The following is a 41162-nucleotide window of genomic DNA, read 5'->3' as shown; positions in this document are numbered from 1 at the left end:
ACCAATTTTTTAACGTGTTCATAAAGTGAAGGTGGGGTAAATTGATTAAAGGCTTTTTTACGTAAATGAAAGATTGCTAAGCGTGCGGCTAAATATTGATAGTCTGGCGCTTCTTGTGAGATCAGATCGGCTGCAGCACGAATAATTGTCTCATGAATATCCGATGTACGAATACCATCATAAAATTGAATATGTGAACGTAATTCAACCTGAGAAACAGAAACATTTTCTAATCCTTCAGCAGCCCATGTAATAACACGGTGGATTTTATCAAGGTTTATTGGTTCTTTCTTTCCATCTCGTTTGGTAACGAGTATTGATTTATTCATTCTTTCATTCCAATGTTAAAGTATATTTTTAATTATGATAATTGATGTTTATCAAAATATACAATATATAGTACCTATTAATTGAATTTGTCACTATATGTAGTATTATTAATCAATGGTTCAAATTTATTAATTAAAATAAAACGTTATTGATTTTAATAGTTAAAATTTATTTTTCATAAAAAATGATAAGAATAACTTATGCAAGTTAACGTTGTGCTATCGATATCATTTAACTGATTATCGACAAAGTAAAAATTTGCATGAGTTAAAATGTACTTGGCTGATGTAGCGGGCGGTGTACGGGTCGTAATATCGGTAGCGATTATAATGTAACCCTGATTATTCGTATCATCCTGATACTCACCTTTACAAGGCCAATGCTAAAGCGAGGTTGCCATAGGAGTTGAAATTTCTGTTAAAAACTTTCAGGTAACTATACGTTTTAGTATAAAATTGTTTTTTAGTCGGGCTGACTGATCCTAGCCAGAATATTAGACAGTGCCCACCTCTATCATTTTTTCGTTTTGGTAATATTGTTGTTCATATTGTTCAGGTGATACCCAGCCATTGGCTGAATGACGGCGTATCCGATTATAATAGATTTCAATATATTCAAATACTGCTTTATTAGCCTGCTTCCTCGTTTTATAGTAACAGTCATGAATAATATGGGTTTTGAGTGTATGAAAAAAACTCTCAACAACCGCATTATCAAAGCAGTTTCCTCTTCGACTCATGCTTTGCCTTAGCCCATATTGTAACAATAATTGCTTGAAATCAGCACTGCAATATTGGCTTCCTTGGTCACTATGAATGAGTACATTTTTAGGAAAGTGACGCCGAAATAAAGCTTGTTTTAATGTATTACACACTAAATGGCGGTCTATGTAGCGACTGGTTTGCCTAGCAATCACTTTTCGTCCATATAAATCGATAATCACCGACAAATATAACCAACCTTCCCCCGTTTTAATATAAGTAATATCGGTTACCCATGTTTTATTAGGCTTATCAGGGTTAAATTGCCTATCTAACGTGTTGGGTACAATATTGCGATGAGCCGTGTCTGTTTTATACTTGAATTTACGTGCTGCTTTACTATGCAATCTTAAACTACGTAATCCCAATTGTTGCAAAACACGGCTAATTGTTCTTTCTGAAACTTGATAGCCCGCTTCTCTTGCATCATGAAGCAGGCTTGGTGCACCCAAACGGGCTTTATGTTGCCAATACTGTTTTTGGATATACTCGCTGAGTTTGGCGGATTTGTTTGCTCTTTTTAACCAAGCATAATAACCTGATGAACTGACACCAAGTAATGAGCATATCCTAGTAACGGGATAGCAGGTTAAATGATTTTTCATATGAGTGTACTTCACCGACTTGGATTGTTGATGATATGCACATGCGCCTTTTTTAGTATATCATTGGCCATTTTCAGTTCTTTAATCTCTTTTTCTAACGCCATAATCCGCTGTTGCTCAGCTGTTAACTCTCGACGGCTAGTTTTATTCGGGGAAAGTTGCCTAATCCATTTATCTAGGGTTGATTTACCCACACCTAGATGGTTGGCAAGTTCGCTGATAGAAAGGTGTGCATTAGATAACGCATAATCCACTGATTGTTGTTTAAATTCGATACTAAATTTTTTGACCATGATATTTGTCTCCTATGATTTTTGTTTATATCATAGAGGCGACTTTTGTCCACTTTTTTGGCGAGGATCAGATATTAAATACAAACCTTATATACCTTAATAGAATATTGATATAAATTTTATGTATTTTCGTTATTTATAATACTTACTTATAATCATGATAAATTGATTTCAAATAACAAAATTGATTAGAAGAATTATTTTACTAACACCTTGAGTAGTAATTAATTGATATATAAGGAGTAATAATGAAAATATCACTATATTTATCCATAATACTTGTAGGATTTTTTATATTTGGATGTGAACAGAAAACAAATAAAGACATTACAAACAGTATTGAAAAGAAGGAGATCATTGTTGGACTCCCCCCAAGTATGCACAATATTTTAATGGAACGCGTGGTAAAACCTGAATTAGAAAAAAAAGGATATATCGTAAAACTGGTAAATTTTAGCTCATTAAGAGATTCTAATACCGCTCTTGTCGAAGGAAGCATTGATTTAAATGCTGCTCAGCACCAAGCTTATCTTAACGTTTATAATAAAGAGACCAATAATAACTTGGTTTCATTAGTTCATATCCCTTCTATTTCAGCGGCATTATTTTCACAAACACATCACTCAATTAATGATGTTTCATTAGGACAAACAGTGGTTATCCCTAATGATCCTTCAAATACAGCAAGGGCTTTATTATTACTTCAAAAATTAAATTGGATAAAGCTAAAATCAGACGCTCAGTTGGGCAATGTGAATCTAACAGATATCATCGAGAATAAATATAATTTGACGTTTAAAACGTTATTATCAGAAATCATTCCACGTACACTTGATGAAGTTGATTATGCGATCATGCCGGGTGGTGTTGCGTGGTTAAGTAAAGTACCTATTGATAATCTTTTAGTGCAAGAGGTATTATCGCCCGATTTAGAATTAATGGTAGTTATCAAAAAAGAAAATCTTAATACGCAATGGGCTAAAGATGTTAAACAATTGTACCAATCAGATGCGCTAAGAAAATTCATAAGCGAAGATCCACAAGCTAAAGGTAGATTTATTTGGCCTCAAGAATAAATTGATACTCCTTAAATATTCTAAGTGAAAGCTTGGGTATTTAGGGTTAAAAATCATCTTTTATAACAAGCAAAAAATAGATATATAGCATAAAAACAGTGACTTATTTTTAAATTGATTGTGCTACAATTTTTTGCTTTTAATTTTTATAACAAAATGATGGAATGGCAACACATTTGTAAGATTGATAACGTCTAACGGTGTATTTTGATACCAGCAATAAAGCTTTCATCACCCGAAAAATGTAACGGCGTGATACCCAAATATCCTCTTTCTGTAAATCAAAACGAATATCTTTTGTTTTAAATGAGCCACTTTGGCTTGCTTGTGTTATCCAACGGTCCAATGTTGACGGTGTCAAATCATATTCTGTAACGATTTCAATAAGTTATTTACCATGTTGATAAAGACTGACCATTTGGTGTTTAAAATCATCATTGAATATTTGTCTTTTGTATTTAATCTTATTTATATTTGTTCTTTTTTTAGTTGTGATAAGTTTACCTTACCCCTTAAAAATAAGTTATATGAATCAGTGTAGCCGATCCATTTGAATTTCCTAAAACAATATTAGTTTCAAGTTTTCCTATCATATCTAAAAGACTTAGAAAATTACTCTAGAAATAAATATAAATTTTTTATTAATTATCGCTATTGTCTCAATATGTTCTTATTTCAGTTTTTATAATTACATTTTTTTCCAGATTAATCTGGAAAAAAATGTAATCGTCTTATTAGGTTAACTAATTATACTTTAAAACAAAAATAATGAATAAATTGTCACAAAATACAAAAGGGGTTTGGTAATGGAAAGACAAATACAATTGCTGAAACTACTTTTCAATGAATCAGAATTTAAACCAGCAGCTTATTTTAGTTCAAAATTATCCATTTCAACTAAAACCGTTTATTGTGACATTGAAAAGTTAAATGAGCAGCTGTTAGTTGCCCCAAATAGTGATATTTATATCGAAAAAGCCCCACGTAAAGGGTTAATACTGATGGGAAATAAAAGCAGTATTGATTCGGTAATTTGTTATTTAGAACAAAACAATAGTCATGGTTATTTTAATAAAAACTCACGCCGATTAACGCCAGAATATCGTCGTTTAGATATTATAAAGCGTTGTTTGTTAAATCAAGAAACTGTTTCATTAGAGCAACTTTCTGATGATTATATTGTTAGTAAAACATCACTTCATAAAGATATCGAATTTATTAACCATTCATTAGAATCAGAAAACGTTTTATTAAATGTAACGCATAAAGCCATTATTGTAGAAGGTAAAGAAAACCAAATTCAACGCGCTATTAAGCATTTTTTATTGTTATATATTAATAAACAAGATGGTTATTATCTAAATCAATTAATGAAAACATTGATGGACAATGATTCTTTTGAGCAAATTAGTCAATTATTATTTGAACACTATGAATCAATAGTTCAACAATCTTCAGAATATTATTTATCATCTTTATTGATATCAATAGCAATACAGTTAAAACGGTTAACTTTAGGTAATGCTATTGATGAAGAAGATGATTTTTTATTTAACCATATCCGTTACATGCAATCGTATTTAATTGCATCTGAACTTGCTAAAAAACTTGAAGTTACTTTTAAAATTGCATTTTCAACTAACGATATTAAATATCTAAGTAAACTGTTTTTCGCTCATCGAATTATTGACGAGTCGGTAAAAGTTGATGACAGCTGCTATGAACAAATCATCCGTAAAATAATAAAAAAAATAGGCGAAATTGAAGGTATTGATTTATTAAAAGATAATAAATTGTTTCACTCATTGTTATCTCACTTTCCACCTATGCTTACGCGTTTGCAAAAGAAAATACGTATTATCAATCCGATACTAAAAGAAATAAAACTTGAGTATTCAAAATTATTTAGCGTATTGTGGTATGCACTTTCTGATTTAGAACGCAAATTTGATATTCGTTTAAATGACGATGAAATCTCATTTTTATTGATTCATTTTCAAATAGCTTTAGATAAGGCAGCTGATGCGAATAATATTGTAATTATTTGCCAATATGGTTGTTCTTCATCGAATTTGATTCTCAATAAAGTTCGAAAGATCTTGCCTTCTAAAGATAATATCGAGGTTTATTCGGTTTCGAAATTGACATCGGCAAATCTCAGTAATGTCGATTTAATTATTACTACACTTGATATTAATAATCTAAATAAACCAGTTGTTAAAATATCATCTTTATTAAATACCAATGACTATCAAAATATTATTCAGGCTTATGCAAATTATGTATTAAATAAACCGTCCGATTTTTCTGAAAGCACAAATTATTACCCATCTACTGCAAAATATGTACATCCAGATCTTATTCAATTAAATATCGAAATTGATAATAAAAATGAATGTATTAATCAATTAATACTTCATCTTGAAAATAAAGGTTATGTAACTGATCAATATCGTGATTCTGTTTTACACCGCGAAGAAATAGGTGACACATCTATCGAAAATGGCATTGCTTTACCCCACGGCTCACCCATGTTTGTGAACAAATCAAGTATATCAATTATGACATTACGCAAGCCAATCAAATGGGGAGTTATTGATGTTAGCGTAATTATTATGGTTAGTCTTTCAGAAGAAAATATTAACAGTATTAATGAGGTATTCACCGAAATTTACAAAATTGTTTCTAACAAACACGTTATAGCAACGTTAAAAAATATCACTAGCTTCAAACAACTAAAATCATTTTTAAATAATCAAAGAGGAGTCAAAAATGTACTTTGATAAGCATTTATGCCTTTTTAATATTGAGGCATCAAATCAAGAACAAGTCCTAACACAAATGGCACAAATGTTACTTATTAATGGAATTGTTAAACAAGATTTTTTAGAAGGTATTTTGCAGAGAGAAAAGCAGTATCCAACTGGTTTATTGGTTAATTCAATTGGGTTTGCTTTGCCACACACAGATTCATCGAAAGTTAAACAATCTCAAATTTGTTTTGCATCATTAAAACAGCCAGTCACTTTTAAAGGTATGACTGATGAAAATGAAAAAATTCCTGTCAAATTTATCTTTATGCTTGCCATGAAACAGCCTCATGAACAAGTCGAAAATTTGCAAAATTTGATAGGGTTATTCCAAAACGAACAAGAAATAAAACAATTAGAACAATGTCATTCAACTAAGGAATTTATCGCTATTTTAAATAAAGTGGGCGTTAAATAAAAAGATAACTTTTATTAAGGAGTTCTGAAATGGATAGTGTAATTAATATTTTTCAATGGCTAATAGGTTTAGGGGGGGTAGTATTTTTACCTATCATAATATTTATTATTGCTCTTTTTTTTAGAGTACCATTTTCAAAAGCTATTATGGCGGGTATTACCGTTGGTATTGGTATAGTTGGTTTAGGTTTAGTGATTTCTTTATTGTCCGACACTTTAGGTGTTGCCATCCAAAAAATGGGGGAACAATACGGAACATCATTAAGTATTATGGATATTGGATGTGGTGTGGGTGGTCCATTGGCATTTTCAACTACATTAGGATTACTCCTTATTCCTATTTCTTTAGTAATTAATTTTATCTTTATTTCACTTGGTTGGACTCGCACATTAAATGTTGATATTTGGAATTTTTGGTTTGCAATATTTTTAGGATTAGTAGCATATTCCGTTACAGGATTATACTGGGTCGGTATTATTGGATGTATTACCGCTGTTATGTTGCAATGGTTCTTAGCTGATTTATTACAAAAACCAATTAGTTCTTTTTTTGGCTATCCGGGTATTTCAATCACTCATTTAATGGCATTATCGGGAGCAATTGTTGCCATTCCATTAAATTGGATTTTTGACCACATTCCAGGCTTTAACAAATTAAACGCCGATTCAGAAACGTTAACTAAAAGATTTGGTATTTTTGGTGATACGGTGGTTATTGGTTTAATTATTGGTTTAGTTGTAGGTATTTTAGCTGGTTATGATGTGCCACAAATAGGTAAATTAGCTATTTCAACTGCAGCGATTATGAAAATAATGCCCAAAATGGTTGCTATGTTTATGGAAGGTTTGCTACCAGTTGCTGAAGCTGCACGTGAATTTACTAGTAAAAAATTAAATGGCAAACAGGTTAATATTGGTATGGATGCAGCATTAACAGTTGGACATCCAGCTGTTATGGCAACGGCATTAATTATGGTTCCGGTTTCACTATTATTAGCCTTAATTCTACCTGGTAATAAGGTATTACCTTTCGGTGATTTAGCCTTCTATGCTTTTGGTATCTGTTTGATGGTGCCATTTTTCAAAGGAAATATTGTTCGTTCAATTATTGGCGGCACAATTTATTTAGTAATTTGTCTATATATGGCAACTTGGCTCTCACCAGTTATTACCGATGTATTCCATTTGGCTAATTATGACGTGGGTACAGCTCGTATTATTACAGTTATTTTATGTGGTTTATGGCCGGTAACTTTGTTTGTTTTATTACTAAATTATCTTGGATATGTAGGATTAATTGGCTTAGCACTAGTTATTTTATGTTTACTTATTTATATCAATAAAATTAGAAGAATTGAAATATATTAAAAGGATAAATCAATATGAAAAATTTACTCATTATGTGTGGTGCAGGGCATGCAACATCAACTATTGCTGTTAGCAAAGTGTCGAAATGGCTCAATGATGAAAAATTGACGGAAAATGTAAAAATCTATCAATCAAAAATAGCTGATGAATTAAATAAAATTGATTCATATGATGTCGTTATCAGCACAACTATTGTGCCAGAATCAATCAAAGATAAAGTCATAAATGGCTTACCTTTATTAACCGGGGTTGGATTAAACGATTTTTTTGTTGAGCTAAAAAAACGCTTAACCATCTAGTATTAAATTATTAAATAAAGTGTATAAAACAGCGTCCCACTTACTTTGTTGTTTAATCTAATATAACAAGTAAATGGGGCATATTCCTAAGGAACAAGATTAATATGAACATTTTGCATCATGCCATGAAAATACAAACTGTTGCTGGCAGACACTCTTATCATGATATTACCGATGAGTTGAACCGCTTTATTGAGCAATCAAATATCCAAAACGGACAACTAACCATCACTACAACGCATACTACTTGCTCGCTTTTTTTTGATGAATACATGCATGATACTAACTTTTTTGGTGATGAGTTTTTACACGTTGATATTAATAATATTTTAGAAAAAATAGCCCCTAAAATGACTAGCGAAAATCAATACAACAGCCCGGGACCTAAGCATGTTGAGTTTGGTTTAAATTTAAGTGATCCTAATTATCCTGCCGAAAAATGGGTAATGCTCAATACTGATGCACATATTAAATCTTCTTTGTTTGGTAGTTTTTCGATTGTATTAATTATTAAAAATGGCAAGCCTCTCATGGGGGAACTAGGACGTGTTTATTTTGTTGATTGGGATGCATTACGAGAAAGAACCCGTAATGTTAATTTTATGTTGATGGGTTGCGAATAAGAGGTAGGAGGGATAACCATGATTTTGTCTCCATCGTTATTTAATTCAGATCTTTACTTTATCAAAGAAACATTAGATAAGCTTGATTTGCTTGGTATTACGCATTTACATATTGATGTAATGGATAATCACTATGTGCCAAATTTAGGTTTCAATGCAGGGTTTGTGTCAAATTTGAAATCACATACGAATTTTATTTTAGATTGCCACCTAATGGTTGAAAAGCCTGAATCAACGATATTAGACTTTATTGAAGCTAAACCAGATATTATCACTTTTCATTATGAAGCAACGGTTCATCACTCTTTTATAATCAATAAAATAAAAAATAGTAATATAAAAGTAGGTTTAGCTATCAATCCAAGCACCTCGGTTGAACAAATAAAAATGCTATTACCGTTTATTGATCTTATCCTTGTAATGACTGTTAACCCAGGCCAAAAAAACGAATTTTTTTTACCATTCACGTTACAAAAAATTGAACAACTGAATTTAGAAAGAAAAGAGAGAAATTATCATTATGATATTCAAGTAGATGGGAATATTACAGACCAAACCATATCGCCATGTGTAAAAGCTGGCGCTAATAATATTGTTTCAGGTGGATTTATTTTTAACAATAATGATATTCAAAACAATATTGAAAAATTAAAATTGGCAATAAATTAGGGATATGAAATGAGTATAAAAGAAATATTAAACAATATATTAACTGAAGTTTCGGAACAAATAGATGCAATAAACGAAGTACAATTAAATGAATTCAAAAACGCTATTATTAAAGCTAAACATCTATTTTTAGCTGGGACAGGGCGTTCAGGATTAATGATAAGCGCTTTCGCTAATCGATTAATGCATTTAGGTTTGAATGTCAGCTTAATTAGCGAAATCAGCAAACCTAGAGCAAATAAAGGCGATTTGCTTATTCTAGGCTCTAACTCGGGTGAAACTAAAAGTTTAATTGCCTATGCACAACAAGCAAAAAAATTGGGGGTTAAAGTTATATTATTAACAACAAATAGCACCTCAACTTTGGCAAAGTTAGCCGATAATATTGTTGTTATTCCTATCAAAGTAGTTAAATTAAACCAACCAATGGGTAGTATATTTGAGCAACTATCTTTATTGACATATGATAGCCTTATTTATAGTTTGATGGAAAGCTTACAACAGACTCCAGATGTAATGAAGATGCGACATGCAAATATTGAGTGATTTTTGCATTTTGTACATAAAACTTATCGTATTTGAGAAAGTTTTATCAAAATGCATAAGTTTTAATAGCAGCTTATTGCTGCTGTTACGATACATTAGTTATTAGTGTCGAAATGTTTAACAAGTCAAAGTGTGGACATACCAAGAACACAAAGCGATAACAAAAGATTTGAAAGCGAATTTCATCACCAATGCAATAGAGTCTTTAAACAGTCCTATTCGCCATATCATCAAGAAATGTAAAGTTTTACAAACAGATAACTCTGTTAAAAAAGTCATTTTTTGGACAATACCACACGCTTGTAATAAATTGTCTATATCAATCCAAAACTAAAAAAATGCCATAAGTCGGTTCATTATAAAATTTGGTGACAGAATCAACCGTCACCTTGAATATTGAATAGGTAAATACACAAAATTTAGGGTAGTACCTTTCAATCTGATTTTCTAGTTAATTTCTTAATAGCAAACGAGCAAATAGGAATAATCTCACGCTTTTCTTGCTGTAATTTTTCTACTACAAGGTCTAATAAATTATCTGCAATACCTTGACCACGATACGCAGAATCAACATAAGTATGATTAATAGTAGCTTTATCTTTTCCGACCCTTGTAAAGGTCATTTCAGCTATTTCTTTATTATTAGCATCACAAGCATAAAAACGATCATTATCTTCTAAAAAATGTAGTGCCATAAAATTACCAATATAACATTGTAATTAGTTTACTGTGATTCACATCCATACTTGATAAATAAAAACTCTTTTATTATTAAAAGCAGCCTAATTCCATATCGACTCATTTTAAAGGAGTTAGTAGATAAACAAATAGGTGACTGTCATAAAATATCATTTTTACCAGTTCACCTATTAATAAAACAATCAGATATTTATCTACTACTAATTATGCTTAAATGGCAAAATTAACATTTAAAATAATCGTTTGGCTGTATTGTATAGATCCATATCAAATGGACGCTTCATATTATTGATAGCATCTATAATATCGTGATGTACTAATTTACCATTTTGTACGCCAACGCTTCTACCTGCATAGCCTTGTAGCAGTAATTCAACAGCATAAGCCCCCATACGAGACCCCAAAATACGATCATAAGGGACAGGAGAACCACCACGTTGAACGTGCCCTAATACTGTGGCACGAGTTTCGTGATGAACAGCAGCTTCAATGTCTACTGCAAGTTGATTTACATCACACATATGTTCAGTAACAGTCACAATTGCATGTTTTTTACCTTTTGCAAAGCCTAGTTTAATTTCTTCGATTAGATCTTCCTTCGTATAAGAAACCTCTGGAATAATCATAAATTCGCAACCACCAGCAACTGCTGCATTTAAGGTTAAATCACCACAATCTCGCCCCATTATTTCAATAACTGAAATTCGGTTATGTGAAGAACAAGTATCACGTAATCTATCGATTGCTTCAACAGCAGTACTAAGCGCAGTAAAATAACCTATAGTATAATCAGTACCACGAATATCATTATCAATGGTTCCTGGTAAACCAATACATGGAAAACCTTCTTCCGTTAATCGCATTGCGCCCATATATGAACCATCACCACCAATAACAACTAAAGCATCAATTTGATGTTTTTTTAGATTAGCAATGGCTTTTTGTCTTACAGCTTTATCTTTAAATTCTGGAAATCTAGCCGATCCAAGAAATGTACCACCACGAGTAATAATATCAGATACACTTGAACGCTTTAATTGAACAATGCGATCTTCGCAAAGTCCCATATAACCATCATAAACACCAAAAACATCCAACCCTTCTGATAATGCTGTTCTCACTACACCTCGAATAGCTGCATTCATTCCTGGAGCGTCGCCACCACTGGTTAAAATACCTATTTTTTTTATCATATAAATAACTCCAAATTATTAACTTTTAGTTATTATAGAGTCTTAACAGATATCTAACAATAGACAATAAAAGCTATTTTTGATTAAGTTTTCTACTTCATCATTTCGATGGGTACAACAGAAATTGGATCTTGATGAATAATCACCGTTGCAGGAGAAAATTCTTTAGAAATATGTTTTTCAATAGCATCAGCAATGGCATGAGCAGTGATTAAAGGCATATCATCGTCTAATTCAAGATGCAATTGAATAAATTTGAGAGGGCCTGCTTGGCGGGTCTTTAGATCATGAAAACCTCTTACATCTGGATATGAAGCCACAATTTCAGCTATTCGCAAATTATCACTATCTGGTAAAGCGTGATCTAATAGGTCTTTAATTGCATTATGTGCAATGTGATAAGCATTATAACAAATATACAAAGCAATAAAAATTGCAAAAGCCGCATCAGCATAAGTAATGCCATACCAACTTAAACAAAGTGCAATTATAACAGCAATATTCAACAGCATGTCGGAAGAATAGTGCAACATATCGGCTTGAATAGCATTACTTTTAGTGATTTTTACAACATATCTTTGATACAAAACAAGAATGCATGTCACTACAGCAGAAACAGTTGAAACAATAATCCCCAATAAAGGTTCCTGTAGTTCATTCGGATAAATAAAAGAGCGAATACTAGAAAGTAACAAAATTATTGCAGAACCAATAATAAACGCGCTTTGTAATAATGCTGCCAAAGATTCTGCCTTGCCATGACCAAAGGTATGATCAGCATCTGCGGGTTTTAGTGCATAACGAACTAAAAAAAAGTTAACACCAGAAGCAAGTAAATCGATACTTGAATCTAATAATGAGGCAAATAAACTTATTGAACCGGTAAACCAGCAAGTAATAAATTTAATTATAATTAATGAAATAGAGATTGAAACAGCACCTAGCGTTGCTCTTTTAACTAATTTTTCATACAAATGTGAATTTGACATTTAGTGCCTATTTATTGATAGGATTCAATTCCCAAAGGAAGAACTAATTGCTGAGCAATCTCAGCTGCTTTTATTCGGCCTAACAACGCATCTATAATTTTTAAAGCAAAATCAATAGACGTTGCGGGACCTTGGCTAGTAATAACTTTATACAACTCATCAAAATAAACTCTATCGGACTTCCAATTTTTAAACGCCTCTTTAGTGGTTGGATAACCAGTCATATATGCGTGTGGAAATAAGTTATGATGTTGTAAAACCATAGCTGGAGAGGCACAGATTGCAGCAACAATACCACCACTTTGGTGCGTTTGTTTCAATTTTTCGATTAACAATGGGCAATCTCGAAAATTTTCAGCACCTTTAACACCTCCAGGTAAAACAACAACATCAAAATCAATGTATTGAACATCCGAAAGCATTTTTTTTGCCAAAATGGTTACTCCTCGAGAACATTCAATTTCACGAGAACTTGAAATACTTGCAGTAGTAACTTTAATATCAGCTCGGGTTAATAAATCAATAGTGGTTACCGCTTCTGTTTCTTCACAACCATTCGATAAAAACACCAATGCTTGCTTTGTCATCATTACGCTCCTTTTGAAAAAACAACTTATTAATTTTTTAGCGAAAATGAATTATTTCACCCTTTCAATATTGGCGCCTAATTTTCTTAATTTTGCTTCAATATTGTCATAGCCTCGATCTATATGGTAAATACGATCAACAGTGGTTAAACCTTCAGCAATACAACCAGCTAAAACTAGACTCGCTGACGCCCGCAAATCCGTCGCCATTACTTGTGCACCGCTCAATGTTTCAACACCATGGGTAATTAAGGTATTACCTTCAATTTCTGCTTTTGCACCCATGCGAATTAGCTCAGGAACATGCATAAATCGATTTTCGAAAATGGTTTCTTTAATGATTCCTGTACCTTCAGCAACCATATTTAGCAATGAGAATTGTGCTTGCATATCAGTAGGAAAACCTGGATGCGGAGCAGTATGAATGTTAACAGCTTTCGCCCTTTTTCCTTGCATATCTAAACAAATCCAATCTTCACCTACCTCAATCTTGGCACCAGCTTCCTTCAATTTAGAAAGCACCGCATCAAGTAGGGTTGGATCGGTTTTACGGCAAGTGATTTTACTTCTAGATATAGCTGCCGCAACTAAAAAAGTCCCAGTTTCAATACGATCAGGAACTATTTCATGTATACCACCACCTAAACGTTCAACCCCTTCTATCTCAATACGCATTGTACCTGCACCAGTAATTTTAGCGCCTAACATATTTAGGAACTTAGCGGTATCAACAATTTCAGGTTCACATGCTGCATTTTCGATGACAGTTTTGCCTTCAGCCAAAGTTGCGGCTGACATAATCGTAACGGTCGCACCAACACTTACTTTATCCATGACAATATGAGTACCTTTTAGTTTTCCATTGACCGACGCTTTAACATAGCCTTCATCAAGTGTGATTGTCGCACCAAGTTGTTCAAGACCACTAATATGAAGATCAACAGGCCTTGCACCAATAGCACAACCGCCAGGTAATGAAACTTGTCCTTGCCCAAAACGAGCAACAAGGGGACCCAAAGCCCAAATTGAAGCACGCATAGTTTTTACTAGCTCATAAGGTGCACAGTAGTTATTCAGATGACCTGCATCAAGGTGAATAGCATCATTTCGTTCATATTTTACACCTAGCTGGCCTAGCAATTCCAAAGTTGTATCGATATCTTTTAACTTAGGAACATTTCGAAGTTCTACTGGTTTTTCTGCCAAAATTGCAGAAAATAAAATGGGTAGCGCAGCATTTTTTGCGCCAGAAATAACCACTTCGCCATTTAGCGATGTTGGACCTGTTACGTGAAACTTTTCCATTATTAACTCTTATGCGTGACAAATTGGCGATTATTATAGAAGTTATTTACTAATAATTAAATGAATTTCATTAAAAATTGAAAATATCACTTTTTTGAGATCAATAAAAACAAATTTAAATCAATAAGTTAAAAATTTATCTTATTTTGAATCTAGTAAATAATTACGATTAATCAATGATTGATTCAAACGAATTAGCGCTTTATAGTGAATATATTATTTTTACATATAATTTGGGTTATATGACATATACCGCAAGATGTCCTTATATCAATACGATAATATTCAGTCGAGGGAAAAATATATTTGATTCACTTGCAAAAACAAGTCAGATTAATAACAAAAATAAATTCATTAAAAAAAGAACGTTTATATCTAATTTTATACTGAAACACATAGTTACCTGAAACTTTTTTACAAGTTAACTGGCATAGAGAAGTGCTCATCTTTAATAGTCACACATAATTTAATTTGCTAACATAAATGGTTTTTAAACATGGTAAGAAAATACACAATAACATGGATTACGATATCGCAATTATAGGACTAGGACCTGCTGGCAGTACGCTAGCCCGTTTACTTAGTCCTTCATTCAAAGTCATTGCATTAGATACAAAACATAAAACGGGAAATGGTGGATTCCATAAACCTTGTGGGGGACTATTAGCAGATGATGCACAAAAAGCCTTTGCTAGGCAAAATATAAACTTACCAGCTGGTATTTTAACTGATCCTCAAATTTTTAGTGTCAGAACTTATGACTTACAAACCAAACTTATTCGCAACTATCAGCGAAGTTATGTGAGTTTTGATAGGCACAAATTTGATCTGTGGCTAAAATCACTAATACCATCAAATGTAACCGTTCTTCATAATACACTCTGTAAAGAAGTAAGACGTATTATTGATGGTTATCAGATCACTTATCTTGATGAAAATAAAAATGAACACAACGCCACTGCTCAATATGTGGTTGGTGCTGACGGCGCCAATTCTCTGGTTAGACGAATGCGATATCCTCAGCATACGATAAGACAATATGTAGCGATACAACAATGGTTTACAGAGCAACATCCAACGCCATTTAATTCTTGTATATTCGACAATGAATTAACCAATTGCTACTCTTGGAGTATTTCAAAAAATGGTTATTTTATTTTTGGCGGTGCTTTTCCTAAAAAAGTAGCGAATGAAAATTTTGACCAATTAAAAGAAAAATTAACTACACAAGGATTTATTTTTGGTAAACCTCTCAAAACAGAAAAATGTTTAGTGGTTTATCCAAATCGGCTACGTGATTTTTATACTGGCAATGAAAATATTTTTTTAATTGGTGAAGCAGCTGGTTTTATTAGTGCAAGTTCGTTAGAAGGTATTAGCTATGCTTTAGATAGCGCTGAAATTTTAAGTAAAATATTAAATAGTGGCCATCCAAAACCTAATAAATGTTATTATCAACGTACAATACCATTACGCTTCAAACTTTATAGTAAAATTGTTAAAGCCAAACTATTAACAACTCCTTTGTGGCGTAAATTAATAATGAAAAGTAAGATTCAGCATATTGAATAACTTAAAATAAAAAATAATAATGAAATATATTGGGAAATATTAATTATGTTTGATGTAAACGATTTGATCCGTTTTAACCATGAATGGTCAGAAAAAATAGAGCAAGAAGATCCTGAATTTTTTAAACAACTTGCCGTTGAACAAAACCCGAAATTTTTATGGATCGGCTGTTCAGACAGTCGTGTGTCAGCAGAAAAACTCATTAAGTTAAAGCCAGGTGAGTTATTTGTGCATCGTAATGTCGGTAATCTTGTAATACACACTGATTTAAACTGTTTATCTGTCGTTCAATATGCAGTGGATGTACTTAAAATTGAAGATATCATTGTTTGTGGTCATTTAGGTTGTGGTGGAATTCGTGATGCGGTTGAAAATCCTGATTTAGGGCTAATTAATAACTGGTTACTGCATATTCGTGATCTTTGGTTTCGAAACAGCTCACTTCTAGGGGAATTTCCACCCGATATCCGTTTGGATGTTTTATGTGAACTTAATGTAATTGAACAAGTATACAATCTTGGACACTCTACAATTATTCAATCCGCATGGCAACGAGGTCAAAAAGTTAATTTACATGGTTGGGTTTATGGGATTCATAATGGCAAAATTACTGATTTGCATATCACTTCATCAAGTAGCGAAAATCTTGAAATTAATTACCGAGAAGCTATTTCTTATCTTCTAAATTTACATAAATCTCACTAATTAGCCCATGATTTTTATTTAAAACGATGGATAACTTGATTGCTGCTTCCTCGCCATAATAGGCGAGGATCAGCAAGTTCCTGCACAAATTTCCCATCAATTAACACATCAATATAAGGAATAACCGCTTGTTGTTCAGCTGTTAACTCATCAAGCTTATACCCAGTCCAAAGCCAAATATCTTTATTATCGCATTCAGATTTAACACGTTGGACCAGTTTTAATATAGTTGCAACGTTTTGAGGATGCAAAGGATCACCGCCAGAAAGCGATAATCCTTGACGTTTTATTTCAGTATCTTGTAAATCTTTAATGATTTGATCTTCAAGTGCTTGTGTAAATGGTAAACCAGAATTTACTCCCCATGTACTTTTGTTATAGCAACCTGGGCACTGATGTACACACCCGGCAACAAAAAGAACACAGCGAGTTCCTTCCCCATTAACAACATCAACTGGATAATAGCGATGATAATTCATAAATATTTATTGATTATTAACCAATTTGACCATTATTTAAATGTTTAACTCGACGTTTTACTTCTTCTTGCTTACCTGCATTGAATGGGCGGGCATCAGGACTACCTAAATATCCACAAACACGACGAGTAACCGATACTTTTGAAGAATCATGATTTCCACAACTTGGGCAAACAAAGCCTTTGCTAGTACAAGAAAATTCACCGGTATAACCACATTCATAACATTCATCTATTGGCGTATTAGTCCCATAATAAGGAACTCGTGAATAACTATAATCCCAAACATCTTCTAATGCTTTGATATTGTTAATCATATTTGGATATTCGCCATAACAGATGAAACCACCATTAGCAACTTGAGGATAAGGTTTTTCAAATTCAATTTTTTCGTACGGATTAACCTTTTTCTCAACATCAAGATGGAAACTGTTAGTGTAATAACCTTTATCAGTAACACCTGGAATTACACCAAATTCAGCCGTATCAAGTCGGCAAAATCGATCACATAAATTTTCGCTTGGTGTGCTATATAAACTAAACCCATAACCAGTTTCGCTTTTCCATTGATCTACTGCATTACGTAAACGCTCAACAATTGCCACACCTTTTTCGCGTAATTTATCACTATCAAATGGATGCGTTTGATTTCCGTAAAGTGCATTTAATGTTTCATGAAGACCAATATAACCTAAAGAAATTGAAGCTCGCCCATTTTTGAAAATTTCAGAAACATTGTCATCTTCGTTAAGTCTTACACCACAAGCACCTTCCATATATAAAATTGGTGCCACTCGTGCTTTTACGCCATCAAGTCTAGCAATACGCGTCATTAATGCTTTTTTACATAGTTCTAAACGTTTATCTAAAATTTCCCAAAATCGAGCTTCATCACCTTTAGCTTCAATAGCTATACGAGGCAAATTTAGACTAATTACACCTAAATTATTGCGCCCATCATGAATTAACTGACCGTTTTCTTCATAAACACCCAAGAAACTTCGACAACCCATTGGCGTTTTAAATGAACCCGTCACTTCAACAACTTTATCGTAATTTAAAATATCTGGGTACATCCGTTTACTTGCACACTCAAGTGCAAGTTTTTTAATATCATAATTAACATCGCCCTGTTTATGGTTAATACCATCTTTAATGGCAAAAACAAGTTTTGGAAAAACTGCTGTTTTATGATTTTTACCTAATCCTTTGATACGAACTTTTAAAATAGACTCTTGAATTAAGCGTGATTCCCAACTAGTCCCTAAACCAAAACCAAAAGTAACGAACGGAGTTTGTCCATTAGCTGTGTGTAAAGTGTTTACTTCATATTCAAGAGATTGAAATGCATCATAACATTCTTTTTGAGTACGACTTTTAGCATAAGCTTCTGGATTCGGAATATTCCATTCTTCAGCCACTTGTTTGTGTTTGTTATAACTAATAGTAACAAACTTTGCTAAAACCTCATCGATACGATTAATAGTCGTGCCACCATAAATATGGCTAGCCACTTGTGCAATAATTTGTGCAGTTACTGCAGTTGCTGTTGCAATTGATTTTGGTGGCTCAATCTCAGCATTACCCATTTTAAAACCATTTGTTAACATACCATCTAAGTCAATTAACATACAGTTAAACATAGGAAAGAATGGAGCATAATCTAAATCATGATAATGAATTTCACCACAATCATGAGCACGAGAAATATCTTTAGGTAACAAATACTGCTTTGCATAATGCCTTGCTACAATACCCGCAAGTAAATCACGTTGGGTTGGAATCACCTTGCTATCTTTGTTAGCATTTTCATTTAAAATAGCGACATTACTTTGCTCAATTAGTCCTCGAATATCCTGATTTAGACGGCTACGTTCTTCTCGAGCACGATCACGATCATGGCGATACTCAATATAAGTTCTCGCTAATTTTTTATAAGGGCCTGACATTAACTGATTTTCAACTGCATTTTGAATTTCGTTGATATCAACACTTTCACGTTCGCTCATTTGATTAGTAACAACACGAGCAACCGTTGCGCAATAATCTGGGTCATGAACATTCGTCGCCACAGCTGCTTTGACAATTGCATCTTTAATTCGAGTCTCATTAAATGCAGTTTGACAACCATCTCGTTTTATTACTACAGGCATATATACTCCTCAATATCCATCAATAACTCGCGTTAGTCACAGGTGTTATACCAACATTAATATTCGTTGTTATTATTCATTTTTTATCAAATCATTAGTTTTTTGATATAATCCCGAGGTTTTCTACCGCTTAAATAATACTATATATAGTAAATAATATTTAATTATACACAATATATAGTGTTTTTCTAGGGTTTTTAATAAATGAAATCACTTGACAAATTTAAAATCAATAACGACAAGGATTTATGAAATATCGAAATACAAAAAAGGAAAAGAAGAAATAAGTTCACTAATAACAGATATACAAAAGTGCAAACTCTCTTGCACTTTTGTTTAGTAAAATAAGGTTACAAATTGAAAATATTAAGATTCAATATTTAACCAATCAGTATGAAACACACCTTCTTTATCAATACGCTCATAGGTATGAGCACCAAAATAATCCCGCTGTGCTTGAATCAAATTAGCTGGTAATACCGCTGATCGATAACTATCATAATAAGCAATCGCAGCTGAAAGTGTAGGAACTGCAATACCTTGTTGCACCGCTAAAGATACCACATCACGCAATGATTGTTGGTAAGCCTCGACCGTTTGATTAAAATAAGGCGCTAACAATAAATTATCAATCTCATTATTATCGGCATAAGCATCAGTAATTTTTTGAAGAAACTGTGCACGAATAATACACCCTGCTCTAAAAATCTTAGCTATTTCACCATAATTTAAATTCCATTGATATTTATGAGAAGCAGCTTTTAGCTGTGCAAAACCTTGTGCATAAGAGATAATTTTACCCATATACAGTGCTTTACGGATTTTTTCTATGAGCTCCTGCTTATCACCACTATAAGGCGCTTTTTGAGGACCTTTTAACACTTTTGCCGCCGCAACTCGCTGATCTTTAATTGCTGATAGATAACGAGCAAATACAGACTCAGTGATTAAAGATAAAGGCTCACCCAAATCTAAAGCACTTTGGCTGGTCCATTTACCTGTACCTTTATTGCCTGCCGCATCTAAAATCACATCAATTAAATAATTACCGTTTTCGTCTTTATGCTTAAAGATATCAGCGGTAATTTCGATTAAATAACTGTCTAACTCGCCTTTATTCCAATCTGTAAACACCTCAGCAAGTTCATCATTAGTTAAACCAACAGCATGTTTTAATACCGAATAGCTTTCAGCTATCAGTTGCATATCGCCATACTCAATGCCGTTATGAGCCATTTTTACATAATGACCAGCGCCATTTGGACCTATATAAGCAACACAAGGCTCACCATTAGCCTTAGCTGCAATCTTCTCTAATATTGGTGCAACTAATTCATAAGCCTCTTTTTGCCCACCAGGCATAATTGATGGACCTTTTAGCGCTCCCTCTTCGCCACCTGAAACACCAGTACCAATAAAGTTAAATCCTTCTGCTAACAATGTTTTGTTTCGACGAATTGTATCTTCAAAATAGGCATTCCCGCCATCGATAATAATATCACCTTTATCTAAAAGTGGACGCAACTCATCAATTACCGCATCGGTACCTTTACCTGCTTGCACCATAATCAGGATACGGCGTGGTTTTTCTAAAGAATTGACAAAATCTTCAATTGTATAATAAGGAACCAATTTCTTATCAGAATGTTCGGCCATGACTTGTTCTGTTTTATCTTTAGAGCGATTATAAATAGCAACAGAAAATCCTCGACTTTCAATATTGAGCGCAAGATTTCGCCCCATAACTGCCATTCCAATAACACCGATTTGTTGTTTTGACATGATTTGGCTCCTTTATTAAACCTCTATAACCTTAACCATAAGGTTTTAACAACACCTAAAACTTAATTAAGTTTTATAAATTACGCTATATTTTGCCATAAAAAAAGCCGTATCAGAATACAATACGGCTCTTTTTCATGACTTTAATGATATTTACTATCAACTGAATAAATCATGAACGTTTCATCATTTCGAAAAACTCATCATTAGTTTTAGTCATGGCAAGTTTATCGATCAAGAACTCCATTGCATCAGTCTCACCCATTGGGTTAAGAATTTTGCGTAAAATCCACATTTTTTGTAGTTCATCAGGCGAAGTCATTAGATCTTCTTTACGTGTACCAGAACGATTAAAGTCAATAGCAGGAAACACACGACGTTCAGCAATTTTACGCGATAAATGGACTTCCATATTACCAGTACCTTTAAACTCTTCATAGATAACTTCATCCATTTTAGAGCCAGTATCAATCAATGCTGTTGCAATAATTGTTAAACTACCACCTTCTTCCACATTACGTGCAGCACCAAAAAAGCGTTTTGGACGATGTAATGCATTCGCATCCACACCACCAGTCAATACTTTACCTGATGAAGGTACAACTGTATTGTATGCACGAGCTAAACGTGTGATCGAATCTAATAAAATAATCACATCTTTTTTATGTTCAACCAAACGTTTTGCGCGTTCAATAACCATTTCAGCAACTTGAACATGTCTTGCTGCTGGTTCATCGAATGTCGATGCAACAACTTCACCTTTAACTAGACGCTGCATTTCGGTCACTTCTTCGGGACGCTCATCAATCATTAATACAACTAACTCGCATTCAGGATGATTAACCGCTAAGCTTTGTGCAATATTTTGTAAAAGCATTGTTTTACCTGCTTTTGGTGGTGCAACAATCAAGCCACGTTGACCTTTACCAATTGGTGATGCTAAATCAAGAACTCTTGCGGTGATATCTTCGGTAGAACCGTTACCTCGTTCCATTCGTAAACGAGAATTTGGATGAAGTGGAGTTAAGTTTTCGAAAAGAATTTTATTGCGGGCATCTTCTGGTTTATCGTGATTTACTTCATTTACTTTTAATAAAGCAAAATATCGTTCACCTTCTTTTGGCGGACGGATTTTACCTGCAATGGTATCACCAGTCCTTAAATTAAATCGTCGAATCTGACTTGGTGATACATAAATATCATCAGGACCAGCTAAATAAGAGCTATCGGCTGAACGTAAAAAGCCAAATCCATCTTGCAAAATTTCCAGTACGCCATCACCAAAAATATCTTCACCACTTTTGGCATGTTGTTTTAAGATTGCAAAAATAATGTCTTGTTTTCTAAGTCGAGCAAGATTTTCAAGCCCCATCTTTTTTTCTCCAAGCGCTACAAGCTCGGAAACAGAAGTGTTTTTTAATTCAGTTAAATTCATAATGTTAAAAATTCTTGAGGATAAAATTGATATGTTTGCAATTTAATATTATTTTTGTATATTTGTTTAATTTGCTTATAAAAAGCTCTCTTACAACACTTAATTTCAATCGATTGCTAAGCTTTTGATGATAATTAAACATTTGAATATAGAATTTCACCACTTTACCAATAAAAACAATGAATTGCAGAAAGGGATACATGTAAGAGAAGCACAGATTACACTAAAATCATTAATTTGTCTACAATTAATTGAATATAACTATTATAAATTAATAAATCTAGTAAAATTAAAGACACAACAAAAGAGCAATGTAAAATTCATTACTCTATTAACCATATTATAAAAACATAAAGTAATTATTACAATTGAGGATCAATAAAATCTCTAAGTTGAGCTTTAGATAAAGCTCCTACTTGAGTGGCAGCTACTTGTCCGTTTTTGAAAATCAATAAAGTAGGAATACCTCGTATACCAAATTTAGGTGCTATATTGGGATTTTCTTCAATATTCAATTTGGCAATAACTATCTTATCGCTATATTCTTGAGCTATTTCTTCCAAAATCGGAGCAACCATTTTACAAGGCTTACACCATGAAGCCCAAAAATCAACGAGTACTGGTTTCGATGATTCATTAACTACTTTATCAAAAGTTGCTTCTGATAACTGAACGATATTATCACTCATTTTTGTCTCCTACATTTTTACTTTTTACCATAATAGATTACTTTGAATTTCTCTACTAGCAATTAGTATAATAGGATATAATTATTAGTGATGTCACTATATTTAGTGTGTTATAATCTGACAATTCTGATAATTATATTCACAACAATAATGATTCAATCATATCTTACCAAAACAACTTTTAGCCAATTTCCTCTTCATCCTTCAGTGTTAAAAGCACTTGAAAAAAAAGGATTTGTTTATTGCACACCAATTCAAGAAAAGACATTACCGCTAACCACTAACGGAATGGATATTGCTGGGCAAGGACAAACAGGAACAGGCAAAACCATGGCGTTTTTAGCATCAACATTTAATCACTTGTTGAATCATGAGCCTTTACCTGATCACAAAATAAATCAACCAAGAGCAATAATTATTGCCCCTACACGCGAATTAGTTGTACAAATATACCATGACGCTGAACGGCTATCTGAAGAAACAGGATTAAAATTAGGATTAGCTTTTGGTGGTGATGGCTATGATAAACAATTAAAAATGCTTTCCACAGGGGTCGATATTTTAATTGCCACAACAGGACGATTGATTGATTATGCAAAGCAAAATTATATTAATTTAGACGCAATTCAAGTTGTCGTATTAGACGAAGCCGATCGCATGTTTGATTTAGGATTTATCCGTGACATACGTTGGGTTTTCAAACATATGACACCACCACAAAAAAGATTAACCATGTTGTTTTCTGCAACATTAACACACAACGTGCGTGAATTAGCCTTTGAGCATATGAATAATCCTCAGTATATTGAAGTTGAACCAGAACAAAAAATTGGGCATCGCATTAAAGAAGAACTATTTTTCCCATCTAACGAAGATAAATTAGCACTTTTACAAACACTAATTGAGGAAGAATGGCCTGATCGTTGCATTGTGTTTGCTAATACCAAAGTAACTTGCGAAAAGATTTGGCGGCACCTTATCGCTGATGGTCATCGTGTTGGATTATTAACTGGTGATATTGCTCAGAAAAAACGTTTATCAATTTTAGAACAATTTACCCAAGGTCATCTTGATATTTTAGTTGCTACCGATGTCGCAGCCAGAGGATTACATATACCTAATGTTACTCACGTTTTTAATTATGATCTGCCTGATGATTGTGATGATTATCGTCATCGAATTGGAAGAACAGGGCGTGCAGGAGCTGGAGGTTACTCAATTTCATTAGCCTGTGAACGTTATTCACAAAATTTACCTGCTATTGAAAAAGCAATTGATCATGCTATTCCTGTTAGTCAATATGATCCTTCTGCGCTACTGGTTGATTTGCCTCATCCCAAACCATTTAGACGTCCACCACGTAGAAAACCATCAAATTGACTAAACTAAATAGTAGATAGAAAACATAAATAATATCAACCATAAAAAATTATCTAAAAATGTAATTATACTTCATCGTAAAGCATTTTTAGATAACTGTTATTATTATGGTGATATTATTATAAGTACTTTGATCAACATAGCCAGTCAAAATTATTCTTTATATGAGTCATTATCCATCTGGTTTAAAAAACATTGATATTCAAGTTCAATTTCTTTTTTAGTCTCCTTGGACAAAGTTGCAACATGAAAACGATGTAAAGAACTATATAAAACAAACAATATATTAATGGAAATGGCTTCTTTTTTTTGTTTTATTTTATAATATGCGTTCAAATAACCTACCTTTTGAAAGGTATCAACATCTTTAATTCCAACACTACACAATAACCTTTCTAACGACAAAGTCATATTTGGCAACTCTTTTATCCGCTTTGCTTTGATTTCGTTTTTTTCATATTGCTCTTTTTTAGTATACTTTATCACCATCTGTACCATAGAAAACAGTTTTTCATGATCCTTAAAAAGTTCATTACCTACCTTATAATAATCAAGCAATTTAGTAGACATGCCTGTCGTTATACTTAATGGCTGCATACCCAAATCAATAAAAAGTGAACGATAATCTGGATGCCCTCTTAAATAAAAGCTTTTTTGGGTAACCCAACCAAACATTATATCTTTACTATTAACACTAAATCCTCCAAAAAACGTTTTAATTGAAATATCTTCAACGTCAGAAAGCTCTGTTAAAATTCGATTTGCAAATGTTGAGCACATAATTAATTTCCATCTAAACTTTATTGAGTAACTGAAGTAACTTACTAGTTAATCTAAATTATAGTTATTTTATATTCAAACTATTTCTAAATTAATACATAAATATGCGATCTGCATTCCATATATAAACATAAAATACATTATTACTTGATAAATTATATTTTTGTGAAATTAAATTAATTTTTGTAAAGAGTTTTAGCAAAGAAAGACAAAGCTAAATAGTTAGAAAAAAAAGAAAATAGCTTTAACATTGTTATTCTGTCGTAATAATTATACAATCACGGGGTAATTAATTTTGGTACCTAAATTTTGCCTAATCGAATCAATATGATAAAAAACATCATTACTCTATTTTTTATATTTTATTCTTTTATCGCATCAGCCGATAAAGTGCCATTGATTGATTCGTTAATGCTTTGCAACTCTGATTTTTTTAGAGAAGTTTATAGCAATAAAAATGAACTAGAAAAATATACTAATATAAAAGTTTTTAATAAAAATCAAGCCAATATTGTTATTGAAAATCGCTCTGATATAACTAAAAACTACGTTTATTTCAAAACTCCTATGACTTATAAAAACCTAACAATCATTGGCTATTATGATAGTGCCATGGATCTTGGCAAAATGGGAAAATATTATTTCTGGGGATTTATAATCGATAATGATATTAATCAAATCAAAGATGCTTTGAATTTTGTAGATTGGAAAAATATGGAAGATAACCTACTGTATATCGCAAATCCAAAGATTCGTAATATTAATGACGATCTCCAAACTTGGCATAAAAATACCGGAACTGTTGTCGGTGTTAAAACCATTCCAGCTCCAGATACCACCGAAAAACTGCTATTACTCGAAAAAAGCCCAAATATGAACCTTCTTATTTGTTCGATTCAAGGTATTGTGACTTCTGAGCTACTCAAACAAGAACGACCTGACATTCAGTAATTTAAACTAAATCGCAGATTCATCCATTTCGCCAGTTCGAATACGAATGACTTGTTCAACGTTATAAACAAAAATTTTGCCATCACCAATTTTACCGGTTTGTGCTGTCTTCATAATAGTCTCAATACACATTTCTAAAATATCATCAGACACAATAAGTTCAATTTTCACCTTCGGCAGAAAATCAACCATATATTCCGCACCGCGATAAAGTTCAGTATGCCCCTTTTGACGACCAAAACCTTTAACTTCAGTAACTGTCATACCTGTAATACCTTGATCAGCAAGTGCCTCTCGAATATCATCTAATTTAAATGGTTTAATAATAGCTTCAATCTTTTTCATATTTAATTTACCTTTAATTCAAGATCACCAATTTTTAAATCCGAAAGCAGAAGTAATAGGATAACGGCGACCTTTGCCAAAGTTACGAGCTGTTATTTTCGGACCGACCGCTGATTGGCGACGTTTATACTCATTTATATCAACCAATTTAATAACACGCCTTACAGTTGCTTCATCATAACCTTGCGCAATAAGTTGTTCAACGGAAAGATCTAGTTCGACATAACCTTTCAAAATTCCATCTAAAATATCATAAGGCGGTAAACTGTCTTCATCTTTTTGATCTGGAGCCAACTCTGCTGATGGAGGGCGAGTGATCACTCTTTCAGGAATAACATAAGAACGAGTATTCCGATATTTTGACAATGCAAAAACCATGGTTTTAGGCACATCTTTCAGAACATCAAACCCACCAGCCATATCGCCATAAAGAGTTGCATAACCTACCGACATTTCACTTTTATTACCCGTTGTCAGCACCAGCCTGCGCCGTTTATTTGATAGTGCCATTAAAACAACACCACGACAACGTGCTTGAAGATTTTCTTCAGTAGTATCTTTTGGCGTACCAACAAACATTGGACTTAACGATGCCATAAACGCATCAAACATTGGCTCAATCGAAATAATATCAAATTCAACCCCTAATATTTCAGCTTCTTCTTTGGCATCAGCAATACTAATATCAGCAGTATAACGAAATGGCATCATCACTGCCTGAACTTTATCTTTCCCTAGCGCATCAACTGCAATAGCAAGGGTTAAAGCTGAATCAATCCCTCCAGAAAGCCCTAATACTGCACCTTGAAAGCCATTTTTAGTAACATAATCGCGAGTCGCAAGTACCAATGCATCATAAACTGAAGCTAATTGATCATTTTCATTATTATCAATTATCGCCTGATAATTTACACCATATTCAAAAGAAGAAATTTGCTCCTCAAATGATTTTAGCTGACAAACAATTTCACCAAGCTCATTACAAACAAATGATCCGCCATCAAACACCAGCTCGTCTTGACCACCCACTTGATTAACATAAATGAAAGGTAAACCTGTTCGTTTAACATGCTGTTTAACTAACTCTCGACGATTTTTCTGCTTGTCGCAGTCATAAGGCGAAGCGTTAATAGCCACAACAAAATCAGCCTGAGCCTTATGGATATTATCAACTGGTTCAAATTGCCAAAGATCTTCACAAATTAGTAAACCAATCCTTTTACCTTTAAAATCAACTACGCAAGTTTGATTGTCAGCCGTAAAGTAACGCTTTTCATCAAATACATCATAATTAGGTAATCGCTGTTTATGATAGCGAGCTAACAATTCGCCATCATGAAAAAATGAAAGAGCATTATAAATATTTTGATCTTGCCAATGTGGATGTCCAACAATAACTGCACAGTGCCGACTCACTTGTTGAATCAACGATAATGCTTTTTGGCAACGAGCTTTAAAATCAGAACGAAAAATTAAATCTTCAGGTGGATAACCGCATAAAGCAAGTTCTGAAAAAATAATGAGATCATCGGAGGAGTGGCTATTTATCAATTCAATAATCTGCTGAACGTTCCCTTCAATGTCGCCTACACACCAATTTTTTTGTGCTAAAACAATAGATAAAGACATATAAAATTTAATATCACAAATCAAAATTATCAATAAGTTTAAATGATTCTAAGTTGCACTGCCACTTTTTTATCGCTAACATGCAACAATAAATCCACTTTGACTTGTCTGGAAATTAATATGCAAAAAACATTAAATGTAGCACTAGCTAAACGCAGTTATCCAATCACAATTGGTGAAAATCTACTAAGTGAATTTCAACATTTTAAACTCCAAGCAGGACAACGCGTACTCATTGCGACCAATGAAACCATAGCCCCACTTTATTTACAAACACTAATTGATATGCTTGAAAAGCATGGTGTAAAAACCGATTCAGTTGTTGTTCCTGATGGTGAAAAATATAAGACCATGGAAACATGGAATAGCATTTTGACAACGTTACTGGCAAACAATCATACTCGCAGTAGTATACTTATAGCACTAGGTGGAGGTGTGATTGGTGACATTGCAGGATTTGCCGCTTCAGCTTATCAACGTGGAATTAAGTTTATTCAAGTGCCGACAACGCTATTATCACAGGTTGATTCCTCGGTAGGAGGTAAAACAGCGATTAATCACCCACTGGGTAAAAATATGATTGGCGCATTTTATCAACCACAGTCGGTTGTGATTGATCTCAGTTGTTTAAAAACATTACCACAAAGAGAGCTTTCGGCTGGACTTGCCGAAGTTATAAAATACGGCATTATTTTAGATGCTAAATTTTTTGATTGGCTTGAAGAACACATCAACGATTTACTAAACCTAGATGTTAATGCATTAAGCTACTGTATTTACCATTGCTGTGAACTCAAAGCACAAGTGGTTGCTGCTGACGAAACAGAACAAAACATGCGAGCAATCTTAAATCTTGGTCACACTTATGGGCATGCCATAGAAGCAGAACTAGGCTATGGAAATTGGCTACATGGCGAAGCTGTCAGTGTTGGTATGCTAATGGCTGCACAAACAGCCAAACTACTTGGTAAATTGGATCAAACTGATATTGAACGAATTAAGAACTTATTAATTCGCGCTAAACTACCTGTTAACAGACCCAAAAAAATGTCAATTGAATCTTATCTGCCACATATGTTACGAGACAAAAAAGTATTATCTGGGCAATTAAGGCTTGTTATACCAACAAAAATTGGTCATGCTGAAGTGATAGATGGCATTGATAAAGACATGGTAATTCAATCTATACAACTAACTTAATCTATAATTGATAACCAATAGTTGCATCATTTACATATAGAAATTAAGTGTCTGGTTAAAGTCGGAAAGTCCATTGAAGTTAAATTAAGGCGACAAGCTAAACGCTATAACAAAACCTATCTGGGTAAATGCTATAGTTGATGCCAAACGTTTACCTTTATCTTTGCTTAAAAACGAAACCAAACAAAAAATGCGAGAGTATTTATTTGTCGGTCAGTATTGATGATTTTTCACATGAACTTTTATGCAGGCATTTACCCCAATAAATCCCGATTTAATTCAGCACTATTTATATAAACAATGTGTTAACCCAATATCCTTTATCATTGAATGTATTTATTCCAAGAATGGACATGAATATCAAGGCACTGGTGAGGAGCTATTTGTTAAAACGTGTAACAACCATCGTATCCATCGAGAATTCACGAAACTAGCCTGTCCACAAACGAATGGGAAAGCTCAAAAGAGTGATACGAACTTTAATGGAAATGTAGAATAATCAGAAAATATTTAGCCATTAAAAAGATAGAAAACACAATATTAAACGATTTATTAGCTATTATAATACAATTAAACCCCATAAAGCGATTTCGAAAAAAACGCCTTATAAGTTTTTAGAGGATTATTTTAACCATAAAGTGTAAATAACCCTGTATTTTCCTACAAAAGCGTTGTTATTTTTATTTTCCAGCGTAATTATAATAATATTTTTATAAATTTTTATTGGAAAACCAATCCTATTCTAGTTTAAGAATAGTTTTTTGCGATTAAACTATTGTCAAAAACTTTCAGGAAAACCTACGTTTAAATCAAAAATCATGATGAAAAATGACAAGAAAATAGATAAATCCATAAAATAATAGTCAATAATAACGACAAAAATACCGCCGCCGAGCCATAATCCTTTGCTCGGCCAGATAAATCATGCCTTTCAGAGCCAATACGATCAACTACACACTCAATTGCACTATTTATTAACTCAGTAATCATCACCACTCCAATTGAACCAAGTAGCAAAATACGTTCATAAATAGAGAAATCAATTAGCATTACAACAATATAAGCCACAACTAATAGAATTAACTCTTGGCGAAATGCAGCTTCATGTTTGATCGCCGATTTTAAGCCTTTTAAAGAATATTTTGTTGCTTTAAGGATACGTAGTAAGCCTGTCGATTTTTTCATTACAATATTCCAAATTTAAAATTACCTTACGTAGCCATAGTTCATCAAGCGTTGATATCTTCTTTCTAGTAATACAGATAAATCCATACTTTCAAGTTCATCAAGATCACTAAGTAACTGTGTTTTGAGTGAATTAGATACAACAGCATAATCACGGTGGGCACCGCCCAGTGGCTCAGGTATAATCGAATCAATAAGATTCAATTTTAGTAATTTATCTGCAGTCATATTCATAGCTTCAGCTGCAACTGGTGCTTTATCAGCACTTTTCCATAAAATCGAAGCACAACCTTCTGGCGATATAACAGAGTAAGTACTATATTGAAGCATATTAACTTTATCGGCAACCCCAATAGCAAGAGCGCCCCCAGAGCCTCCCTCTCCAATTACTGTACAAATAGTTGGTACTTTAAGACGTGACATTTCTCTTAAATTACGAGCAATAGCTTCTGCTTGCCCTCGCTCTTCGGCACCAATACCGGGATAAGCACCTGGAGTATCAATAAAAGTGATAATCGGTAATTTAAAACGCTCCGCTAATTGCATTAATCGTAAAGCTTTACGATACCCTTCTGGAGCGGGCATACCAAAGTTCCGGTAAATTTTCTGTTTTGTTTCTCGACCTTTTTGATGCCCAATAACCACCACAGATCTTCCATCAATACGAGCTATTCCACCAACAATTGCTTTGTCATCGGCATAAGCCCTATCACCAGCTAATTCATCAAAATCAGTAAAAATTTCTTTCAGATAATCCAATGTATAAGGACGATTTGGATGTCTAGCTAGTTGCGCAATTTCCCAGGGAGTTAAATTAGCAAATATTTTTTTTGTTAATTCACGACTTTTTTTATGTAATTGCTTAATCTCTTTATCTAAATTAATATCTAATTCAACTTGTTGCGAATCAATATTCTTTAAGGAATTAATTTTTGCTTCTAATTCCGCTATCGGCTTTTCAAATTCCAAAAAATTGTTCATAACGCTTGTAATTGCCTCTTAATTTATTTGGTATTTTAAAAAAATACACATCTAATACAGTATACTGGCTAATTTTTAAAATAAAATTAATCCAATTCTACTATGTAATACTCATTGAAGTCACCTAAATTTATATTATTAGACTTCAACTATTCAAAATGTTATACCACTTACATTTAATTAAAGTAACATTATTTAATAAATTTAATTAATCAACCAGACTACTATTAATAAGTTTGTTTTCTTATTCAAACTCAAATTCAATACGATCTATGCCAATAAGTGTCTTTAATTCAATAATCAGAGCGTCCTCTGGAATAACCCTCCATGTCGTACCGAATTGAATCCTAACAACCGAATCATCCCGGTGATAATATAAGCTAACAGGCACACTACCATGACGATAAGGTTCTAAAAGTTGTTGTAAACGTTGCAATATTGCTTGATTTGCTTCGCTTTCAGTTAATGTAATAGACAATCCTTTTACATATTTAGTACGGGCATCTTTTAGATCAACAATATCTCGCACTGACATTTTAAAACCACCATTAAAATCATCATTACTAACTTGGCCTGTAACAATTAAGATCTTATCTTTTACGAGTAAATGTCCAAAATTTTCCAAAGATTCCGCAAAAAGCATACCATCAATACGACCTGAACGATCATCTAAAGTAAACAAGCCAATTTTTTTACCTTTTTTAGTAATTCGAGTCCTAGCATCAGTAACAATACCAGCAAAAGTAACTGTTTTTCCCCAGCCTGTCGGAGATGCTTCACTAATTCGCAATCCACCAGTATAACGATTTAATTCTTTTAAATATTGCGTTACAGGATGCCCTGTTAAATAAAGCCCTAAAGCTTCACGTTCTCCATCAAGCAAAACTTGATCGGGTAATTCAGGTACCGCAGCATAAGCATGCTCAACTTGTTCAGGTTCTTCCGCTAAGACTCCAAACATATCTTCTTGACCAATATCTTGAGCTTTTGCATATTGATCCGCTGCCTGCATTGCATCATTAATACTATGCAAAATAGCTGCTCTGTGAGGGCCTAATTTATCAAATGCCCCTGCCATAGTAAGTTTTTCAAGTACACGGCGGTTGATCTTTTTCATATCTGTTCGAGCACAAAGTTCGAATATATTTTTAAAATATCCACCACTATTACGTGCTTCAACAATTGCCTCAATAGGACCTTCACCGACACCCTTTATAGCCCCAATCCCATAAACAATCTCACCTTTATCATTCACATGAAAATGATAAAGACCACTATTAATATCTGGTGGATTAACCTTTAATCCCATCCGTAAGCATTCATCAACCAAACCGACAATTTTATCAGTATTATCCATATCGGCAGTCATAACTGCAGCCATAAATTCTGCTGGATAGTGAGTTTTTAACCATAATGTTTGATAAGAAACAAGCGCATAAGCTGCTGAATGAGATTTATTAAAACCATAACCGGCAAATTTTTCCACTAAATCAAAAATGCGCATGGAAAGCTCACCATCGATACCTTGCTTTTCGGCACCTTCTTTAAAAACAGAGCGTTGCTTTGCCATTTCCTCAGGTTTTTTCTTCCCCATAGCTCGACGTAATAAATCCGCACCACCTAATGTATAACCCGACAAAGTCTGAGCAATTTGCATAACTTGTTCTTGGTACAAAATAATACCGTATGTTGGTTCTAAGATAGGTTTTAATGATTCATGTTGATATTTAATATCAGGATAGGACACTTCTTCTCTGCCATGTTTACGGTCAATAAAGTTGTCTACCATACCTGATTGTAACGGACCTGGTCTAAATAAGGCAACTAAAGCGATCATATCCTCAAAACAGTCAGGTTTTAATCGCCTTATTAAGTCTTTCATACCTCGAGATTCAAGTTGGAACACAGCTGTTGTTTCGGCTTTCAATAACAAATCAAATGACGCCTGATCATCGAGAGGAATTCGAGTAATATCGATAGGCTTATTTCCTTCTCTTAACTGACGTTCATTAATCATTTTGATTGCCCAATCAATAATGGTTAATGTCCTTAGTCCTAAAAAGTCAAATTTAACAAGGCCTGCATATTCAACATCATTTTTATCAAACTGGGTTACTGGGTGATTTCCTTCTGGATCACAATAAATTGGCGAAAAATCTGTAATCTTAGTTGGTGAAATTACAACGCCCCCAGCATGCTTACCTGCATTTCTAGTTACACCTTCTAATTGACGTGCGATATCAATTAATGATTTAATTTCTTCATTATTATCGTATAACTCCTGAAGTTGAGGCTCAACTTCAAAAGCTTTAACCAATGTCATTCCCGGATCTAAGGGAATTAATTTGGAAATCCGATCAACAAAGCCATAAGGATGTCCAAGTACTCGGCCAACATCCCTGATTACTGCTTTAGCCGCCATAGTTCCAAAAGTAATAATCTGAGAGACTGCATCACGACCATACATATCAGCAACATGATCAATTACTAGATCTCGCTTTTCCATACAAAAGTCAACATCAAAATCAGGCATTGAAACACGTTCTGGATTCAAAAATCGTTCAAAAAGTAAGTCAAACGCCAGTGGGTCTAAATCGGTAATTTTTAAAGCATACGCAACTAGTGAACCCGCACCTGAACCACGCCCAGGTCCGACGGGAATATCATTATCTTTCGACCATTGAATAAATTCCATAACGATTAGAAAGTATCCAGGAAAACCCATTTGATTAATAACTGTTAATTCTGTTTCTAAACGCTCATCATATTCAGGTCTTCTTTGTTTTCTAACTTCTGGATCGGGAAATAAAAACTCAAGTCTTTCTTCTAAACCTTCACGCGATTTATGCACTAAGAAATCTTCGGTCGACATATCACCAGTAGGAAATTTAGGTAAAAAATATTCACCTAACCGAATGGTTACATTACAGCGCTTTGCTATTTCAACACTATTTTCAAGCGCTTCTGGTATGTCAGAGAATAGTTCACACATTTCCTGTTCAGATCGTAAATACTGCTCTGCTGAGTAATTTTTAGGTCGAGAGGGATCTTCAAGTGTATTTCCATCATGAATAGCAACACGAATTTCGTGAGCCTCAAAATCTGAAGATTTTAAAAAGCGAACATCATTAGAAGCAACCACGGGTAATTGATACTGTTCAGCTAATCTTACTGCACTATGAATAAATAGCTCTTCATTGATTCGTTTAGTCCGTACTAACTCAAAATAAAAATGCTCATTAAAATTTTCAAGGTAAAAATTAATAGCATGCTCAATAATACTTTGATTATTGCGAACGATACCGATACCAATATCACTTTCACGTCCAGCTAATACAATTAACCCTTCTCGATGCTCAATTAACCACTCATTATCAACAACAGGCAAATCTCCAATGTATCCTCGCTGATAAGCTTTAGAAATTAATAAAGTAAGATTTTGATATCCCCGATTATTAGCAGCTAACAGAGTTAAACGATAAATATCATCAGGCAATTGAGAACTTCTAATAGCGAGATCTGCACCAATGATAGGTTTAATACCTTTTGACATTGCTGAGCCGTAAAACTTAACCAGTCCACAAAGATTAGTAAAATCAGTGATCGCAAATGCAGGCATCTGCAACTTGCTCATTTCATTTACTAATGCACCTACCTTAGCAATTCCATCAATCATAGAGAAATCACTATGTAAATGAAGATGAATAAATTTTGGTTCTGCCATAATTACCAGAAATGAAGGATAAAATTAGCTTTGAATTATAACACAAGCAAGAAGAATATTCTTATTCTCTTTACCTACATGAACTTACAACAAAATGTAAAAGAAATAAAAATTCTTGATGTAAAAAACCAACCAGAGTACATTTAAAGTTAGCACAATTAATCTAAAAAAGTGCAAAACTATTTACGACGTAGTCCCTCTGTAGTTGCTACTTTTATAACGATTTTCATCAACTCTTCATCACTGGTATTAGCTAAGCCAAATTCAGCCAGCATGGTTGATAAACCGACAGATTCGCAGAATTATATACAGTTTCAATCATATCTGGATCACTATCGATTAACATTAACATTGCAAAAGTACCTATCGCTACTTTTTTCCATACCAATAATCATGTGTTGCTTCTGATACAGTAAAGCCATCATGAATAGCAGGCATCTGCCGAATTTAAAGCTCCTAAAATATAAGAATAAAATTTGAACATACACTAAACATATCGTCTTCAATCAAGGAAAAAGAATATTTGTTAGTATGAATATAAAATAAGCTTTAACATTCAATTGACCAAATAAGATGTTGGAAAGATGGGGAATACGCTACATTTTTACTTAATAAAAATGGACTATTATTGACAACACATTAACAAGAGATGAATAAATTCCCACCACTTTTTGTGATGGGAGAATAATTAAAAATTATATTTTTTTAAATAGTACCGAACCATTGGTTCCGCCAAAACCAAAAGAGTTACAAAGTGCATATTCTAAATTTTTAACCTGACGCGCTGTATGAGGAACATAATCAAGATCACACCCCTCATCAGGATTATCAAGATTAATTGTCGGCGGAACAGCTTGATCACGTAATGCTAGGACAGTGAAAATTGACTCAACTGCACCAGCTGCACCCAATAAATGCCCTATCATAGATTTAGTTGAACTCACCATCACTTTGCTAGCATTTTCTTTAAAAATACTTTTTACCGCTTGGGTTTCAGCCTTATCACCAGCGGGGGTCGATGTACCATGAGCATTAATATAACCAACCTGATCTGGAGCAATACCTGCATCACGAAGTGCACATTTCATTGCTAAGGCCGCACCACTACCATCGGCTGGAGGCGAAGTCATATGATAAGCATCACCACTCATACCAAATCCAACTAGTTCAGCATAAATCTTAGCTCCGCGTTTTTTGGCGTGTTCATATTCTTCTAAGAACATGATTCCTGCACCATCACCCAACACAAAACCATCACGGTCTTTATCCCAAGGACGGCTTGCTGCTTTAGGATTGTCGTTATTAGTTGATAAAGCACGAGCTGCACCAAAACCACCAATACCCAATGGAGTACTCGCTTTTTCGCCACCACCCGCTAACATAGCATCTGCATCACCATAAGCAATCATGCGTGCAGCATGACCAATATTATGAACACCTGAAGAACAAGCTGTTGCAATAGTAATACTCGGTCCTTTTAATCCATAAATAATAGATAAGTGTCCCGCAATCATATTAACAATTGTTGATGGTACAAAAAACGGGCTAATTTTGCGTGGTCCACCATTTACTAATGCACTGTGGTTTTCTTCAATCAACCCAAGCCCACCAATACCTGAACCTATAGCACAACCGATTCGTTCTGCATTTTCATTCGTGATTTCAATGCCTGCATCTTGCATTGCCTGCATACCTGCAGCAATGCCATATTGGATAAAATAATCCATTTTACGTGCATCTTTGCGTGAAATATTATAATCTTCGCCATTAAAGTTTTTAACCATCGCTGCGAAGCGCGTTGCGAAAGGGGCTGTATCAAAGTGCTCTATGAGTTCAACACCACTTTGCCCAGCTAACAAAGCTTGCCAAGTGGATTCAACTGTATTACCTACAGGAGATATCATGCCCATTCCAGTAACAACAACTCTGCGTTTAGACACATTGCCCTCCAGGAAAGGATTGAAATGAAATTTGAATCATTGAAAATTTTTATTTTGAGTTTTCTAAAGATTTATACCGACTTGTTTTTAAGTTAATAATTAAAGATATAAATACAAACTAGGCGATCATTTGACCGCCTATCATAAAAACTCTACTAACCTTATTGATTTGCAGTAATATAATCAATTGCAGATTGAACAGTTGTAATTTTTTCAGCTTCTTCGTCAGGAATTTCAGTATCAAATTCTTCCTCTAAAGCCATAACTAATTCAACTGTATCAAGAGAGTCAGCGCCAAGATCTTCAATGAAAGAAGATTCGTTTTTAACTTCTTCCTCTTTTACACCAAGTTGCTCAACAATAATTTTCTTAACTCGCTCTTCAATAGTGCTCATACTCTTTTTTTTCCTATAAAAATCGCCGAAAGTGGCGGTGAATGTAAGTTTATAAAATGTTGAAAAAGATGCCAATCATTTTCCAACCCAATTGCTTAGTTTTTGTTCAAACCGTTAAAATAATGGCTCATTTTACACTATTCTAACCAATTACACCATATACATGCCGCCATTGACATGTAAAGTTTCACCAGTAATATAAGATGCTTCATCTGATACTAAAAATGCTACTGCATTAGCTATTTCTGCTGGTTCACCTAATCGTCCAGTAGGAACTTGTGCTAATGTTAAAGATTTTTGTTCATCTGTTAATGCATCAGTCATATCAGTTGCAATAAAACCAGGTGCAACCACGTTAACAGTAATACCTCGTGATGCAACTTCACGTGCTAATGATTTACTAAAACCAATTAACCCAGCTTTAGCTGCAGCATAGTTAGCTTGGCCAGCATTTCCCATTGTGCCTACTACTGAGCCAATGGTTACAATTCTTCCATAGCGTTTTTTCATCATTGTGCGCAATAATGCTTTAGATAAGCGAAAAACAGATGTTAAATTTGTATTCAAAATATCTTGCCATTCGTCTTCTTTCATTCGCATTAATAAATTATCACGAGTAATACCTGCGTTATTAACCAAAATATCAATATCACCAAATTCAGTCTTAATTGCACTAATAACCGACTCAATTGATGTTTCATCTGTCACATTTAAAGCAAGACCTTTACCATTTGATCCTAAGTAATGGCTAATAGCTTCAGCACCTTTTTCTGTTGTTGCCGTACCAATAACAGTTGCGCCACAAGCAACTAACTTTTCTGCAATTGCTTTACCAATTCCACGACTTGCTCCCGTAACTAAAGCAATTTTTCCTGATAGGTTCATAACCACCTCTTTTACCATTTTACTTTGTGTTTTCTAATGCCGTTTCTAATGATACTTTATCATTAACCACAAGACCAGAAAGTGTATCAACAATACGTTTAGTTAATCCCGTTAATACTTTCCCAGGACCCATTTCAACTAAAATTTTTACATCTTGTTTTGCCATATATTCAACAGTTTCAGTCCAACGTACAGGGCTATAAAGCTGAGCAATTAATGCAGTTTTGATTTTTTCTGCAGATGTTTCAACTTTAACATCGACATTATTGATAACAGCAAACTTTGGTGTGTTAAATTCAATATCGTTTAATGTAGTCGCTAATTTGTCAGCTGCTGGCTTCATTAATGCACAATGTGATGGCACGCTAACAGCAAGCGGTAATGCACGCTTAGCACCCGCATCTTTACATAGTGAGCCTGCACGTTCAACAGCTTCTTTATTACCAGCAATAACTACTTGACCAGGCGAATTAAAATTCACTGGCGCAACAATCTGCCCTTGAGCCGCTTGCTCACATGCTTTGCTAATTGATTCGTTATCTAATCCAATAATAGCATACATTGCACCTGTGCCGCTTGGCACGGCTTCTTGCATTAATTTTCCGCGTAATTCGACTAATTTAATCGCATCTTTAAACTCAATCACGCCTGCACAAACTAAAGCAGAATATTCGCCTAAACTATGACCAGCCATAAAATCAGGTTGAGTGCCATTAACACTTTGCCAGATTCTAAATATTGCAACAGATGAAGCAAGTAGTGCTGGTTGTGTTTGCCATGTTTTATTTAGTTCTTCAACTGGGCCTTTTTGTACTAAATCCCACAAATCATAACCTAACACATCAGAAGCTTCATCAAATGTTGATTTGACAATCGGAAAATTATCAGCAAGATCTTTTAACATACCGACAGCTTGAGAGCCTTGTCCTGGAAATACCATTGCAAATTTGGTCATTATTAAATCCTTGATCATTAAAAATACTTCATAAACTAAAATCTAATTAGTGCAGATCCCCAAACAAATCCGCCACCAAAGGCTTCTAATAAAATTAGGTGACCTCGTTGAATTCGTCCATCTCTTACACCAGTATCTAAAGCACAAGGCACAGAAGCAGCAGAAGTATTGCCCTGCTTATCTAATGTGACAATAACTTTATTCATATCCATATCTAAGCGTTTTGCGGTTGCAGAAATAATTCTTAAATTAGCTTGATGCGGAACTAACCAATCTAAATCTGCTTTATTGAGCGTGTTCTCAGTTAAAAGCTCGTCAACCAAATTTGACAGTTCTTTAACTGCCACTTTAAACACTTCATTGCCATGCATTGTCATATAAACAGGATCATTCATATTACGGCGATCAACATATGGATATTTTAATAAATCACCATAACGACCATCAGCATGAAGATGCGAAGCAATAATACCTGGTTCTTCTGATGCGCCGACAACAACCGCTCCTGCACCATCCCCAAAAATGATAATGGTGCCTCGATCATTTGGATCAACACCACGGGTTAACATGTCAGAACCAACAACTAAAGCATATTTAATTGCACCACTTTTAACATATTTGTCAGCAATATCAAGCGCATAAATAAACCCAGAACAAGCAGCTGACACGTCAAAAGCAACGACATCACCAATACCTAATTTAGCTTGTAATTCTGTTGCAGAACTTGGAAATGCATTGCCCGAAGTTGCTGTTGCAACAATAATCATACCGATTTCTTCTTTATCGATATTGGCCATTTCAATTGCATTTATAGCAGCTTCATAAGCCATGCTCGTTACTGTTTCATCTGGCTCTGCGATACGTCTTTCTTTAATACCAGTACGCGTTGTGATCCATTCATCACTGGTATCAACCATTTTTTCAAGATCTGCATTAGTTCTTATCTGTTTTGGAAGATAACTCCCAGTTCCTAATATCTTTGTATACATCTAATTATTCGCTCTTGGGTAGTGCGGAAGAAAGGCTCGTTGCAATCTTCTCAGGTATATTTGTTTGTATAGCCAAAATAGCTTGTTCTATTGCTGCATAAAATGATTTTTGATTGGCACTACCGTGACTTTTAATCACAATACTTCGAAGTCCAAGCAAGCAAGCACCATTATATCGTCCGGGATCTAAATAACCAAAATTTTTTGCAATTTTCCTTTGTAGCCATTTACTCAATAATTTCAATAATAGTGAATGATGACCTAACGATAATTTAAAAGAAGACATAAAAATTTTTATTAAACCTTCTACTGTTTTTAACGTTACATTACCCACAAAACCATCACAAACAAGTACATCGGTTTTACCCGTTAAAAGTTCGTTACCTTCTAAATAACCGATATAATTAATTTTGTTATTTGATTTCAAAATAGCAGAAGC

39 protein-coding genes and 1 pseudogene (1 of these 40 only partly in view) are annotated in these 41162 nt (G+C 33.9%); 15 read left to right on the top strand and 25 right to left on the bottom strand.

Features of this window, described 5'->3' with window-relative positions; all coding sequences use genetic code 11:
* Positions 1–329 (bottom strand): ATP cone domain-containing protein (locus A9G44_RS04765; protein WP_218837534.1); only part of this gene is annotated, 329 nt, incomplete at its 3' end.
* A gap of 494 nt (positions 330–823) precedes the next feature.
* Positions 824–1989, bottom strand: a protein-coding gene (locus A9G44_RS04760; RefSeq protein WP_143426311.1) for an IS3 family transposase whose coding sequence is annotated in 2 segments (ribosomal slippage) — positions 824–1743 and positions 1743–1989 — 1167 coding nt in all. Because the reading frame shifts where the segments join, the coding sequence is not laid out codon by codon here.
* A gap of 248 nt (positions 1990–2237) precedes the next feature.
* Between A9G44_RS04760 and A9G44_RS04750 the strand changes: the two genes are divergently transcribed.
* The gene (locus tag A9G44_RS04750; RefSeq protein WP_065609428.1) at positions 2238–3065 is read left to right on the top strand and encodes a MetQ/NlpA family ABC transporter substrate-binding protein; all 828 of its coding nucleotides are present in this window, start codon (positions 2238–2240) and stop codon (positions 3063–3065) included.
* A 139-nt stretch (positions 3066–3204) separates the two neighbouring features.
* On the opposite strand, the gene A9G44_RS13975 is transcribed toward A9G44_RS04750, so the two are convergent.
* Complete coding sequence (locus A9G44_RS13975) at positions 3205–3426, bottom strand: hypothetical protein (protein ID WP_065609427.1); 222 nt, start codon at positions 3424–3426, stop codon at positions 3205–3207.
* A gap of 445 nt (positions 3427–3871) precedes the next feature.
* On the opposite strand from A9G44_RS13975, the gene A9G44_RS04740 reads away from it, so the two are divergent.
* The 8 genes and pseudogenes from A9G44_RS04740 to A9G44_RS13970 all read left to right on the top strand — a co-directional run.
* The gene (locus tag A9G44_RS04740) at positions 3872–5848 is read left to right on the top strand and encodes a BglG family transcription antiterminator (RefSeq protein ID WP_065609426.1); all 1977 of its coding nucleotides are present in this window, start codon (positions 3872–3874) and stop codon (positions 5846–5848) included.
* A complete protein-coding gene (locus A9G44_RS04735) occupies positions 5838–6293 on the top strand; it encodes a PTS sugar transporter subunit IIA (RefSeq protein ID WP_034914438.1) in 456 nt (151 codons plus the stop codon). Before A9G44_RS04740 ends, A9G44_RS04735 begins: the two co-directional genes overlap by 11 nt.
* Positions 6294–6322: 29 nt before the next feature.
* Positions 6323–7660: a PTS galactitol transporter subunit IIC gene (locus tag A9G44_RS04730; protein ID WP_034914441.1), complete on the top strand. Its 1338-nt coding sequence runs from the start codon at positions 6323–6325 to the stop codon at positions 7658–7660.
* A 14-nt stretch (positions 7661–7674) separates the two neighbouring features.
* Complete coding sequence (locus A9G44_RS04725; protein WP_034914444.1) at positions 7675–7959, top strand: PTS sugar transporter subunit IIB; 285 nt, start codon at positions 7675–7677, stop codon at positions 7957–7959.
* A gap of 104 nt (positions 7960–8063) precedes the next feature.
* Positions 8064–8582, top strand: coding sequence for a YjbQ family protein (locus A9G44_RS04720; RefSeq protein WP_065609424.1), 519 nt, complete (start codon positions 8064–8066; stop codon positions 8580–8582).
* A gap of 18 nt (positions 8583–8600) precedes the next feature.
* Positions 8601–9251 (top strand): ribulose-phosphate 3-epimerase, encoded by a 651-nt coding sequence (locus A9G44_RS04715; protein ID WP_034914450.1) that lies wholly within the window; start codon positions 8601–8603, stop codon positions 9249–9251.
* Positions 9252–9260: 9 nt separating this feature from the next.
* On the top strand, positions 9261–9797 hold the full coding sequence (gene hxlB, locus A9G44_RS04710) for a 6-phospho-3-hexuloisomerase (protein ID WP_034914452.1): 537 nt from the start codon (positions 9261–9263) through the stop codon (positions 9795–9797).
* Between the two features lie 172 nt (positions 9798–9969).
* Positions 9970–10131 (top strand): annotated as a pseudogene (locus A9G44_RS13970) (IS256 family transposase); the annotation flags it as partial.
* Positions 10132–10231: 100 nt separating this feature from the next.
* Here the strand turns inward: A9G44_RS13970 and A9G44_RS04705 are convergent.
* The 5 genes from A9G44_RS04705 to murA form a co-directional block, all read right to left on the bottom strand.
* Positions 10232–10492, bottom strand: a complete 261-nt coding sequence (locus A9G44_RS04705) for a GNAT family N-acetyltransferase (protein ID WP_065575148.1) — start codon at positions 10490–10492, stop codon at positions 10232–10234.
* Positions 10493–10726: 234 nt separating this feature from the next.
* Positions 10727–11689: a 6-phosphofructokinase gene (pfkA, locus tag A9G44_RS04700; RefSeq protein WP_034914458.1), complete on the bottom strand. Its 963-nt coding sequence runs from the start codon at positions 11687–11689 to the stop codon at positions 10727–10729.
* A gap of 92 nt (positions 11690–11781) precedes the next feature.
* Positions 11782–12678 carry a cation diffusion facilitator family transporter gene (locus tag A9G44_RS04695; protein WP_065609422.1) on the bottom strand — a complete coding sequence of 299 codons (897 nt, stop codon included), beginning with the start codon at positions 12676–12678 and terminating at the stop codon, positions 11782–11784.
* Between the two features lie 11 nt (positions 12679–12689).
* Positions 12690–13265 (bottom strand): DJ-1 family glyoxalase III, encoded by a 576-nt coding sequence (locus A9G44_RS04690; protein WP_065575146.1) that lies wholly within the window; start codon positions 13263–13265, stop codon positions 12690–12692.
* Between the two features lie 51 nt (positions 13266–13316).
* Positions 13317–14570 carry a UDP-N-acetylglucosamine 1-carboxyvinyltransferase gene (gene murA, locus A9G44_RS04685; protein ID WP_034914463.1) on the bottom strand — a complete coding sequence of 418 codons (1254 nt, stop codon included), beginning with the start codon at positions 14568–14570 and terminating at the stop codon, positions 13317–13319.
* Between the two features lie 519 nt (positions 14571–15089).
* Between murA and A9G44_RS04680 the strand changes: the two genes are divergently transcribed.
* Together A9G44_RS04680 and can are read left to right on the top strand one after the other, a co-directional pair.
* Complete coding sequence (locus tag A9G44_RS04680; RefSeq protein WP_065609420.1) at positions 15090–16142, top strand: FAD-binding protein; 1053 nt, start codon at positions 15090–15092, stop codon at positions 16140–16142.
* A gap of 45 nt (positions 16143–16187) precedes the next feature.
* Positions 16188–16847: a carbonate dehydratase gene (gene can, locus A9G44_RS04675; protein WP_034914468.1), complete on the top strand. Its 660-nt coding sequence runs from the start codon at positions 16188–16190 to the stop codon at positions 16845–16847.
* Positions 16848–16861: 14 nt separating this feature from the next.
* On the opposite strand, the gene nrdG is transcribed toward can, so the two are convergent.
* The 5 genes from nrdG to trxA form a co-directional block, all read right to left on the bottom strand.
* The gene (gene nrdG, locus A9G44_RS04670) at positions 16862–17326 is read right to left on the bottom strand and encodes an anaerobic ribonucleoside-triphosphate reductase-activating protein (protein WP_065609418.1); all 465 of its coding nucleotides are present in this window, start codon (positions 17324–17326) and stop codon (positions 16862–16864) included.
* A gap of 16 nt (positions 17327–17342) precedes the next feature.
* Positions 17343–19478, bottom strand: coding sequence for an anaerobic ribonucleoside-triphosphate reductase (nrdD, locus tag A9G44_RS04665; protein ID WP_065609416.1), 2136 nt, complete (start codon positions 19476–19478; stop codon positions 17343–17345).
* A gap of 366 nt (positions 19479–19844) precedes the next feature.
* Positions 19845–21260, bottom strand: a complete 1416-nt coding sequence (gndA, locus tag A9G44_RS04660; protein WP_065609414.1) for an NADP-dependent phosphogluconate dehydrogenase — start codon at positions 21258–21260, stop codon at positions 19845–19847.
* Between the two features lie 172 nt (positions 21261–21432).
* Complete coding sequence (gene rho, locus A9G44_RS04655) at positions 21433–22695, bottom strand: transcription termination factor Rho (protein ID WP_034910472.1); 1263 nt, start codon at positions 22693–22695, stop codon at positions 21433–21435.
* Between the two features lie 362 nt (positions 22696–23057).
* A complete protein-coding gene (gene trxA / locus A9G44_RS04650; protein WP_065609412.1) occupies positions 23058–23384 on the bottom strand; it encodes a thioredoxin TrxA in 327 nt (108 codons plus the stop codon).
* Between the two features lie 150 nt (positions 23385–23534).
* Here trxA and rhlB point away from each other — a divergent pair, with 150 nt between their 5' ends.
* Positions 23535–24764, top strand: a complete 1230-nt coding sequence (gene rhlB / locus A9G44_RS04645; RefSeq protein WP_065609437.1) for an ATP-dependent RNA helicase RhlB — start codon at positions 23535–23537, stop codon at positions 24762–24764.
* Positions 24765–24917: 153 nt separating this feature from the next.
* Here the strand turns inward: rhlB and A9G44_RS04640 are convergent, their stop codons facing one another.
* The gene (locus A9G44_RS04640; RefSeq protein ID WP_034910468.1) at positions 24918–25544 is read right to left on the bottom strand and encodes a TfoX/Sxy family DNA transformation protein; all 627 of its coding nucleotides are present in this window, start codon (positions 25542–25544) and stop codon (positions 24918–24920) included.
* 327 nt (positions 25545–25871) lie between these two features.
* On the opposite strand from A9G44_RS04640, the gene A9G44_RS04635 reads away from it, so the two are divergent.
* Positions 25872–26495 carry a hypothetical protein gene (locus A9G44_RS04635; protein WP_065609410.1) on the top strand — a complete coding sequence of 208 codons (624 nt, stop codon included), beginning with the start codon at positions 25872–25874 and terminating at the stop codon, positions 26493–26495.
* 6 nt (positions 26496–26501) lie between these two features.
* Here A9G44_RS04635 and glnB read toward each other — a convergent pair whose 3' ends face one another.
* Both glnB and A9G44_RS04625 read right to left on the bottom strand, forming a co-directional pair.
* Positions 26502–26840 (bottom strand): nitrogen regulatory protein P-II, encoded by a 339-nt coding sequence (glnB, locus tag A9G44_RS04630; protein WP_034910467.1) that lies wholly within the window; start codon positions 26838–26840, stop codon positions 26502–26504.
* A 24-nt stretch (positions 26841–26864) separates the two neighbouring features.
* On the bottom strand, positions 26865–28469 hold the full coding sequence (locus A9G44_RS04625) for an NAD+ synthase (RefSeq protein WP_065609436.1): 1605 nt from the start codon (positions 28467–28469) through the stop codon (positions 26865–26867).
* A 120-nt stretch (positions 28470–28589) separates the two neighbouring features.
* Between A9G44_RS04625 and aroB the strand changes: the two genes are divergently transcribed.
* Both aroB and A9G44_RS13665 read left to right on the top strand, forming a co-directional pair.
* Complete coding sequence (gene aroB, locus A9G44_RS04620; RefSeq protein ID WP_034910466.1) at positions 28590–29669, top strand: 3-dehydroquinate synthase; 1080 nt, start codon at positions 28590–28592, stop codon at positions 29667–29669.
* Between the two features lie 244 nt (positions 29670–29913).
* The gene (locus tag A9G44_RS13665) at positions 29914–30168 is read left to right on the top strand and encodes a hypothetical protein (protein ID WP_065609408.1); all 255 of its coding nucleotides are present in this window, start codon (positions 29914–29916) and stop codon (positions 30166–30168) included.
* A gap of 317 nt (positions 30169–30485) precedes the next feature.
* On the opposite strand, the gene A9G44_RS04610 is transcribed toward A9G44_RS13665, so the two are convergent.
* From A9G44_RS04610 to plsX, 9 genes are all read right to left on the bottom strand, one after another.
* The gene (locus A9G44_RS04610) at positions 30486–30854 is read right to left on the bottom strand and encodes a diacylglycerol kinase (RefSeq protein WP_034910464.1); all 369 of its coding nucleotides are present in this window, start codon (positions 30852–30854) and stop codon (positions 30486–30488) included.
* 21 nt (positions 30855–30875) lie between these two features.
* Positions 30876–31835: an acetyl-CoA carboxylase carboxyl transferase subunit alpha gene (gene accA / locus A9G44_RS04605; RefSeq protein ID WP_034910462.1), complete on the bottom strand. Its 960-nt coding sequence runs from the start codon at positions 31833–31835 to the stop codon at positions 30876–30878.
* A gap of 244 nt (positions 31836–32079) precedes the next feature.
* Positions 32080–35559 carry a DNA polymerase III subunit alpha gene (gene dnaE / locus A9G44_RS04600; protein WP_065609406.1) on the bottom strand — a complete coding sequence of 1160 codons (3480 nt, stop codon included), beginning with the start codon at positions 35557–35559 and terminating at the stop codon, positions 32080–32082.
* A 695-nt stretch (positions 35560–36254) separates the two neighbouring features.
* Positions 36255–37499 (bottom strand): beta-ketoacyl-ACP synthase II, encoded by a 1245-nt coding sequence (fabF, locus tag A9G44_RS04595; RefSeq protein ID WP_034910454.1) that lies wholly within the window; start codon positions 37497–37499, stop codon positions 36255–36257.
* A gap of 161 nt (positions 37500–37660) precedes the next feature.
* Entirely contained in the window at positions 37661–37894 is a 234-nt protein-coding gene (gene acpP / locus A9G44_RS04590) for an acyl carrier protein (protein ID WP_034910452.1), read from the bottom strand.
* A gap of 150 nt (positions 37895–38044) precedes the next feature.
* Positions 38045–38779, bottom strand: coding sequence for a 3-oxoacyl-ACP reductase FabG (gene fabG / locus A9G44_RS04585; protein ID WP_034910493.1), 735 nt, complete (start codon positions 38777–38779; stop codon positions 38045–38047).
* Positions 38780–38798: 19 nt separating this feature from the next.
* On the bottom strand, positions 38799–39734 hold the full coding sequence (gene fabD, locus A9G44_RS04580) for an ACP S-malonyltransferase (protein ID WP_065609405.1): 936 nt from the start codon (positions 39732–39734) through the stop codon (positions 38799–38801).
* Between the two features lie 35 nt (positions 39735–39769).
* On the bottom strand, positions 39770–40723 hold the full coding sequence (locus A9G44_RS04575) for a beta-ketoacyl-ACP synthase III (protein WP_065609403.1): 954 nt from the start codon (positions 40721–40723) through the stop codon (positions 39770–39772).
* A gap of 4 nt (positions 40724–40727) precedes the next feature.
* On the bottom strand, positions 40728–41162 hold the end of the coding sequence (gene plsX, locus A9G44_RS04570; RefSeq protein WP_081298000.1) for a phosphate acyltransferase PlsX. It continues 612 nt past the right edge of the window; 435 of the gene's 1047 nt are visible here — the last part of the coding sequence; the start codon falls outside the window, past its right edge — the gene reads right to left on this strand; it ends in the stop codon at positions 40728–40730.

The organism is Gilliamella sp. Occ4-3, from assembly GCF_001690675.1.
Classification (GTDB): Bacteria; Pseudomonadota; Gammaproteobacteria; order Enterobacterales; family Orbaceae; genus Gilliamella; species Gilliamella bombi.
This window is presented reverse-complemented; position numbering and strand designations above follow the sequence as displayed.

What these genes read in the sequence shown, in the direction of transcription:
- A9G44_RS04750 (WP_065609428.1), top strand. Translation starts at nt 2,238, where the DNA reads ATGAAAATATCACTATATTTATCCATAATACTTGTAGGATTTTTTATA.
- A9G44_RS04740 (WP_065609426.1), top strand. Translation starts at nt 3,872, where the DNA reads ATGGAAAGACAAATACAATTGCTGAAACTACTTTTCAATGAATCAGAA.
- A9G44_RS04735 (WP_034914438.1), top strand. Translation starts at nt 5,838, where the DNA reads ATGTACTTTGATAAGCATTTATGCCTTTTTAATATTGAGGCATCAAAT.
- A9G44_RS04730 (WP_034914441.1), top strand. Translation starts at nt 6,323, where the DNA reads ATGGATAGTGTAATTAATATTTTTCAATGGCTAATAGGTTTAGGGGGG.
- A9G44_RS04725 (WP_034914444.1), top strand. Translation starts at nt 7,675, where the DNA reads ATGAAAAATTTACTCATTATGTGTGGTGCAGGGCATGCAACATCAACT.
- A9G44_RS04720 (WP_065609424.1), top strand. Translation starts at nt 8,064, where the DNA reads ATGAACATTTTGCATCATGCCATGAAAATACAAACTGTTGCTGGCAGA.
- A9G44_RS04715 (WP_034914450.1), top strand. Translation starts at nt 8,601, where the DNA reads ATGATTTTGTCTCCATCGTTATTTAATTCAGATCTTTACTTTATCAAA.
- hxlB (WP_034914452.1), top strand. Translation starts at nt 9,261, where the DNA reads ATGAGTATAAAAGAAATATTAAACAATATATTAACTGAAGTTTCGGAA.
- A9G44_RS04705 (WP_065575148.1), bottom strand. Translation starts at nt 10,492, where the DNA reads ATGGCACTACATTTTTTAGAAGATAATGATCGTTTTTATGCTTGTGAT.
- pfkA (WP_034914458.1), bottom strand. Translation starts at nt 11,689, where the DNA reads ATGATAAAAAAAATAGGTATTTTAACCAGTGGTGGCGACGCTCCAGGA.
- A9G44_RS04695 (WP_065609422.1), bottom strand. Translation starts at nt 12,678, where the DNA reads ATGTCAAATTCACATTTGTATGAAAAATTAGTTAAAAGAGCAACGCTA.
- A9G44_RS04690 (WP_065575146.1), bottom strand. Translation starts at nt 13,265, where the DNA reads ATGACAAAGCAAGCATTGGTGTTTTTATCGAATGGTTGTGAAGAAACA.
- murA (WP_034914463.1), bottom strand. Translation starts at nt 14,570, where the DNA reads ATGGAAAAGTTTCACGTAACAGGTCCAACATCGCTAAATGGCGAAGTG.
- A9G44_RS04680 (WP_065609420.1), top strand. Translation starts at nt 15,090, where the DNA reads ATGGATTACGATATCGCAATTATAGGACTAGGACCTGCTGGCAGTACG.
- can (WP_034914468.1), top strand. Translation starts at nt 16,188, where the DNA reads ATGTTTGATGTAAACGATTTGATCCGTTTTAACCATGAATGGTCAGAA.
- nrdG (WP_065609418.1), bottom strand. Translation starts at nt 17,326, where the DNA reads ATGAATTATCATCGCTATTATCCAGTTGATGTTGTTAATGGGGAAGGA.
- nrdD (WP_065609416.1), bottom strand. Translation starts at nt 19,478, where the DNA reads ATGCCTGTAGTAATAAAACGAGATGGTTGTCAAACTGCATTTAATGAG.
- gndA (WP_065609414.1), bottom strand. Translation starts at nt 21,260, where the DNA reads ATGTCAAAACAACAAATCGGTGTTATTGGAATGGCAGTTATGGGGCGA.
- rho (WP_034910472.1), bottom strand. Translation starts at nt 22,695, where the DNA reads ATGAATTTAACTGAATTAAAAAACACTTCTGTTTCCGAGCTTGTAGCG.
- trxA (WP_065609412.1), bottom strand. Translation starts at nt 23,384, where the DNA reads ATGAGTGATAATATCGTTCAGTTATCAGAAGCAACTTTTGATAAAGTA.
- rhlB (WP_065609437.1), top strand. Translation starts at nt 23,535, where the DNA reads ATGATTCAATCATATCTTACCAAAACAACTTTTAGCCAATTTCCTCTT.
- A9G44_RS04640 (WP_034910468.1), bottom strand. Translation starts at nt 25,544, where the DNA reads ATGTGCTCAACATTTGCAAATCGAATTTTAACAGAGCTTTCTGACGTT.
- A9G44_RS04635 (WP_065609410.1), top strand. Translation starts at nt 25,872, where the DNA reads ATGATAAAAAACATCATTACTCTATTTTTTATATTTTATTCTTTTATC.
- glnB (WP_034910467.1), bottom strand. Translation starts at nt 26,840, where the DNA reads ATGAAAAAGATTGAAGCTATTATTAAACCATTTAAATTAGATGATATT.
- A9G44_RS04625 (WP_065609436.1), bottom strand. Translation starts at nt 28,469, where the DNA reads ATGTCTTTATCTATTGTTTTAGCACAAAAAAATTGGTGTGTAGGCGAC.
- aroB (WP_034910466.1), top strand. Translation starts at nt 28,590, where the DNA reads ATGCAAAAAACATTAAATGTAGCACTAGCTAAACGCAGTTATCCAATC.
- A9G44_RS13665 (WP_065609408.1), top strand. Translation starts at nt 29,914, where the DNA reads ATGCAGGCATTTACCCCAATAAATCCCGATTTAATTCAGCACTATTTA.
- A9G44_RS04610 (WP_034910464.1), bottom strand. Translation starts at nt 30,854, where the DNA reads ATGAAAAAATCGACAGGCTTACTACGTATCCTTAAAGCAACAAAATAT.
- accA (WP_034910462.1), bottom strand. Translation starts at nt 31,835, where the DNA reads ATGAACAATTTTTTGGAATTTGAAAAGCCGATAGCGGAATTAGAAGCA.
- dnaE (WP_065609406.1), bottom strand. Translation starts at nt 35,559, where the DNA reads ATGGCAGAACCAAAATTTATTCATCTTCATTTACATAGTGATTTCTCT.
- acpP (WP_034910452.1), bottom strand. Translation starts at nt 37,894, where the DNA reads ATGAGCACTATTGAAGAGCGAGTTAAGAAAATTATTGTTGAGCAACTT.
- fabG (WP_034910493.1), bottom strand. Translation starts at nt 38,779, where the DNA reads ATGAACCTATCAGGAAAAATTGCTTTAGTTACGGGAGCAAGTCGTGGA.
- fabD (WP_065609405.1), bottom strand. Translation starts at nt 39,734, where the DNA reads ATGACCAAATTTGCAATGGTATTTCCAGGACAAGGCTCTCAAGCTGTC.
- A9G44_RS04575 (WP_065609403.1), bottom strand. Translation starts at nt 40,723, where the DNA reads ATGTATACAAAGATATTAGGAACTGGGAGTTATCTTCCAAAACAGATA.